Raw genomic sequence first — 56482 nt, 5'->3', positions numbered from 1 at the left:
AGACGGTCCAGCGCCTCGGGCCCGTAACGCCGGTGACCGCCCGCGCTGCGGGACGCCTCGGGGAGCAGCCCGCGGTCCGAGTAGAAGCGCACGGTCTTGACGGTGACGCCGGCCTCCGCGGCGAGTTCGCCGATGGTGCGCGGGTGCTCGGCGCTGCCGGGGGGCGTGGCGCGGGTGGTGTCGGACGCGGGCGTGTCGTCGGAGGGCACGTTCTCGGCGGGCACGTCTTGAACCTCCCTCAGGGGGAGTTCCTACGGTACCGGGGGCCGGGAACGGCCCGGCGAGGACGAGGTGGAGGCGGGGCGATGACGACGTACGTGCTGGTGCCGGGGATGCACACCGGCGGCTGGGTGTGGGACGCGGTGGGTGCGCGTCTGCGGGAGTCGGGGGCGGCGGCGCACGCGGTGACTCTGGCGGGGGCGGGACCGGCGGCGGTGGAGCCGGAAACGCATGTCGAGCAGGTCTCCCGGCTGCTGGACGAGGTGGACGGCCGGGACGTGGTGCTGGTCGGGCACGGCTACGGCGTGCTCCCGATGCTGGGTGCGGCGGCCCGCAGGCCCGACCGGGTGGCGCGCCTGGTGTACGTGGACACCCCGCCGCCCGGGGAGGGCGCCACGGCGGCGGGGCTCCTGCCGGGCGTGGACGTGCCGGAGGACGGCGGTCCGCTGCCGCCGCCCGCACCGGAGGAGTGGGGGCGCTTCGGCAGCACGGCGGGTGTGCCGGAGGAGGCACTGGCCCGCCTGTCGCGCCGCGCCCGCGCGCAGCCGTACGCGACGCTGACGCGGCCGCTGCGGCTCGGCGGGCCTCCGCCCGGGGTGCCCACGACGGGTGTGCTGTGCACGGCGAACGGCGCGGGCGTCGCGGCCGTGCAGGCGCTGGTGGACATGGGCGACCCCGGGCTGCGGGCGCTGGCGCGGCCGGACGTGGGCTTCTTCGAACTGGACACCGGCCACTGGCCGATGCTCTCCACGCCCGGCGCACTGGCGGACGTGCTGCTGCGGGCCGCCCGCGACGAGGGCCGCCGCCTGACCGTTCCCGACGGCGAACTCCCGCCCCACCTGCGGCCGTTCCTGCTGGAGGTGCCGGAACGGCCGCGGGAGCGGGAAGGCCGCGTCGACCTGTACCCGCCCGACGCCGACACACCGCGACCGGCGGTGCTGTTCGTCCACGGCGGCCCGGTGCCGCAGGGCGTACGGCCCACGCCGCGCGACTGGCCGGCGCTCGTCGGGTACGCCCGGTACGCGGCGGACCTCGGCGCCGTCGGCGCGACGGTCGACCACGGTCTGCACGACGTCGCGGACTACGCCCGCGCCGCCGAGGATGTCGCCGCGGCCGTCGCGCGCGTACGGGCGGACCCGCGCGTGGACGGGAGCCGGGTCGCGCTGTGGTTCTTCTCCGGCGGCGGCCTGCTCGCGGCGGACCGGCTGGCCGCTCCCCCGCCGTGGCTGCGCTGCGTCGCGGTGACGTATCCGGTGCTCGCGCCGCTGCCGAACTGGGGCCTCACCGGCTCCCGCTTCCGCCCGGCGGACGCGGTGCGCGGCGCCGGGCGGCTGCCGCTCGTGCTCACGCGGGTGGAGCGGGAACGACCCGAGATCGCCGCGACGGTCGCCGCGTTCGTCGCCGCGGCGATCGAGTGCGGGGCGGACCTGGAGGTGATCGACGTGCCGGGCGGCCACCACGGGTTCGAGACCGTCGACCACACGGAGGAGGCGCGCCGGGCCGTGCGGCGCGCGATGCATACCGTGCTGGGACACCTCGGCCTCAGGTGCTGAGCTCCGCCCACACCGTCTTCAGCGGGAACGGCCCGGTGCGGACGCCCCACCGGTCGGCCAGCGCCTCGACCAGCAGCATGCCGCGTCCCGACTCGGCGTCGTCGGCCGGCGGCCGACGCCCGCCGGTGGGCAGGCGCTCGCACCGTGTGTCGGTGACCTCGATGCGCAGACCCGCCGCCTCCAGCGTGAGCGTCAGCCGGAAGTCACGGCCGCCGACCCGCCCGTGCAGGACGGCGTTCGCCGCGAGTTCGGCGACGAGCAGGGCGGCGACGTGGGAGAGGTCGGAGCCGTACGGCAGCCCCCACGTGTCGAGTTGGTGAGCCGTGAACCGGCGCGCGAGACGCGCGCCCCGGCGTGTCGAGCTGAACAGCTGCGTGAACGTGCGAGCGGGAGCGGTGGGTCGTGGAAGTGCTGCGGTCATGCGGCCGAGCGTCGCCGGGGCAGGGGCACGCACCCAGGTTCTGCACTGGTACAACCGGTTTTGGGTGGGTGCACTCAGTGGACAGGGCGGGATACGTACGGTGACGATGTGTCAGTTGGTGTTCGGTCAGGGGCACGTGGGAGGTCACCGGACATGCTGGACGGCAAGTCGGGGTTCGAAGGGGAACCGGAGACGTCGGAGAGCCTGCGCACCTTCGGTGCGGTACTCAAGGCGCTGCGCGAGGAAGCGGGTCTGACGCAGGAGGAGTTCGCGCCGCGGGTGGAGTACTCCGTGCACTACGTGGCGAAGATCGAGCAGGGCAAACGGTTCCCGCCGCCACGGTTCATCGAACGGGCGGGCGCGGCGCTGGAATGCCCCCGCGTGCTGCGGGCCGCCGGACGCCACCTTTCCCGCAGGCCGGGCCTCGCCTCGTGGTTCCACCAGTGGGCGGGCATCGAGGAGGAGGCGATCTCCCTCTACGCCTACGAATGCCGGGCAATCCCCGGCCTGCTGCAACCCGAGCCGTACGTGAGGGCCATCTTCGAGCGACGACTGCCGCCACTCACCGAAGAACAGATCGAGCGTCAGGTGGAGGCACGGCTTCAGCGGCAACAGCTCGTCGAGACGAGGCCGAACACGGCGTTCAGCTTCATCATCGAGCAAGCCGTCCTCGACAGGCGAACCGGTGGCTGCGTCGTGACGGGCGCAGTCATCGACCGGCTGCTGACGCTCGGCGAACGTCGGAACGTGGAAGTGCAGATCATGCCGTTGCATCAGGAAGACCACGCGGGGGCAGACGGACTGATGTACCTCGGAGAGACGTCTGACAACCGGTGGGTCGGCTACTCCGAAGGCCAGTTGTCCAGCAATCTGATCACCGGCTCGGGTGAAGTCAGCATCATGCTTCAGCGCAATGGCAAGCTCCGGTCGCAAGCTCTCAGCCCAGAGGCTAGCGTTGACCTGCTGAAGCGAATGCGAGGAGCCCTATGAGCAGCACGGTGAACTGGTTCAAGAGCAGCTACAGCGGCAGTGACGGCGACAACTGCATCGAGGTCGCCGTGTCCTGGACCAAGAGCAGCTACAGCGGCAGCGAGGGCGACAACTGCGTCGAGGTGGCCGCGTGTGCGGACACCGTGCACGTGCGGGACTCCAAGGTCACCGCCGGACCGCAGCTCGCCGTGGCGCCCGCCGCGTGGGCCTCGTTCGTCGGCTACGCCGCGCACGCCCCGCGCTGAGATCTCCCGGGCGGAGCAGGGCCCGCGTGGATGCGGCAGCGATGTTGCCGTATCCACGCACGGAGCGTACGGCGGTGAAGGGCTGCGCATTTCGTGACCGCCGGACGTGAGGCGCATCGCCGAGCTCGGCCCGCACCCGCGCGCCGCGCGCCGCGCGCTCAGGAGTCCGGCTCGCCCTGCCCGCCGTCGACGAGGCGGGAGACGACCGTCTCTCCGATCTCGGCGAAGGCGTCGATCTGCTCGCTGGTCAGCAGGTCGATGAAGTGCCGCCGGACCGACGCCACATGGGGTGGGGCGGCCGTCTCGATGGTCCGTACCCCCTCGGGCGTGAGGACGGCGTTCGCACCGCGACCGTCCGTCTCGCACTCCTCGCGGACGACGAGGCCGCGCTTCTGCATGCGCGCGAGATGGTGGGACATCCGGCTCCGTGACCAGAGCATGCGGTCGGCGAGCTCGGTGACGCGCCGCCGGTGCCCGGGGCTGGACCCCAGAACGGACAGCACGTCGTAGTCGGGTTCGGAGAGGCCGCTGTCCCGCGCGAGATCCCGCGCGAGCCGCGAGTTGAGCAGCAGGAACATCCGTCGGTACGCCTGCCACGCGCGCTGTTCGCGCTCGGTGAGCCACTGCGGGTCCTCGCTCATGCCGCGATCCTACTCCACTTTGGTTGACGCATCACCTACTTCCGTGCACAGTCGTAGATGACACGTCAACCAAAGGGAGGGCGGGGTGACAGCAGAAGCCACGGAGTCGCCGGGCGGCGTCTCCCTGCTCCGCAGGCTCGTCCGCCTGTATTCCGGGCTCGTGCTGTTCGGGGTGAGCATCGCCGCGCTGGTCGCGGCGGAGCTGGGGCTGCCCTCCTGGGACGTGTTGCACGAGGGGGTGGCGCGCAGCACCGGAGTCCCGTTCGGGGGCGTCGTGGTCGCGACGGGGGCTCTGGTGCTGCTCGCCTGGCTGCCGCTGCGGGTACGCCCCGGCCTGGGCACGCTCAGCAACGTGGTGGTCGTCGGACTCGTCGCGGAGGTCGCGCTCGCGGTGCTCCCCCGCCCGGAGACGCTCGCCGTCCGGGTGCCGCTCCTGCTGGGGGCCGTCGTCCTCAACGGCTTCGCCACCGGCCTCTACATCGGTGCCGGCTTCGGCCCCGGGCCGCGGGACGGGCTGATGACCGGCCTGGCGCGCCGAGGCGTGTCGGTCCGCGCGGCGCGCTCGGCCATCGAAGTCGTCGTCCTGGTCTCCGGCTGGCTGCTGGGCGGCACGGTCGGCTTCGGCACGGTGTTGTTCGCAGTGGCCATCGGCCCCCTCGCGCAGTTCTTCCTCCGACGGCTCCACCTCACCGAAAGGGATGTGCCACCGTGCACCGTCTCCTCGTCCTCTCCGCCAGCACACGCAGTGTCTCCGCCGGCCGCCCCCTCGCCGTCTGGCTCGCCGGACTCGCCGGGCGGCGCCCGGAGTTCGACACCTCCCTCGTCGACCTGCGAAGCGTGGCCCTGCCCTTCCTCGACGAGCCCGAGCACCCCGCCGAAGGCCGGTACGTGCACCGGCACACCAAGGAGTGGAGCGCCGTCGTCGGGGCCGCGGACTGCTTCGTCTTCGTGATGCCGATGTACAACGGAGGCTTCAGCGCCCCGTTGAAGAACGCGATCGACCACCTGCACGCCGAGTGGCGGGGGAAGCCGGTGGGCCTCGTCAGCTACAGCGCGGGAACGTCCGGAGGGGCACCCGCCATCGAGATGCTCCGGCCCGTACTGGGCCGTGTCGGCCTTCTCCCGGCAGAGGAGACGTTGTCCGTGCCCGGCATCGAAGAGCGGATCGGTCCGGACGGCACGTTCCGGGCGACGCCCGCGTGCGCCGAGGCCGCCGGGTCCGTCCTCGACGCGGTCGCCGCACTCACCCGTGCGGCAGGTCCGGCCGACGAACCGAGCGGCGAGCAGAGCGCACGGCAGCCCGCTTAGGCACCGGAATCGTTCACTGTGCTTGCAGGCGTGCCAGGTCCTCGGCCGACAGACGGATCGCCCCGACCGCCAGGTTGGCGATCAGGTGGCGCGGGTTCGCCGTGCCGGGGATGGCCAGCACGTGGTCTCCCTGGTGCAGGGTCCAGGCGAGGCGGATCTGCGCCGGGCTGACGTCGTGCTCCCGGGCGACGGCGAGGAGCCGGTCCTCGTACTCCCCCGTCGCGCCCGCGTCGCCGCCCTCGCGGGCGATCGCGTAGTACGGGACGAACGCGATGCCCTGCTTCCCACAGGCCCGCAGCACCTCGTGGCGGTCCGGCGTGGACCCCAGCCCGAAGGCGTTCTGCACGCAGACCACCGGTGCGAGGGTCTGCGCCTCGGCGAGCTGGGCCACCGTGACGTTGGAGACGCCGAGGTGGCGGATCAGCCCGGCCTCCCGCAGCTCCGCGAGGGCGCCGAAATGCTCGGCGAGGGACCCGTCGGAGGCGCTGCCCGGCAGCCGGAGATTCACCAGGTCGAGGTGGTCCCGTCCGAGCTGCCGCAGGTTGTCCTCGACCTGGCCCCGCAGTTGGGCCGGATCGGCCCACCACCACTCCCCCGCCGCGTCCCGTCCCGGCCACACCTTGGTGGCGACGACCAGGTCCTCGCGGTAGGGGGCCAGCGCTTCGCGGATCACCGCGTTGGCGGAGCACTCGGGGGAGGAGAAGTAGAAGGCGGCGGTGTCGATGTGGTTGACGCCCAGTTCCACGGCCCGGCGCAGCAGAGAGATCATCTCGTCCCGGTCGGTCGGCGGGCCGTCGAACCCTCCGCACAGGCGCAGTGCGCCGTAGCCGAGACGGTTGACGGTGCGGTCGCCGAGGGTCCAGGTCCCCGCCGCCGAAGCGGTGATCATCTCAAGAGCCATGGCCGGGAGTGTGCCACCAGTCGGGCGGTCCGCCCAGTGAACGTCGTGTGAGGCTTCCGGAACGTGACAGGCGGGCGGACCGGCGGTGACGGCCTGCCCACACGGAGACGTTGGGCTGCACGGGTGAAGGGTGAGCGGGTGCCGGACCGGCCCCGGGCCGGGGAAGCGTGCGGGTGGTGTGCGCGACATGCGACGGACGGGGGGATATCCGCACCTCGGGGCCGTGATGGGGCACCATCGGCATGTGCAGCCGGGGGCAGACGACTACGAGTACCGGGGCGCGCCGCCGCCCGAGCTGCGGGGCGCCCCGGACCCGCCGCCCGCGCCGCGCGACGCCCACACGGCGGCACGGCGCACCGCCAGACGTCGGCGGCGGCGGGTGTGGGCGTGGCTGGCGGTGCTGTTCCTGCTGCCGTTCTCGGTGCCCCTGATCTTCCGCGGCCTCGCTCTCGACGGGCCGTCACCCGTGCCGCAGATGCTGGCGTTCCTGCCGTGGTTCCTCGCTCCGGCGTGGCTCGGGCTGGTCGCGGCGGTGCTCGCGCGCCGGGTGCTGCCGGTGGTGTGGGCGGTCGCGGTGCTGGTCGCCACGGGCTGGTTCCTCCAGCCGTACGGGCCGGACGCTCCGGCCGGGGCGTCCGAACCGCCGGGAAACCGGTTCCGTGTGCTGACCGCGAACCTGCACCACGGCGACGCCCTGCCCGCGCTGCGCGAACTGCTGCGCGACGAACGGCCGCAGCTGGTCGCCGTGCAGGAGTGCGACCCGGCCTGCGCGGCGGCGCTGCGGGCGGACGAGGTGCGGGACCTGTACCCGCACCGCGTGATCGTCGAAGGCGGGTCGGCGGAGGGCTCGGCGCTGCTCAGCGCGTACCCGCTGCGCAGCACGCCGCCCGTGCCGGGGATGCTGGCCATGCCGGGGGCCGTGGTGGACGTCGGGGACCGGTCGCTGAGGTTCCAGCTCGCGCACCCGATGCCGCCGCTGCTGGAGACGATCGGGCCGTGGGAGCGCGAACTGGGGCGCCTCGCGGACTTCGCGGACGAGCGGGCGGGCGAACCGCTGGTCGTGGCGGGCGACTTCAACGCCACGCAGGACCACGCGGCGTTCCGCGCGGTGCTGGACGCGGGGCTGGGCGACGTGGCCCGCCTGGAAGGACGGTCGCGTACGCCGACCTGGCCGACGCAGACGGCGCCGCCGCTGGGGGCGCAGATCGACCACGTGCTGGTGAGCGACGACTTCGACACCCACGGGGTGACCTTCTTCGACCTGCCGGGCTCGGACCACCGCGCCGTGCTGGCGGACATCGCCCTGCGATAGTCGGCCGGATGCCGGCGGGTCAGCCGGAGACGGGGTGGACGCCCAGGCGGAGATCGATCCACGGGATCGTCTCGCCCGGCAGCACGTACGTGTCGATCTCTGCGAATCCACGCTGCTGCGCGAAGCGGAGACCCTCGACGTTGGATGCCAGCACCACCGTGTCGACGACCTCGGCGCCGAGCTCCCTGGCCTGCCCGAGACCGCGCTCGTAGAGCCGGGTGCCGAAACCTCGGCGACGGTGGCCGGGGAGCACGCGAGCGATGACGGTCGCCATGGGCGCCCCGCTCGTGGGCGGACGCACCGTCGTGCACCCGATCAGCGTCTCGCCGAGATAGGCGACCTCCAGCACGTTGTACGTGGCACGCTCGCGCACCTCGTCGGCCGACCGGTGGTGGGTGGGGATGACGAGGTTGTGGACGTGCTGCCAGTCGTGGACGGTGGCGTCGCCGTCCACCCTTTCGACGCGTAAGCGGGACACGCGCCCAGCGAACCCGCTGCGGCTCACGTCGTCAACGGAGATTGAGGCGGGCGAAACCGCCGGGTGGGCGAGAGGACAACCGGGGATCCGGCGCACGGTGTCGGCAGCCATCGCGTGGCCGGCCCGCACCTGCGTCGGGTCGAGAGGCTGTCCGAAGAGGTGGAGGGCGCCGTCCGGCTTCAGCCACGGCATCACCCGTGCCGCCTGCCCAGGGCGGTCGTCCCGGGGAGGCGGATCGGACGGCGCGCGGGGCGTCAGACGGTGAGCGGCACCTCGTGGATGTGGGCGGCGGGGTGGCCGGTGCGTTCGTGGACGCGTTGCACGGCCTCGCGGGACGGGGCTTCGGACAGGCAGTAGACGACGCCGGACTCCGGGTCGGCCCAGGCGCGCTCGAAATGCACGTTCTCCTCACCCTCGATGGCCAGGTCGGCCGCGTGGGCTTCCCTGAGCTCGTCTGCGGTGATGCCCTTCATCCCCTCGTGGACGTCCATGAAGCGGGCCATCGTGATGCACCTCCGGGGGTCGTTCCCCCCTGCGTGGGGTCCGTCTCCATACTCCTCCCGGGCGGCGGTCCACCGCCAGCCCGCCGGGCGAGGCGGTGACGTGTCAGGCGAGGCGAGCGGCGCGTACGAGCAGGTAGCGCCGCTCGGGGTCACTCAGCGTGCGGCGTGCGGCCTCGCGGTAGGCGGCGCGCGCGGCCTCGCGGTCGCCGGCCATGTCCAGCAGGTGGCCGCGGGCGGCGGCGAGGCGGTGACCGCGGGCCAGGTACGGGTCGTCACGGAGCGTGTCCAGCAGTGCGAGGCCGAACTCGGGCCCGCGCACCATGGCGACCGCGACGGCGTGGTTGAGCCGGACGACCGGGCTGGGCCAGGTGCGGTCGAGCACGTCGTAGAGGGCGAGGGTCTGCGGCCAGTCGGTCGTTTCGGCGTCGGCCGCCTCGTCGTGCAGGGCCGCGATGGCGGCCTGCACCTGGTAGGGGCCGGGTCGGGTGTGCCGCAGGGCGTACTCGACCAGCGCGGTGCCCTCCTCGATCTGCGCCGTGTCCCAGCGGGCCCGGTCCTGCTCGGCCAGCGGCACCAGCTCGCCCGAGGGGCCCGTGCGGGCGGCGCGGCGGGCGTCGGTGAGCAGCATCAGCGCGAGCAGCCCGGCGACCTCGCCGTCCTCGGGGAGCAGGCTGCGCAGCAGGCGGGTGAGGCGGACGGCCTCGGCGGCGAGGTCGTCGCGCAGCAGTTCCGTCCCGGAGGAGGCGGTGTAGCCCTCGTTGAAGATCAGGTAGAGGACCTGGAGGACGACGGCGAGCCGGTTCTGCCGCTCCGCCCCGGGCGGGGTGCGGAAGTGGGCGCCGGAGGCCCTGATCCGCTGCTTGGCGCGGTTGATGCGCTGCGCCATGGTCGCTTCGGGCACCAGGTGGGCGCGGGCGATCTCCGCCGTGGTGAGGCCTCCGACGGCGCGGAGGGTCAGGGCGACCTGCGCGGACGGCGTGAGCCCCGGGTGGCAGCACAGGAAGAGCAGGCTGAGCGTGTCGTCGTCGGACGGGGCGGCGTCCTCGCCGGGCGGCGGGGCGACGAGCGCGTCCGGCGGGGCCAGGGCGGCGTCCGCCTCCTCGCGGCGGCGGCGTGCGGAGTCGCTGCGGAGCTGGTCGGTGAGGCGGCGGGAGGCGACGCGGATCAGCCAGCCGCGCGGGTTCTCGGGCCGGCCCTCGGCCGGCCACTGCACGGCGGCGGCGAGCAGCGCCTCCTGGACGGCGTCCTCGGCGGCGTCGAAGTGGCCGTAGCGGCGGACCAGCGCGCCGAGGACCTGCGGCGCGTGGCGGCGCAGCAGGTCCTCGATGCGGGGGTCGGTGGTCACGCCTGGTCCGGCGGCCCGTCCGGGACGGGGCGGACGACGACCGCCGGCTCCGGGTCGGAGCCCTCCGGGACGGGGCAGGAGTAGGCGCGGGCGGCGATCTCGTAGGCGCGCTCCGGGGTCTCCACGTCCACGATCCAGTAGCCCGCGAGTACCTCCTTGGTCTCCCCGAAGGGCCCGTCGGAGACCACGGGACGGCCGTCCTTGTCGGCGGTGACCAGACGGGTCTGGGACGGCTCCGCCAGTCCCTGGGCGTCGACCCATTCACCGGACGCGACGAGGTCCTGGTTGAGCTTCTCCATGTGCTGGAACATGACCTTGAGCTCGGACTCCGACCAGGCGGGGGCTCCCGGGGAGGGGTTTCCGCTCATGGCGTCGTAGTACTTCTGGGCTGACATCAGCATCAGCATGTACTTCATGGTCTGACTCCTTCGTCGGCGGCTCCCCTGCGGGTGCCTCTCACCGGAGACGTCGGAGCGGTGCGGCGGGTCTCGACGTCGCGGGGGAAGAAATCCCGGAAGAACTTCGGGCACCGCTCTCGACCGGATCACGGCCCGGTCACGGGCCCATTATCGCGGCCCGGCGCCCACCGCGCCCGGTAACACGCGGTTTCCCCGGAGCGAGCGGTACCCCTGCCCGCGCCCACGGCCACGGCCACGGCGCCCCTCGTCCGGTACAGGTCGCCCGCGAGGACGGGACGCACGGGCGGAAGGGCGTCGCGCGGGCGTCACCGTAGGCGGAGGTGCCAGGCAAAACACGCAAGTCCGACATGCACCCTCTCCACGCTTCCCTCGCACCGCCAACACCACTCCACGGCGGGAGAGCTGGAAATAGGTGGACATAAGGAACGCCCCAAGTCCCTTGTGGCGGGACTCACATCGCGCCATGGCCGATCTTGGGAACCGGGACGGCCCAGGATGCGTCCCGCGGCCAAATCGCCTGCGGTGCCTGACGATTAGGAAATCCCGGAGATTCACCGCTCTCACGCTCGGAAAATGCTTCATCGCATAGCGTCGAGGAACACCGGCCGGTAAAGATCACAGACGCGAAGGTCACCTTTTCCCGCAGCTTGTCTCCGCCGAATCGACTGTGGTCCTATGTGCTCGCTTCCGCACGTCATGGCGGAGGTTCCCGCGCCGGGACGCCGAATCCTGCCGACCGGCATCAGGGAAAAGCGCAGTAGTCAGCAACGGCAGGAGCGGGGGAACCAGGTAAGCGCCGCGCCGCACGACGGCCGGCTTGGGGTGAAGCCATGCCTCATCGCGCCCCCACGCGACGGGACATGGCCGGGCAACTCTTCTCGCCCGAATCCGACAGCTCACCTCGCAGGCGTAGGAGAGGATTCACCACCATGTCCCGTGGCCGTCACCGCCGCCCGCGTCATCTGCTCAATTCCCGCAAGGTCTCCCGCCTTTCCGTCGCGCTCGCCGCCGGCGGCGCCGTCGCCGCGCCGATCGCCGCAGCGGGCACCGCCCAGGCCGCCCCCGCCTCCGCGCCGGCCGCCGCCAACGTGAAGACCGTGAAGACCGGCGCCAAGGCGGAGCAGACCGCCGCCGCCGAGAGCTACACCGTCGCCTCCGGCGACACCCTCTTCAAGATCGCCAACGCGCACGACGTGAAGGGCGGCTGGCAGACCGTCTACGAGGCCAACAAGGAGACGGTCGGCGGGAACCCGGACCTGATCCACCCCGGCCAGGAACTGACCCTCGAGGCCGCGGCGGCCCAGAAGGGCGGCGAGGCCCAGCAGTCCTCCACCGAGACCTCCGGCGAGTCGGCCGACCAGGCCACCTACCCGGACAACCTGGACGGCTGGATCCGCGAGGCGCTGGCCGTCATGGAGCAGGAGGGCATCCCGGGCTCCTACGACGGCATCCACCGCAACATCATCCGTGAGTCCGGCGGTGACCCGAGCGCCATCAACAACTGGGACATCAACGCCCAGAACGGCACGCCGTCCATCGGTCTGCTCCAGGTCATCAAGCCCACCTTCGACGCCTACCACGTCGAGGGCACGGCCTACGACCAGTACGACCCGGTCGCCAACATCGTCGCCGCCTGCAACTACGCGGCCGACCGCTACGGCAGCATCGACAACGTCAACGGCCCCTACTGAGCCTGACGTTCGAGGGCCACTCGACGGCCGCCTCCCACCGGCGTGCAGGTGGGAGGCGGCTTTCGTCGTGCCCGGGGGCTGCGCGCCGCGGTGGTCGGGAGCCGTCGCCGGAGTCGGGTGACGCAGCAGCCGGGCTGCGCCGCCGGCTCAGGCGACGGAGCCGATCGGCCGGGGCCCGCCGCGGGCCCCGGGACCGTCGTGGTGGATCGGGGTGTGGGCCCCGGTCAGCGGCAGTCCGGAGCCGCCGCGGCGGCCGGCGACGATCTCCGCGGCGATGGACACCGCCGTCTCCTCGGGTGTGCGCGCGCCCAGGTCCAGGCCGATGGGCGAGCGCAGCCGGGCGAGTTCGAGTTCGGTGAGGCCGGCCGCGCGCAGCCGGGCGAGACGGTCCTCGTGGGTGCGGCGCGAGCCCATCGCGCCCACGTAGGCGACCGGCAGCCGCAGGGCACGCTCCAGCAGCGGGATGTCGAACTTGGCGTCATGGGTGAGGACGCACACCACCGTGCGGGCGTCGACCTCGGTGGCGTCCAGGTAGTCGTGCGGCCAGTCGACGACCACCTCGTCCGCGTCCGGGAAGCGCGCCGCCGTGGCGAACACCGGACGGGCGTCGCAGACCGTGACGCGGTAGCCGAGGAACCTCCCCGCCCGGACCAGCGCCGCAGCGAAGTCGATCGCGCCGAACACCAGCATGCGCGGCGCCGGCACGCTCGACTCCACCAGCAGGGTGAGAGGTGCGCCGCAGCGGCTCCCCTCCGCCCCGATGCCGACGCTGGCGGTGCGCCCGGCGTCCAGCAGGGCGCGCGCCTCGGCGGCGGCCGTACGGTCCAGGCCGGGGTGCCCGCCGAGGGTTCCCGCGGCACCGGACGCGCCGTCGCCGTGACCGTCACCGCCGTCGACGTCCGGGCGGACGAGAAGCGCCCGCCCCAGGAGCTCCGGCGGACCGGCCACCACGCGGGCGAGGGCCGCGGAGCCGCCGCGCGCCGCCGTGGCGGCGGCCGCCGCGTACGTCTCCCGCCACGGCGCGTCCGCCCGCACCGGCACGACCAGCACGTCGATGACGCCGCCGCAGGTCAGACCCACGGCGAAGGCGTCGTCGTCGCTGTAGCCGAAGCGCTCCGTGACGGGCCGGCCGTCCCGGAGCGCCTCGGCGCACAGTTCGTAGACCGCGCCCTCGACGCAGCCGCCGGACACGCTGCCGACCGCGGTGCCCCCGGCGTCCACGGCGAGCGCCGCGCCGGGCTGCCGGGGTGCGCTGCCGCTGACGGCCACCACCGTGGCCACGGCGAAGTCGCGGCCCTCCTCGCACCACTGGTGCAGTTCGGCGGCGATGTCCAGCACGGGGGAACCTCCAGGGTCGGTGCGGTGCGGTGGGGCTGTGCGTCCGCTCCGGCTACTTCACTCCGAGCCAGGCCTCGATGGGCCCGAGCGAGAAGTAGACGAAGAAGACCAGTGCCAGTACCCACATCAGCCATCCCGGCTCCCGCCACCGGCCCTGCACAGCGCGGATCAGCACGTAGGAGATGACGCCCGCGGCGATACCGGCGGTGATGGAGTAGGTGAACGGCATCAGGACGGTGGTGAGGAACACCGGGACGGACGTCGCCGGGTCGTTCCAGTCGATGTGCTTGGCGTTCGTCATCATCATCGAGCCGATGACGACCAGCGCGGCGGCGGCCACCTGCGTCGGGATCACCTGGGCGAGCGGCGTGAAGAACAGGCACAGGGTGAAGGCCAGGCCGGTGACGACACTGGCGAACCCGGTGCGCGCGCCGTCGCCGACGCCCGCCGTCGACTCCACGAACACCGTCTGCCCGGAGGCGCCCGCGACGCCGCCGACGATGCCGCCGGCGCCGTCGATCGCCAGGGCCTTGCTGAGCCCGGGCATCTTGCCGTCCCGGTCGGCGAGGTCGGCCTGCTGGCCGATGCCGATGATCGTGCCCATGGCGTCGAAGAACCCGGCCAGCACGAGGGTGAAGACGATCACGCCGACGGTGATCGCGCCGACGTCGGCCATGCCGGTGAAGGAGACCTGGCCGAACAGGCCGAAGTCCGGTGCGCTGACGATCGACCCGGTCAGCTCCGGGGCGTTCAGCCCGCCCCAGTCCTGCACGGACAGGCCGGCCACGGCGTGCACCAGCGCGGCGAACAGGGTGCCGCCGACGATGCCGATGAGGATCGCGCCGGGCACCCGCCGCACGTGGAGCAGGAAGATCAGCAGCAGCGTCACCGCGAAGCACAGCACCGGCCAGCCGGTGAGCTGGTCCTGGACGCCGAGCTGGATCGGCTTCGCACCGGCGACACCGCCGGGACCGCCCATGCTGGTCACGAACCCGGCCTGGACCAGGCCGATCAGCGCCACGAACAGGCCGATGCCCATGGTGATGGCGTGCTTCATCGCCAGCGGGATCGCATTCATGATCAGCTCCCGCAGGCCGGTGACGACCAGCAGGATGATCACGGCGCCGTAGATGACGCACATGGCGAACGCGTTCCCCCACGTCATCTCCGGCGCGACCTGGAAGGCCACGACGGCGGAGACGCTGAGTCCCGCGGCCAGCGCGAGGGGGACGTTGCCGAGGATGCCCATCGCCAGCGTCGTCGCCGCGGCGGCGAACGCGGTGGCGGTGGTGAGCTGGGCGGGGTCGAGCCGGGCACCCGTGGCGTCCGGAACGGACAGGATCACGGGGTTGAGGAGGATGATGTACGCCATCGCCATGAAGGTGGTGACGCCGCCGCGCACCTCACGGGCGAGCGTGGATCCTCTGTCGGACATGTGGAAGTAACGGTCGAGCCAGGACCGTCCTGCCGGGGGGCGGGAGCCGTTCCCCACCTCCTCGGGCGAGGTCTTGGGCTCCACGTGCGACTGGGTCATCTTGTGCCTTCTCCCAAGGTTCACAGGGGCACCCGCCCCGGCGCGCCGTGACGCGCCGTCGTTCGGCGGGATTTGGGATATGCACGACGCGGGGGACGGCCCTCGCCGCGTTCTGTGGGGGTGTGCCGGGCGCGGTTCCGCTCGCGCGGGACGCACCGACGTGGGGCCGCGCCGGCAGAGGCGCTCCGGAGAACCGGTGCACGCTGCGGGCTGCCCCCGGACGGCGGGGCCGCGGTGCGGTCGGCACCGCCGGGCTCCACCGTGTGCGGCCGGTCGTCGCCGCGACGGGAGCGAGCGTCCCGCCGCGGCGCGGCCCGGCCGGGCACCGGGGCCGATGGCCCCCGGCGCGTCGGCCGTACGGAGGGTGTCACCGTGCGGTCGCGGTGCGGTCGGCACCGTCCGGCACGGCCGGGCTCCGCCGCGGCGGCGGAGCATGCCACCGCGCGGACGGGACACCACGACGGTGAGGGTTCGGCGGAATGCGCGTGCACGGCGACCACCACGTTCGGCTCGCTCCGGCTGTGCCGGCTACGTGCCCGTGAGGTGCTCGGGACGGACCGGCACCCGGTTGAGCGCCAGGCCCGTCGCGGCACGGATCGCGGACAGGACGGCGGGCGTGGAGGACAGGGTCGGCGCCTCTCCGACGCCCCGCAGGCCGTACGGCGCGTGCTCGTCGGCCAGTTCCAGCACGTCGACGGGGATGGTCGGCGTGTCGAGGATCGTCGGGATCAGGTAGTCCGTGAAGGAGGGGTTGCGGACCTTGCCGTCCTCCCCCACCACGATCTCCTCCATCACCGCGAGGCCCAGACCCTGCGTCGTGCCGCCCTGGATCTGGCCGATCACGGACTGCGGGTTGAGGGCCTTGCCGACGTCCTGCGCGCAGGCCAGCTCCACGACCTTGACCAGGCCGAGTTCGGTGTCGACCTCGACCACCGCGCGGTGCGCGGCGAACGAGTACTGGACGTGGCCGAAGCCCTGCCCGGTGCGCAGGTCGAACGGTTCGGTCGGCCGGTGGCGCCACTCGCTCTCGACGTCGACGGCCTGGTCCTCCAGGACGTCCGTGAGCGGGGCGAGCACCTCGCCGCCGTCGGTGACGACCTTGCCGCCCTCCAGCAGCAGTTCGGCCGTGGCCCACGCCGGGTGGTAGGTGCCGAACTTGGCACGGCCGATCTCCAGGACCTTCTCCCGGACCAGCTCACAGGTGTTCTTCACCGCGCCGCCGGTCACGTACGTCTGGCGGGACGCGGACGTGGAGCCGGCGGAGCCCACCTGCGTGTCGGCGGGGTGGATGGTGACGTCGGTGACGCCCAGCTCGGTGCGGGCGATCTGCGCGTGCACGGTGACGCCGCCCTGCCCGACCTCGGCCATCGCGGTGTGCACCATGGCGACCGGCTTGCCGCCGACGACCTCCAGCCGCACCCGGGCGGTGGAGTAGTCGTCGAAGCCCTCGGAGAAGCCGACGTTCTTGATGCCGACCGCGTAGCCGACGCCGCGCACGACGCCCTCGCCGTGGGTGGTGTTGGACAGGCCGCCGGGCAGCGCCCGTACGTCGATGCCGGTGCCGGCGACGGCGCCGGTGCCCTCCGCGGACTCCCACTGCCGCTCGGGGGGCAGCGGCATGGACTTCACGCGGCGCAGGATCTCCGCGACGGGCGCCGGGGAGTCGACCTCCTGCCCGGTGGGCATGACCGTGCCCTGCGACATGGCGTTGAGCTGCCGGAACTCGACGGCGTCCATGCCGAGTTCGGCGGCCAGCTTGTCCATCTGCGCCTCGTAGGCGAAGCACGCCTGGACCGCGCCGAAGCCGCGCATCGCGCCGCACGGCGGGTTGTTGGTGTAGAGGGCGATCGCCTCGATGTCGACGTCGTCGACGACGTAGGGGCCGACCGAGAGGGACGAGGCGTTGCCGACGACGGCCGGGGAGGCGGAGGCGTAGGCGCCGCCGTCCAGCACGATCCGGCACTTCATGTGCGTGATCCGGCCGTCCCGGGTGGCGCCGTGCTCGTACCAGAGCTTCGCCGGGTGGCGGTGGACGTGGCCGAAGAACGACTCGAACCGGTTGTAGACGATCTTGACGGGCTTGCCGGTGCGCAGCGCCAGCAGGCAGGCGTGGATCTGCATGGACAGGTCCTCGCGGCCGCCGAACGCGCCGCCGACGCCGGACAGCGTCATGCGGACCTTGTCCTCCGGCAGCCCCAGTACGGGGGCGATCTGCCGCAGGTCGGAGTGCAGCCACTGGGTGGCGATGTAGAGGTCGACGCCGCCGTCCTCGGCGGGCACGGCGAGGCCGGACTCCGGGCCGAGAAAGGCCTGGTCCTGCATGCCGACCTCGTACGCGCCGGAGACGATCACGTCGGCGCGGGCCCGGGCCGCCTCGGCGTCGCCGCGCACGATGGGCTGACGGTGCACGATGTTGGGGTGCGGCACGTGCGAGGCGTGGTGGTCGTCCCGGCCGGGGTGCAGCAGCGGGGCGTCCTCGGCGGTGGCGCTCGCCTCGTCGTGGACGACGGGCAGCGGCGCGTAGTCCACGACGATCTTCGCCGCCGCGCGGCGCGCGGTCTCCGGGTGGTCGGCGGCGACGAGCGCGACCGGCTCGCCGTGGTGCCGGACCCGCCCGTGCGCGAGGACGGGGGTGTCCTGGATCTCCAGGCCGTAGTTCTTCACCTCGGTGGGGAGGTCGTCGTAGGTGAGGACGGCGTACACGCCGGCCTGCTGCAGCGCTGCGGAGGTGTCGATGGAGCGGATCTCGGCGTGCGCGTGCGGGCTGCGCAGGGTGAAGCCCCACAGCATGTCCTCGTGCCACATGTCCGAGGAGTAGGCGAACTCGCCGGTGACCTTCAGCGTGCCGTCCGGCCGGAGGGTGGACTCGCCGATGCCGCCCCTGGTCTGGCTGCCCTGGCTCAGGGAGGTGGGAGTGCGTGTGACGCCCATGGTGGTCAGGCCCCCGTTCCCGCGGTCTGGGTCTCCTCGCGGGCGGCCGCGAGGCGGACCGCGTCGAGGATCTTCTCGTAGCCCGTGCAGCGGCACAGGTTGCCGGACAGCGCCTCGCGGATGTCCGCGTCGGACGGCTCCGGGTTGCGCTCGATCAGTTCGTCGGCGGCGACGAGCAGACCGGGTGTGCAGAAGCCGCACTGCACGGCGCCGGCGTCGATGAACGCCTGCTGCACCGTGGAGAGTTCGGCTGCCTCGCCGGTCTGCGAGTCGGCCGGGCGGGCCTCCCAGCGCTGCGCCGCGTCCACCGAGGTGCCGGTGCTCTTCGCGTCGCCGCAGGCGCCGGCCGCGCAGCCGCCGGCCGCGCGCTGCCGGGCGTAGTCCGCCAGGCCCTCGACGGTGACCACGTCGCGGCCCTCGACCTGGCCGGCGGCGACCAGGCAGGCGCACACCGGGTCGCCGTCCAGGCGGACCGTGCAGGAGCCGCATTCGCCCTGCTCGCAGGCGTTCTTGGAACCGGGCAGGCCCATCCGCTCACGCAGCACGTAGAGCAGCGACTCGCCCTCCCAGACGTCGTCGGCCTCGTAGGGGCGGCCGTTGACCGTGAAATTCACGCGCACTGTGCGCCTCCTTCGGTGGTGCTGCGGCCCGCGCGGTAGGACTCCCAGGTCCAGCCGAGGGTGCGGCGGGCCATGACGCCGACCGCGTGCCGGCGGTACTTCGCGCTGCCGCGTACGTCGTCGATGGGGTTGCAGGCGCCGGAGGCCAGCTCGGCGAACTGCCGGGCGACCGAGGGGGTGATCCTGGCGCCGCTGTCCCAGAACCCGCCCTCCTCCAGGGCGGCGTTCAGGAAGTCCTCCGCTTCGCGGGCGCGGACCGGGGTCGGCGCGGCCGACCCGATGCCGGTGCGGACCGTGCGGGTCGCCGGGTGCAAGGCCAGGCCGAACGCGCAGACCGCGATGACCATGGCGTTCCGGGTGCCGACCTTGGAGAACTGCTGCGGGCCGTCCGCCTTCTTGATGTGCACGGCGCGGATCAGCTCGTCGTCGGCCAGGGCATTCCGCTTCACGCCGGTGAAGAACTCCTCGACCGGGATGCGGCGCGTGCCGCGCACGGACTCGGCCTCCACCTCGGCTCCGGCGGCCAGCAGGGCGGGGTGGGAGTCTCCGGCCGGAGAGGCCGCACCCAGGTTGCCGCCGACGCTGCCGCGGTTGCGGATCTGGGGGGACCCGACGGTGTGGCCGGCCAGTGCCAGGCCGGGGAGTTCGGCGCGCAGGTGCTCGATGATGCGGGTGTAGGACACGGACGCTCCGAGACGTACCGTGTCCTCGCCGACCTCCCACTCGTACAGGTCGGCGATGCGGTTGAGGTCGAGCAGGTGCTCGGGCCGGCGGTGGTCGAAGTTCAGCTCGACCATCACGTCCGTGCCGCCCGCGATGGGTACAGCTGTCGGGTGCTCGGCCTTCGCGGCGAGCGCCTCCTCCCAGCTGGCGGGGCGCAGGAACTCCATGGGTGTCTCTTCTCAGGTCGCTTGCGCGGCTGTGGCGGACCGGCTCCGGGAGCGGGGGCCGGAGCGGTTCATCTTGCGTTCATCTGGTGTGTGACCCAGTACACCGACGCGCGGCGGGAGCGGTGCAGTCACCGAAACCATGAACCGACTGGCTGGCCGACGACGCCCTCTTGTAGATTCGAACAAGAGCCGGGCGCAGCTCAGCGCACGGTGATCACGGCAGTACCCATCGCGACGAACGGCGGGCGACGACATGCGGCTGCGCGCACTCCTGGAGACCGAGTCGCTCGGGCTGCGGCTGCTGTGCGGCGACGACGAGCTCGACCGCACGGTGCGCGGCGTCATGACCACCGACCTGCGCGACCCCAGCCGGTACCTCGCGGGCGGCGAGCTGGTCCTGACCGGCCTGGCCTGGCGGCACTCCGCAGAGGACTCCGAGCCCTTCGCGCGCCTCCTCACCGGGGCCGGCGTCGCCGGGCTCGCAGCCGGCGAGGCCGAGCTGGGCTCGGTGCCGGACGACCTGGTCGCCGCCTGCGCACGGCACCGGCTGCCGCTGTTCGCCGTCGACGAGGACGTCGCCTTCGCGACGATCACCGAGCACGTGGTGCGGCAGGTGTCCGCGGGGCGGGCCGGGGACCTCGCCGCCGTGGTCGACCGGCACCGCCGGCTGATGTCCTCCGGCCCGGCGGGCGGCGGCCCGGACGCGGTGCTGGAACTGCTCGTCTCCGACCTGGACCTGCGGGCGTGGGTGCTGGCCTCGACGGGGCGTCAGGTCGCGGGCTCCTCCCCGGGCGAGGCGCTGCGGCTGCCGTCCGCGGTGCGGGCCCGGCTGGCCGGCGAGCACCTCGCCGCGGTCCGGGCCGGGCGGCGCGGGCCGCACCGGGTGCGGGTGGACGGCGTCACGTACGCGCTGTTCCGGGTCGGCGGCGGCGCGGACGGCCCGGGCGGGGCTCCGGCCGACCCGCGGCGCACGGTGCTCTCCGACTGGCTGCTCGCGGTGGAGGCCGACACCGGCGACTGGCCGGCCGAACGGCTCGACCTGCTGCACGGCGTCACCCAGCTCATCGCCGTGGAGCGCGAACGCCGGGACGCGGCGCGGACCGTACGGCGGAGGCTGGCGCAGGAGGTCCTGGAGCTGGTGCTCTCCGGCGCGCCGCCGGCGGAGATCGCGGCGCGGCTGCGGCTGACCGCGCCGGTGCTGCTGCCGGGGCTGGGCAGCGCTCCGCGCTGGCAGGTCGTCACCGCCGCCGTGGACTGGTCCGGGGAGGGCGCCGCCGCCGTCGAGGGCGGGCCGGTGGCGCAGACGCTCCTGGAGGAACTGCTGGTCGACGTGGAGACGCCCGGGGGCGAGGCCGCGGACCGGATCGCCGTCGCGCACACCGGTGACGAGGCGGTGGCGCTGGTGCCGCTGCCCGCCCCCGCGGACGATGAGCCGGGCGAGGGGGGTGCGGCAGCGGCGGCGCCCGAGCTGGAGGCGGACGCCCTCTGCGCGGCGGTACGGGCCCCGATGGAGCGCGGTCTCGCCGACGACGGGCGGCTCACCCTCGGCGTGAGCGCGGCGGTGCACTCGGCGGAGGGGCTGCGCGGGGCGCTGGAGGAGGCGCGCCACGCGCGGCGCGTCGCCGCGGCGCGGCCCGGCGCGGTGTGCGCGGCGGGCCACGCGGAGCTGGCCTCGCACGTCCTGCTGCTGCCGTTCGTGCCGGACGACGTGCGGCGCGCGTTCACGGCGCGCCTGCTGGACCCGTTGCGTGAGTACGACCGGCGGCACCGGGCGGAGCTGGTGCCGACACTGGACGCCTTCCTCTCCGCCGACGGCTCCTGGACGCGGTGCGCATCGCGGCTCCACCTGCACGTCAACACCCTGCGGTACCGGGTGGGCCGCATCGAGCAGCTCACCGGCCGCGACCTCAGCCGCCTGGAGGACAAGCTCGACTTCTTCCTCGCCCTCCGCATGAGCTGACGCCCCCGGCGCGGCATGCGGCGCGCCGGCCCGTTCCGCCTCCGGCCTGCCAGACTGGCGCCATGAGCCGGCCCGAGACGATCGACGCGTACCTGCAGGGCTTCACCGGGCAGGCCCGCACACTGCTCGAGCAGCTGCGGGCCCTGGCGCGTGAGGCCGTGCCGGAGGCGGACGAGGCCGTCAAGTGGGGCCATCCGGCGTGGGTGCATCCGTCGGGGACGATCCTGTTCATGATCAGCGGCCACGCCCGGCACGCGAACGTCGCGTTCACGCCCAGCACCCGCGAGGCCTTCGCCGCCGAACTCACCGGTTTCGGAACCGGCAAGGGGACGGTCAGGCTGCCGTACGGCGACCCGGTGCCGACTGGCCTCCTCCGCCGCATGATCGCGTACCGCGTCCGCGAGCACGAGGACGACGGCGTGCTCTGGATGTGAGTCAGGCGGAGGGGAGTCAGGTGGTGGTGAGGCTCCGGCGGAGGCGGTGCAGACCGCGGCGGGTGTGACTCTTCACCGTGCCGAGCGCCAGGCCCGTCCGCTCGGCGATCTGCACCTGCGTCAGGTCGTCGTAGAAGGCGAGGCACAGCACCCGTCGCTGAGGGGCCGGCAGCGTGGCCAGTTCGTGCGCCACGAGGACGCGGTCCAGCACGGCGTCCGCCTCCGCGGGAACGCGTCCGTCAGCCGCCGGGGCCTGACGTGCGACGGCCTTGTCGTAGAGGTCCCGGCGCCGGGTGCGTGCGGCGAGCGCGTCGGCGATCTTGCGGCGGGTGATCCCGACGAGCCACCCGGCCAGCGACCCGCGCTCCGGCCGGTAGCCGTGCCTGCCGCGCCACGCGGCGAGGAACACCTGCTGGGTGACGTCCTCCGCCTCGTCGCGGTCCCCCAGAGCGCGCGAGGCGAGGGTGAAGACGAGGGCGGACCAGCGGCGGTGAACGGCCGCGAGGGCGAGTTCGTCGCCGCGCACGAACGCCGCGGCGAGTTCCTTGTCGGCACGGGCTTGGTCGGCCACGGCTTCGTCGGCACGGGCTTGGTCGGCACGGGCTTCGTCGGCGAGGGACTCCCGAGCCGGGAGGCTCCGGTCGTCGTGGTGCTGTGCTGCCGTACGGCCGTCCGCCCCGGACGCGAACCGGATGCCGGGGCCCACGACGCGCAGGGGGCTGCTGACCTTCATGGGCTTTCCTCCCGCCGAACGCTGCGCCGGCCGTGACGACCGGTACGACCGAGTCTTGGGAAACGATGCATCCCGGACAACTTGCATTGATTCTGCGTCGTATCGGCGACGTATCGTGGGCGCATGGACGCGTCCCGCCCGGAGCACACCGCAGGGCTGACCACGGGTGCCGTGGCCCGGCGGATCGGGGTGTCGCCGACCACCCTCCGCTCGTGGGACCGGCGCTACGGCCTGGGCCCGTCCCTCCGGGAGCAGGGCAGACACCGCAGGTGGACGCCGGGCGACATCGCCGTGCTGGAGGAGATGTGCCGGCTGACCTCGGCGGGCGTCCCGCCCGCCGAGGCGGCGAAGGCGGCGCTCGGCGCGGACGGACCGTCCGCACCGGTCGGCGCCGAAACGATGCGGGAGCCGGAGAAGGCGCCCGCGCACCCGACCGGTGGCGGCGGCCTGCCGCTGGGCGACGTACGCCAGGAGTGCCGCGGGCTGGCGCGTGCGGCCGTGCGGCTCGACGCCGCGGCGGTGCAGGCGGGACTGACGACGGCGATCGGCGAGTACGGCCTGGTGTCTGCGTGGGAGGAGGTCATGATGCCCGCGCTGCGCGCCGTCGGCCTCAAGTGGTCGAACTCCGGGGACCGGTACGTGGAGGTGGAGCACCTGCTGTCGTGGCACGTGTCGGCGACGCTGCGGGCGGCGACCGCCGCCGTGCCCGGGACGGACCCGGGCACGGCTCGGGCCCGGGACGGGAGGAGCGGCCGCGGCGGACCCGTGGTGCTGGCCTGCGTGCCGGGCGAACTGCACGCGCTGCCGCTGGAGGCGCTGGCCGCGGGCCTGGCTGGGCGCGGGCTCCCGGTGCTGATGTTCGGCGCCGCGGTGCCCGTGCCGGCGCTGGAGGAGGCCGTGCGGCGGACCGGGCCGTCGGCGGTGGTCCTGTGGGCGCAGACGTCGTCGGCGGCCGACTGGCCGTTGGCCCGGCACGTCGGCGCGATGGGGTGGGGCGTGCGGGGAGCGCGCCGCCGCCCGGCCGTGGTCGCCGCCGGGCCGGGCTGGGCGTCACCCCACCTGCCGCTGCCCGGGGCCCACCGGCCCCGCGGCCTGCGCGACGCGCTGTCCCTGCTGGAGAACCTCGCCGCCGCGTAGCAGCCGGACGGTCCGCCCCGCACGGTGGGCCGTGAGGAGGAACGGGTCGGGGCGGCGCAGGAGGCCGACCTCGCCCCTCCGGGTCCAGGAGGACGCCGGCCCCGGCGGCCGACGCGGGCGACCTGAGAGGCAGTCACCCGCGCCCGCACGCCGCCGTCGTCGCTCTTCCAGGAGGTGGTTCCCGCAGGCTGCCGGGGCGTCAGAAGCCGCTGTGCACGGCGCTTCAGCGCAGGTCGCCGGGGGTGCACGCGCCGGTCTCTTCGCCATGCCCACGGCAGTCCGTCACCTCGTCAGTTCCGCGTCACGACACGGGCTTCGGCCTGCCCCGCCCCCACCGGGGACACCCCTCCGGCCGGGGGCGCGGGCCGGAGCGCACTGCGCCGTGCGGGGGACCACGTCCCCGTTCGGTCCATCAGCGAGCATTCCAGTACGTCATGTGACGATCCCTCTGATTACGGTCACGGTGAGGCACAACCATCGGGGCACCCCCCGGATTGGAGTCACCATGTCCCACCGACGGCTGGTGCTCACGGGCACCTGCATCGGAGCGGTCACCGCAGGGCTGCTGGTCGCCACGACGACCACCACCCCGGAGAACGCCCCGCGCGACGCGCAGGCACTCAGCGCCGTGCAGAGACCCCCCGACCAGGCTCCGGCGGGAGGACCCGCGCCCGTGGGCGGAGCGAGCGCCGGCCGGGAGGACCCCGGGGACGACGAGCCGGGCGAGGAGGAGGACGGTCTCGACCTGCCGGACTTCGGGGCCTTCCTCGGGTCCGGACCGGAGGGCGTCCGCCGCATCGAGAAGATGGAGAAGTGGCTGGACGGGCGCGAGCCCACCGTCGGCCACACCTACCTTCCCGGCGACCTGTGGGTGAACATCGAGGGCAAGCGCCGGTTCCTCGAACCCTGGGCGGAGTGGACGCGGAAGAAGGACGACCGCATGTTCGTCCTCAACGTCCCGATGCTGGAGCGGAACGAGGACGACCTGCCCGACGAGGCCGTCGACCACCTGCTCCGGGCCGGCGCACGCGGCCACTTCGACCACCACTTCCGCCGGCTCGGCGAACGACTGGTGGACCTCGGTGTCGAGGAGACGGTCGTCGTCCTCGGCTGGGAGATGAACGGCACCACCTACACCAGCCGCTGCGCACCGAACCCCGAGGCGTGGAAGACGTACTGGCGCAACATCGTCTCGGCCATGCGGTCCGTACCCGGCCAGGACTTCGAGTTCGACTTCGCCCCGGCGCGCGGTGAGGACGCCATCCCGTGGACGCAGTGCTACCCGGGCGACCGGTACGTGGACATCATCGGCATGGACTCCTACGACCAGCCGCCCGGCACCAGCTTCCAGGAGCAGGTGAACCAGCCGTACGGGCTGAAGAAGCAGGTCGAGTTCGCCAGGGAGCACGACAAGGAGATCTCCTACCCCGAGTGGGGGCTCTTCCGCGACGGCGACAACCCGGAGTACATGCGGAAGATGCTCGAGTGGATCCGCCGCCAGGACCCCGAGTACCACACCATCACGGACTACTGCCCGCACGGGGTGATGCAGTGCGGGACCAACCCGGAGTCCTCGGACGTGTTCCGTGAGCTGATGACGGACGTCGCCGAACTGCCGGACCCGTTCCCGACGCCGCCCGCGGAACCGGAGCAGGAGCCGGACGTCCCCTGGTGGAAGCCGGAACCCGTCGAGTTCTGCGTCGACCTCGGCGACTGGATCCAGGACCTGCTGGACACGGAGCCGCTGTGCTTCAAGTTCGACGGGGACCTGGGGCTGTAGCCGCCGTCCCCCGCCCCGCCGCCGGCACGGCGGCGGGGCCGGGTCCCGGGCGGGGGGCCCGGCGTGACGTCAGTTCCGCTCCCCCGCCCGGACGCCACGCAGCACGGCGCGGACACCGCCGCTGCGCGCCTCGTCGAGCCGGGACCGCCACTCCAGCAGCGCGGGCACCCGTTCGCGGGCCTCCCGCACCGCCGCCGCGCGCGCGGTGCGCAGCCCCGCGTACGCGGCGAGCACCGGGCGCAGCTCGCGACGGGCCATCAGCAGCCGCTGGTTGCCGACCTCGACCGGCCGCCAGCGCAGCTTGTACGGCTCCGCACCCCGCAGCATGCTGAACGTGCTCCGGCCGGTGGACGCCGTGTGCCGGGCGCTCTCGCGCAGCAGCATCGACGTGATGTCGGTCTTCGCCCGCAGCTCCGGGTGGACGCCGTCCAGGTAGCCGCCCGCCAGATCGGCCGACAGCAGGGTCATGTCGGAGGCCATCACCTCGCCTCCGACCAGGTACTCGCAGATCCGGGCGTGGCCGGTGCGGGCCATCCGGGAGACGGCGCGCGTCAGGTGCTCCGCGAAGCGGGGCCGTACGTGTTCCGGCGTCACTCCGCGGCCCTCCCACTGGAGTCCGTGCAGCCGGATCATGGTGGCGATCGCGGTGGGCACCTTCTCCACCGGGACGTCGCGGTGCTCGACGCCCAGCGCGTCGAGCTTGCGGAGCTTGGCCCGGCGCCGTTTGGCGCTGGTCGCCGGCATGCGGCGGAACAGTTCCTCGATCGGCACACCGGGCAGGTCCAGGCACACCGAGTCGCGCCGGTGCCGCCGTGGCCCCTCCCACTGCGCGAACAGCCGTTCCGCCGCCGCGCCCGGCCGCACCTCGCGCAGGTCGAGCACGGCACCGCGCGTGGCCCGGTGCAGGCCGCGCACGAGCGCCGTGGTCACCTCCGCGACGTGACCGGCGTCCACCAGCACGTCGAAGAAGTCGGAGATGTGGCCGCCGAGCGGCACCAGGACCGGGAAGGGCCGGTGCGCCAGCATCAGCGGCGCCGCGCCGACCAGCGCGCCGCCGCGCCGCACGAGCACCAGCCGCAGGCGGCCGGGCGTGCCGTAGGACAGCCACCACGAGTGCAGCCAGGCGTGGGTCTGGAACGGCGTGGCGGTGGGACACCGTTCGAACAGGGCGTCCCATTCCGGTGCCAGGCGGGCGAACTGCTCGGGGTCCCGGCACAAGGTCACCGCGATGCCGGTGCCGCCGCCGGACGCCGTGCGGACCCGGGTAGGGGCGGGGGTGGTCGCCGTCATCGCACGGTCTCCTCTCCGTCGGGCGCCGCCGCGGCGCGGCGCGGGCGTACCAGCAGCACGAGCGCGCCGACCAGCACGCCCGCCGAGCCGCCGACGGCGGTGGCCAGCACCGGCGACGGGCTGCTCGCCTTGCGCGGGGCGCGGGCGCGGGAGAACGCGGTGAGTTCCACGCCGGTGTCCTTAGCGGACTCTCCGGCGACGTCGGCCAGGGAACGGGCAACCGCGTTGGCCATCTCCGCGGCCTCGCCCGCGCTGGGCGCACTGCCGGTGATCTCGATCATCGGCGCGTCCGGAGAGGTCACCGCCTCCACACCGTCCTGGAGCGCGTCGACGGGCACCCCGCCGTCCTGCTGGGCCTTCGCGAGCACGGCCGTGTCGGTGGCGATCCGGCCGTACGCCTGCGCGAAACCGAGGGCGGTCACCGCGTCGCCCCCCTTGCCCGGCACGACCGCGACGTAGCTGGTCGCGGTGTACCGGGCGGGCGACAACGCGCCGTACGCGGCGCCGGCGAGCACCCCGGCGAGCACACACGCCGCGGCGGGCGCCGCCCCGCGGGGCCGCCTCCGCCAGGTGCGGCGCGCCCGCCGGGCGCCCGCACCGGTGGCGCGCCGGACGGCGGGCCACACGCGGGGCGCCTTCGCGGTGTCCGCCGAGGCCGCTTCACCGGCCCCCTCCACGGAGCGCGCCGACCGGGACGGCCGCTCGGCCCGGGGGGCGAGGTGCGTCGCAGAGGCCGCGTCCTCGGTGCGCTCGGCGGTGGCGCCGCCGTTCACGCCGCGGCTGGGCACCGCCGACTGGCGCTGAGCGCTCGCCCTGGCCACGTGCGCGGCAAGCAGCCCGCCCGTCCCGCCGCCGGGACCCGCTTCCGGCACGTCGGACCGCCCGGGGGCGTCCGCGGCCCTCCCCCCACGGGAATTGCGCGCCACGGTGCCCGGCAGTGCCGGCTTGGCGAGGACCGCCTTCACGGGCACGCCGGCGGCAGACGCCTTCCCGCGGCCGGCCTGCGAAGCTTCCGTCCGGGGCGCCGCCGGCTCCGTCGGGGCGACGGTGCCGGCGGTCGAGGCCGCCTCACCCGACACACCGGCGACGGCATCCCGGGACGCCGTCGGCGCCTGCCCCGCGGCGGAGGCGCGACGCCCTTCAGGCACGACGCCCGTGTCGGCGGGCCGTGCACGGGACGCGCGGGGCCGACCCGCCGGGGGACGGGCTCCAGGGGACTGCGACGGCGTCGGCCGGTGCGCCGCCCGCGACGCCACGCCGTCCGGCACATCGTGAACCTCCGCGGCGGCGTCCTTCGCGGCGGAACCGTCCCCCGACGACGAGCCGTCCGTACGGGCCCCGGCCCCCGCCGACCGCCGCGGAGCGGCAGGCGTGTCGCCCCGCTGCGACGCAGTCGCAGCATCGCGGGAGCCCGAGCCCTCGGGCTTCGGATCGGTGCCGGCCTCCGCCGAGAGACCGTCTGCGGAGGCGGCGGTGTCCTTCTCCGGGCGCGGCTCGGCGTCGGCGGGCTGCGCAGCCCCCTCGGGTGCACCCGCCCCCGGGCCGACGGGCTCCGGGTCGGGGCTCATGGGGGCGGACGGGTTGCGGGACTGGGGGCGTTGGCGGTGTTCGGTGCGGGGGCGTCGCTTGCGGCCGGGCTGGCGCGCGGCCTTGCGGGCGGTCTCCGTCATGGTGACTCCTCGTGGCGGTCGGGGCGGGCGCGGGCGGTCACGGCGCGCCGCGTCTTCGGTTCACGCCTGCGGCGTGCGGCGGGACGGAGGCACCGGGGATCCAGGCGGCGAGGCGTCCGGTGTCCGGCCGGGCGGGAGGGGGAACGGGCTCCGCCGGGGCGGTTCCGGTGAGGCCGGCGTACACGCCGGTGAGCCGTTCGGCGGCGCGCGCGATGTCGTAGCGCCGCACGACGGGCGGCACCGGCAGGCGGCCGTGTCCGGCGGCGACGTGCACGCGGAGGGCCGCGGTGAGGCGTTCCGTCTCCGCGCCGACGCGGTAGGCGCCGGGCGCCTCGGAGCCGGGCACGTCGTCCACGGCGGGACAGGTGACGTGGAGCACCGGCAGTCCCGCCGCCAGCGCCTCCAGCACCGACAGGCCGAACGCCTCCTCCGTGGACGGCGAGACGAACAGGTCCATGGCGGCCAGCAGGTGCGGAAGCGGCGGCAGTCCCGCGGCGGCCTCCTCGGCGGCCGTCACCGGGGCGACCGCGCCGCCGCACTCGCCGGGGAGCAGGACGCGGTCCGCCGCACCGAGTGTCCGCGCGAGGTGCAGCAGCCGTGCCCGTTCCGGACCGTCGCCGACCAGCAGCAGCCGTACGTCCGGCTGCGCCGCACAGGCGCGGACCAGGCGGTCGTACCGCTTGCCCGGCACCAGGCGGCCCACGCCGCCGACCACCGTCGCGTCGGCGGGAAGCCCGAGGCGGGTCCGCGTGGCGGCACGCGCGGCGGGGTCGTGGCGGAACCGGGCGGCGTCGATGCCGTTGGGAACCACGTGGATGCGGTCCGCGGGCACGCCCCAGGCGCGGAGCCGGTCGGCGACGGTGACCGACACGGCGACGGTCGCGCCGCCCAGCCGCTCGGTCGCCAGGTACAGGCCGCGCGTGCCCGCGCCGAGAGGGCGGCCCTCGATCGCCGCGTCGCCCAGCGAGTGTTCGGTGGCCACGACGTGCCGCACCCCCGCCATCCGCGCCGCGAGGCGTCCGTACACGCAGGCCCGGTAGAGGTGGGTGTGCACCAGGTCGTAGCCGCCGTCGCGAATCAGCCGGACCAGCCGCGGCAGCGCCGCCAGGTCGCGGTTGCCCCGCATCCCCAGGTGCCCCACGCGCACGCCGTCGGCGCGCAGGCCGTCGGCGACGGCGCCGGGGTTGGTGAGGGTGACGACGTCGCTGCGGACGGGGAGGTGGCGGAGCATCAGCCGCAGTTGCTGCTCCGCGCCGCCGACGCCGAGGCCGGTGATGACGTGCAGGACCCGCGAGGGCAGGCTCACCGGAGCGTCGCCTCCTCCGGCAACGGCCGGCGGCGCCAGGGGTGCAGGCGGCGCTTGAGGTGCAGGCGCAGCGCGTTGTCCTGCTCGCCGATGTGGACGCGGGGCAGAGCGTGGAGGCCGGTCAGGCGGCCGGGGTCGATGGCGCAGGCGTAGTCGTAGCCGGCTGCGCGCACCGCGTGCACCGTGCGGGCGTCCGCGGTGCCGTAGGGGTAGCAGAAGCCGGCCGGGGGTCTGCCCGTGAGGCGGGCCAGCAGAGCGCGGCTGCCGGCGGTCTCCTCGTGCAGGCCGGCGTCGTCGAGCGCGGGGAGTTCGCGGTGCAGCATGCCGTGCGAGCCGATCTCCATGCCGGCGCCCACGGCGGCCAGCACGCCCTCGGCGGTGAGCAGCGGCTTGCGCGGGCCCAGCGGGTCCCACACGTTGTTGCCGCCGAGACGGCCGGGCAGCACGAAGACGGTGGCGGTGCAGTCGTGCCGGTGCAGCAGGGGCACGGCCTCGTCGAGGAAGTCCTGGTAGCCGTCGTCGAAGGTGAGGCCGACGAGGTCGCGGCCGCGTCCGGCGGCACGTTCCCGGAGCAGTTCGGCGATGCCGACGCCGCGCAGGCCCCGGGCGGTGAGCCATTCGAGCTGGCGGCGCAGCCGGTGCGGGGAGACGGTGACGTGGTACGGGTCCTCGGTGCTGTCGGCGACGGAGTGGTACATCAGCAGCCAGGGGGCGGCGGACCGGGGCCGTTCGGCGGCCGGAGCACGCTCGGGCGCCGGTGCCGGTGCCGGTGCGGGTGCCGGTGCGGGTGCTGCGGCGGGTGCGGGTGCGGGTGCGGGTGCTGCGGCGGGTGCCGGTGCGGTGTCGGTGGGTTCAGCGGTCATGACGGAGCCTTCGTTCGACGGCGGACACGAGTTGCGGGATCTCCCCCGCCCCGAGGACGTAGCCGGTGACGAGGAAGACGGCGGAGACGACCAGGGCGCCGGCGGAGGCGGCGAGGAGCGCGTGCCCGCACAGCTGCGCCACCGCGCAGCCCGCCGCGGCGGCGAGCGCGGCGGCGGCCAGCAGCCTGACCAGCCCGCCGAGTACGCGGGGCAGGTCGACGGCCACGGCGGCGTGCCGGCGGGAGCGGCGGCCGGTACCGGCGAGCAGCAGGGTCGCGGTCAGGGTGATGCCGGCGGCGTTGGCGGCGGCGATGCCGTGGGTGCCCCACAGCCGGCTGAGGGCGACGCCGCCGACGATGGTGACCAGGAGGCCGGCGACCATCGTGCACGCCGGGTACCAGGTGGGGCGGCCGGTGGAGAAGAAGGGGCGGACGACCGCGCCGACCATGCTGTGGCCGAGGAGTCCGAGGGCGTAGACGCGCATCACGGACGCGGTGGCCTCGGTGTCCTGCGCGCTGAACGCGCCGCGCTGGAAGAGGAGTTCGATGATCTGCGGGGCGCAGGCGAAGACGTAGGCGGCGCCGAGGAGGACCACGAGCGCGGCGCCCGCCAGGTCGCGTTCCACCCGGCGTCGCACCGTCTCCGCCTCGCCGTCGGCGAGGGCGCGGGCGACGAGGGGGAAGGTGACGGTGCAGATCATCAGGGACAGCGCCATCGGGATCTGCGCCACCTTCTGCGCGTAGTTGAGGTGGGAGATCGCTCCGGCGGGCAGCGAGGAGGCCAGGTAGCGCTCCACCAGCACCTGCGACTGGCGGCCGATGGTGAACAGCGCGATGGGCAGCAGCACTCCGGCGCCGACCATCATGGTGGCGCGGCTCGCGCCCGGAGCGCCCTCGGGACGCCCTCCGCGGCGCTCACGGTGTCCGGCACGGCGCCCGGCACAGCGCCCGGCCCGGCGTCCGGTCTTTCCGCGCGGCATCACCCGCAGGAAGAACGGCAGCTGGACGAGCACCATCAGCGCGCCTCCGACGGCCACCCCCAGTGCTGCGGCGCGTACACCCCACAGCGCGTGGAGCACCAGCACGGTGGCGACGATGCCGAGGTTGTAGGCGACGTAGATGGCGGCCGGGGGCACGAAGCGGCCGTGTGCGCGCAGACCGGCGCTGAGGTAGCCGGCGGTGCCGAAGGTGAGCAGGGTGACGGCGGTGAGCCGGGTGCACTGCACGGCCAGCTCCGGGTCGGCCAGGCCCGGTGCGAGGGTCCCGACGAGCCCGGGGGCGCCGACCATGAGGAGCCCTGAGGCGCAGGCCAGGGCCAGCAGCAGGCGGGGCAGGGAGCGCGTGAGCAGCGCGCGGACCGGGTCCGGGCCGCCGCCGTCGGCCTCCCCCGCCGCGCGGGCGGCCCGGGTGGTGCGCAGCGCGGCACGGCGGGACAGGGCCAGGCTGAAGGCGGGGATCAGCACGAGCGCCATGGCGTCCTCGATGAGGAGCGTCGCGGCGATCTCCGGGACGGTCCAGGAGACGAGGAACGCGTCGGTGGCGGCTCCGGCGCCGTAGAGGTGAGCGATGGTCTGGTCGCGGACCAGGCCCATCAGGGCTCCGGCGACGGTGAGCGCGGCGGTGGCCGCCGCGGCGCGGGCGATGAACCGGCCCTGCCGGCCACCGTCCGCGACCGCGTCGTCCGACGAGGCGTCGGCTGCCGACGGGACGTCGGGGAGCGAGCGGGTCCCGGGAGGCTCCGGCGTGTCCGGGGGAGGCTGGGCGGGGCCGGAGGGTGCGGGGGGTGGTCCGCCGGGCGCCTCACGGCTCGCGCCGTCGCGGGGCGGACGGGTGCCGGGCCCGGTCCCGGTGTGGGCCACTTCGGTCACCGGCGGTCCTCCCCCGGACGCAGGGCCGCCGGACAGAGCGCCCACCAGGCGGCGATGCCGAAGAGCACGGCGGTCAGCACGGTGGAGGGCCCGCCGATGTCGGCGTAGAGGAAGTCGACGAGCTGCCACACCAGCAGGCCGACGGCTGCCAGCCCGCAGTCCGTGCCGTCCGGTGGCCGGGCCCCGCCGGGCACCCGACGGGGCGCGGACGGCGGACGGCGGAGGCGCCGGAGCCGCGCCAGCGCGCACCCCAGCAGGGCGAGCCAGCTGCCCGCGACGAGCGTCAGCCCGATCAGGCCCTGTTCGCCGAGGATCAGCAGGTACATGTTGTGCGGGGAGAGCAACGGCTCCCGGTGGAACTCCACTCCCGCGCCCGCGGTGTCGCTTCCGGAGGACAGGGCGAGGGAGGCGTGCCCGTCGCGGTGGTCGGGGAAGCCCTTGAGCCCGACGCCGGTCGCCGGGTTCTCGCGCCACATGCTCACCGCGGCGGCCCACATGGCGTACCGGTCGGTGACGGACTGGTCGGGGCTGCTGGCGACCTGGGTGATGCTGGCCAGCCGCGCGCCGATCATCTCCGTGCCGACGCCGGCGCCGCCGACGAGCACCACGCCCGCGGCGAGCAGCAGGGTGAGCGTGCGGGCGGCGAGCCGCGCACCGGCCAGGAGCAGCATCACGCCGCCGGCGCAGACGGTGGCGATCCAGGCCCCGCGGCTGAACGACACGGCCAGCGGGACGACGAGGGCCGCCGCGGTGCACAGCGCGGCGGGACGGAGCCAGCGCGGCGCGGACGGGGGCGGGGCGAGACCGACGGCGAGCAGCAGGAGGAGGCCGTAGGACACGACGGTCGCCATGCCCATCACGTCGAGCGGGCCGAAGGTGCCGACCGCCCGTACCGTGCGGCCCTGGTAGGACGCGCCGGTCGCGGTGAGGTACTGGTGGACGCCGACCGCCCCCTGCACCACGGCGACGGCGACGATCGCGCCCGCCGCAGGGCGCAGGTCCTCGCGGTTGCGCAGCAGCAGCACCACGGCCGCGGGCACCAGCACGAACACCTGGAGGTAGCGGACCAGCCCGAGCAGCGCCTCGGCGGGCTGCGGCGAGGTGGCGGCGGCGACCGCGAACGCGACGGCCGGGGCGGCGAGAACGACCGCGGCCGGTGCGGTCAGCGGGCGGCGGCGTTCGCGCACCAGCGTCACCGCGCACCACAGGACCAGCAGGGCGGAGGCAACGTCGGCCGGTGCGACGTGGGTGGTCGCGGCGGTGTCGGCCGACCCCCCGGGAACGCACAGCAGCAGCACGGTGGCCGCCACCGGCAGCACCCGGACGTACCGCGACCGCCCGGCGAACCGGAGCGCCACGGCTGCCGGGGCGCGGGGGGAGACCGCCGCGGTCGCCGTCGCGGGATGCCCGGTGGTCACGTCAGCTGCCTCCCAGGCGGAAGACGGACCCGGCGGTGCGCAGCAGGATCTGGACGTCCTGCCAGAACGACCAGGTCTCGATGTAGTGGTTGTCGAACCGGGCGCGGTCCTCGATGGAGGTGTCGCCGCGCAGGCCGTGGATCTGGGCGAGGCCGGTGATGCCGACGGGCATCCGGTCGCGGGCCGCGTATCCGGGATGTGCCGTGCTGAACTGCTGGACGAAGTACGGGCGTTCGGGGCGCGGCCCGACCAGGCTCATGTCGCCGCGCAGCACGTTCCACAGCTGCGGGAGTTCGTCGAGCGAGGTGCGGCGGAGGAAGCGGCCGACGCCGCTCATGCGCCGGTCGTGGGCGACGTTCCAGCGGGTGGCCGACTCGTGCGCGTTCGCGGGCCGCAGGGTGCGGAACTTCAGCATCACGAACGGCCGCCCGTGGGCGCCGACGCGTTCCTGCCGGAAGAGGACACCGGGCCCGTCGGAGCACCGGACGGCGAGCCCGCACGCGGCCAGTACGGGGGCGGAGACGACCAGCGCCAGCGCGGCGACTACCAGGTCGAGTCCGCGTTTGGCGACGCGTGCCGCGCTCCGCCGGGGCGGCGGGTCCAGCCGGGCGCAGGGGAAACCCCACACGTGGCCCGTCTCCGCCGTCCGCCACGCGACCGCGCCCGGGACGGTCTCGCCGTCGACGACCCACACCGTGCAGCCGAGGGTGCGGAAGAGCCGCACCAGCGCGGCGGTGTCGGGGTCGGCCTGCGCGGGGCGGGTCAGCACCGCGTCGCACACCGCGTTCTGGATGACGGCGCGGGTGACGTCCTCCGCCGCCGTCAGCACCGGAAGGGGAAGGCCGGAGCCGTGGACGCCGGGGGGCGTGAGCGCCTGCGCCGCGGAGGGGGGCACCACCAGGCCGACGGGCCACATGCCGTACTCGGGGTGCTCGTGCAGGACGGCGGCGACCCGGTGCCCGGCGGACTCGGGGCCGACGACCAGGGCGGAGCGCGGGTGGTGCCGCTGCCGCCGCCGACGCCCGGCGTACAGCGCGCCGCGCAGCAGCGCCGCCAGGACGACGTGCACGGCCACGAGGGACGCCAGCCGCGTCCAGCCGAGGGTCGGTTCGGGGCGCACGGCCGCCACCACGGTGGTGGCGGCGCTCCAGGCGAGGGCGGCCCGCCAGAGCAGGGCGGGGAGTTCGCCGAGGGCGGTGCGGTGCGGCCCGCAGCGGTACAGCCCGCCCTGCTGGTGCAACGCGATCAGCGTGAGCACGACGGGAGCGAGGTCCAGGACGGCGGCGCGCGTGCCGCCTCCGGCGAGCAGGGCGGCGGCGGTCGCGGCGAGACAGTCGGCGGCGACGAGGGCCGCGAGTTCGCCCCGCCCGCGCCGGGCGGCGCCGCCCGGCAGCCGGGGGCCGCTGCGGGGCTCGGGGATGCCGGGGCCCCGACGGGCCGGTTCGACGGCATGCGTCTTCTCCCGGTGCCCGTCGCGTCTCTCGAGGTCGGCGGGCGGGGCGTCGGCCCCGGTGCTCTCCATCGTCATCGGCTGATCAGTTCCTCGCGGTCGCGGTCGCGGTGCGGCTGGCCGGTCAGTTCGCGGTAGAGGGCCTCGACGGCGGCGGTCGTCGACGTGACGTCGCGGGTCGCGCGTACGTGGCGGCCGGCCTGTTCGCCGAGGGACGTGCGCAGGGCCGGGTCCGCCAGCAGCCGGACGAGCCCGGCGCCGAGCGCGTCCGGGTCCTCGGGCGGTACCAGGCATGAGGCGTCGTGCCCCGGGGGCAGGGATTCGCGGGCCCCGGCGACGTCGGTGAGCAGCACCGGGCGGCCGCAGGCCATGGCTTCCAGCGGTGCGAGGGCCATCCCCTCCCAGCGGGACGGCTGCACGACGAGGTCGGCCGCCGCGTACCAGGGGGCCGGGTCCGGGCCGGCTCCGGCGAACAGCACCCCTGCGGGGGCGACGGCGCGCAGCCGCTCGCGGTCGGGGCCGTCGCCGACGAGGACCAGACGGGCGCCGGGCGACCGCGAGGTGACGGCGGGCCAGGCCCGCAGCAGCAGGTCCTGGCCCTTCTGCCGGCAGAGCCGGCCGACGCACACCACCAGGGGCGCGCCGGAGGGGTCGACGGCGCCGCCTGTACCGACCGCGCACGGGGGCAGGCGGAGCCGGGCGCGCGCCGTCTCGGCCGGGGCGACGGGCGTGAACCGTGCGGTGTCGACCCCGTTGGGGATCACCGTCCAGCGGGCGTCGATGCCGGCGGAGCGGCCGCGTCGCCGCTCCGCCTCGCTGACGCAGACCACCCGGGTGGCCCAGCGCGCCGCGCGGCGCTCCCAGTGCAGGGCGAGGCGTGCCGGGAGGCCGGTGACGGCTTCGAACGACCAGGCGTGCGGCTGGAAGACGGTGGGCAGTCGGCCGCGCAGCGCCAGACGTACGGCCAGCCCGGCCTTGGCGCTGTGCGCGTGGACCAGGTCGGGGGCGGTGCGCCGGAGGATGCGGGCGAACTCGGTCGTCTCCCGGGGCAGTGCCGCGCCGGGTTCGCGGCCGGCCTTCCAGGGGTGCACCTCGGCTCCGTGCGCGGCGAGCGTGGTGGCGAGTCCGCCCTGCGGCGGGCAGGCGACGACGACGCGGAGACCGGTGGCGAGCTGGGCGCGGGCCAGGTCCGTCACCACGCGGGCGACGCCGCCGTCGACGGGCTGGACGACGTGCAGGACGGTGCACGGCCTGTCCTTGGGCTGCTGTTCCTGCACGCGCACCTCTCCCAGACGGTCGGGTCGGTCACGGCCCTGCTGCCGGACGTCCGGTGAACGGCCGCACGCGGCCGCCTCCACGGGGCACATCCGGCACGGCAGCCCAGCACAGCCCGGGCAAATCGGTCTAAACCGTGCCAGAAGGGAGGCTGAAAATCACGCAGGACGCGCGAAGTGTGCAGAAAGGGTGGAGAACCTCGCACCGTAGGCTCGTCGGACCGTCGGACGACCCCCACGCGAGGCCGCTCCACCCCCCGTGCATCACTGGGCAGAGCGAGCCGCCGAGTAAAACTTTGTGAATCGCTTCACACTTTCTCTTGGCTGCGCGCTCGGTTCGTGCTGAGATGCGGTCACATCCGGCTCGAGGGCGCGCTTGGGAGGCACAGTGGCGGAGTCCGCCATGGCACGTGCGGTACGTCGACAGGAAGAACTTCCGTCACCGGCGGCCGCCTACGGCGGCGACTCCCCGGGCGAACGGGCCGTCTGGCGGCTGCGCTCCCGCGGCTGCTGGGACGACGCGGCGGCGCTGCTCGAACCCTACGTACCGGGCTCGCCCGCGACCGCGCTGCGCCGGGCCTCCCTGCTGGTCGAGCGGTGCATGTTCACCGGGAGCGGCTGGGAGGCCGCCGAGGACGCCCTGCGGCTGGCGGAGGCCGCCGCCCGCGACGACGACGCCCGGGGCGCCGCGGCCAGCGAACGCGGCCATCTCGCGTACGTGGCCACCGTGCTGGGCGTCCGCGACCGCTCCGACGAGGCGCGTGCCGCACTCGGGCGGGCCGCCGCGCTGCTCGATCAGGCATCGCCCGCGCGGGCGATGCTGGACTACCGGCGCGGACTGGTCGCCGAACACGTGAGCGACAACACGGAGGCGGCGCAGGCCGCCTACCGGCGCGCACACACCGGCGCAACGGCGCACGGCGACGCTCTGCTGTGCTCCTTCACCTGGCGGCACCTGGCCGGCCTGGCCCTGCGCGAGGGCGAACTCGCCGAAGCACGGCACGGTTTCACGGAGTCGCTGCTGCTGCGGGAGAGGCTCGGCTTCCTGGTGGGCATGGCCCCGGCACTGGTCGCGCTGGCGGACGTGCAGGAGAAGCACGAGGCCACCCGGCTGCTGGAGGAGGCGACCCGGCTGTTCCGCCTGCTCGGCGGCGTGCCGACCTGGCTCGCGCCCCGGCTCGAAGCCGCCTGAGCCCTGCCCGGGACGGCGGGGACACCGTCCTCCCGGCAGGTCGCCGGAGCTGCCGGAAAGCCGGACCGGACGCGCCTCGCAGGCGGTCGGCACGCCCGCGCGGTATCCGGAACCCGTACTTCCGAAACCGCAGAACGGGCACGGCCCGTTCACACGGCGGGGTGAATTTCTGCCTTCCCCATGGCTCTTGTGACCCTCTCGCGGAGCTGTCGATACTCCCCACGTCACCGGAAATCTCCGACCTGCCCTCCACCCCCCACCGGGCCGGGAACCGGGACGCGGACCGAACGGCACTCCAGCCGTCCGGTTCGCCCCCACAGAACCCCACACATGGAGGAACGCGTGAAGGTCAGACCCCCTGTCTCGACGCAGACCGTCAAGCGCGGCAAGGGCATAGCCGCCCTCGCCACCGGTCTCGTCGCCGCAGTCGTCCTGACATCGCCCACCGCCACCGCGGCCCCCGCCTCGGCTCCGTCGGAGCGGGCGACCCCCAAGGCCGCCATGGCCGTCGCCGACACCCTGGGTTCGGCCCAGACCGGCGGCGCCTACAAGGCGGACTCCGGCCGGATGGTCGTCACCATCACCGACAAGGCCGACGCCGCCAAGGTCGAGAAGGCCGGCGCGGTGGCGAAGGTCGTCGAGCACAGCCAGGCCGAACTCGCACGGGCCGCCAAGGCCATCGAGCACCAGGCCGACATCAAGGGCACCGCCTGGTCCGTCGACCCGGTCGCCAACACGCTGTCCGTCGCCGCCGACAGCACGGTGGACGCCAAGGAGATGGCCACGCTCCGCAAGGTCGCGGCCCGCTTCGACGGCGCCGTCACCATCGAGCGGACCAAGGGCGAGTTCACCAAGCTGATCCGCGGCGGCGACGCCATCTACATGTCGACCGGCGGCCGGTGCTCGGCGGGCTTCAACGCCCGCATCGGCAGCACCTACTACGTCATCACCGCCGGTCACTGCACCGAGGGTTACCCCAACTTCTCGGGCATCGGCCCGACGGCGGCGTCCAGCTTCCCCGGTGACGACTACGGCGTCATCCGCAACGACTCCAGCTCCACCCCGGGCGTGGTGAACCTCTACAACGGCAGCACCCGCGACATCACCGGCGTCGGCAACGCCTACGTCAACCAGTACGTGCAGCGCAGCGGCAGCACCACCGGCCTGCACAGCGGGTACGTCACCGGCCTGAACGCCACCGTCAACTACGGCGGCGGCGACGTCGTCTACGGCATGATCCGCACCAACGTGTGCGCCGAGCCCGGCGACAGCGGCGGCTCGCTCTTCGCCGGCAACACCGCGCTGGGCATGACCTCCGGCGGCAGCGGCAACTGCTCCTCCGGCGGCACCACGTTCTTCCAGCCGGTCACCGAGGTGACCAACCGGTACGGGCTGGTCGTCTACTGACCCACGCCCCTCCTCCGACGGCGGCGCCTCGACGGGCCGCCGTCACCCGGAACGCACGGAACCGGCGGTCCCGGCCCACACGGCCGGGGCCGCCGCCGCGTGCGGCACCCCCGCCGCGTGCGGCGCGAGATGGGCGCGCAGGATGCGTTCGGCGGCGGGCAGGTCCCGGGCCAGCAACGCCTCGACCAGCGCGACGTGTTCGGCCGCCGCGGACACCAGTCCGGGGGTCGGCGCGCCGGGGGTGACCGGAGGGGCCGGGGCGCGACGGTGGACGTCCTCGGCGAACTCCACCAGCCGCCGATTGCCGGCCGGCTCCAGCAGCGCGCGGTGGAAATCCCGGTCGGCCTCGGCGTAGGCCGCGCGGTCGCCTCGTGCGGCGGCGGTGACGGACCGCTCGGCGAGCGGGCGCACCGCCTCCCAGGTCCGCCGCGCCTGCGTGGCCCCGAGGCGCAGCACCACCGGCACTTCCAGCAGCAGGCGGATCTCGGCGAGTTCGGCCGCGTCGCGGGGGCTGTGCTCGACGACGCGGAAGCCGCGGTTCGGGACCGTCTCCACCAGCCCCTCGCCCGCGAGCTGCTGCATGGCCTCGCGCACCGGCGTCGGCGACACGCCGTGGGCCTCGGCGAGCGCGGGCGCGGAGTAGACGCGGCCCGGTTCCAGCTCGCCGGTGGCGAGGGCCCGTCGCAGAGCGGCGAGGACCTGTCCCCGGACGGAGTGCCGGCGGGGCAGCCGCGGGGGCGCCGGAAGCGCGTCGTCCGCGAGGACGTGCGCACCGCGCGCGGGTGACGCGGGTGGGACGCACGCGTCGCGGGCGGGCGACGCGGGTAGAGGTCCGGGCCGGGCCCCTATGGGAGTCTCCGTTCGGGTCTGCTCCATCTGTCCCTCCTCGCGTCGACCAGCACCCTAGGCGGACGTGCCGCGAGATCAAACCCCGGGGATTTCGAGTAAGGTAAGGCTTACCTGTAATCGATCAATCGAGTTCGGTGGTCCCCGCATGGCCGTGCCCGCGTCCGCATCCGCCGCCGCACCCCTCGCCGCCGCCGTGGCGACGCCTGCGACCTCGCCGTTCACGGCCGCCTACGACCGGCTCTCCGCCGTGTTCCCGTCGCTCCGGGTCACCGAGACGCCGGTGCTGCCGGACGGCGAGGGCTGGGTGGCCGCCGCGGACCTCGCCGGGGGCGGTCCCGCGCTGGACGCCTTCCTCGCCTTCGACGCCGACCAGGTCCGCCGCGACTACGGGCAGGAGGCCCGCCCGGACGTGATCGCCAGCTTCGGCCTGCACCGCTACGCGTGGCCGGCCTGCCTGCTGGTGACCCTGCCCTGGTTCCTGCACCGGCGCGTCCCCCGCATCCCGGTCGGCGCGGTCGCGCTCCAGCGGACCCTGGGGCGGCTGGCCGTGCACATCGAGGAGTTCGCCTGCCTCCCCGGCGACCCGGCCGCCCGGCTTCCCGGTGCCGTCGTCGTGCCGGACGAGGAGGCGCTGCGGGCCGAGGTCCGCGCGGCCGTCGCCGACCACCTGGGACCCGTGCTGGACGGCTTCCGCCCCCGCATGCGGCGCGGCTCCCGCGCCCTGTGGGGCATGGCGACCGACGAGATCGCCGAGGGCCTGTGGTACCTCGGGCACCTGCTGGGCGAGGAGGACCGCGCACTGGAGGAGGTCGGGCGCCTGCTCCCCGGCGGCACCCGCCCCTACCCGGGCGGGGCGTCGTTCCGCGAGCTGACCGGGCCCGGCGGCGAGGCGCTGACCACCCGCGACCGGGCGTCGTGCTGCCTCTTCTACACCCTCCGCCCGCAGGACACCTGCGTCACCTGCCCCCGCACCTGCGACGCCGACCGGATCGCACGCCTGTCCGCAACCGCCTGACGCGTTCGACCCCTGACGTCCCTCCCCGGCCCCACCGCCGCCCGTTGGCGTGCTCTTGCGCGGAATCCGGGCGCCGGGCGCGCCCGCTGGTCCAGGATGCTCCGCGACGCACACCGCAACCGCAACGAGCCGTGAGGGACGCGAGGGCACCCGATGACACTGACCGACATGACGCTGAACTGGGTGCTGGCGTGCTCGGTGCTCCTCGTCGGCGCCCTGATCGCCGTCTTCCTGCTGGCGCGCGGGCGCAAGAAGGCGGACGAGGGCGCCGGCGGCCAGGCCGACTCCTGGGAGCGGATGGAGGAACGCCGCCGCCGCAAGGAGACCGTGTACGCCACGGCGTCGTACCTGCTGCTGTTCTGCTGCGCCGCGGTGGCGGCGGCCCTGTCGTTCCACGGCCTGGTCGGCTTCGGCCGCCAGAACCTCAACCTGTCCGGCGGCTGGGAGTACCTGGTCCCGTTCGGGCTGGACGGCGCCGCGATGTTCTCCGCCGTGATCGCCGTGCGCGAGGCCAGCCACGGAGACGCCTCGCTCGGCTCCCGGCTGCTGGTGTGGACGTTCGCCGGGGCGGCCGCGTGGTTCAACTGGGTGCACGCCCCGCGCGGTGACGAACACGCGGGCGCGCCGCAGTTCTTCGCCGGCATGTCGCTGTCCGCCGCCATCCTCTTCGACCGGGCGCTGAAACAGACCCGCCGTGCGGCGCTGCGCGAACAGGGCCTGGTGCCGCGCCCGTTGCCGCAGATCCGGGTGGTGCGGTGGCTGCGGGCGCCCCGGGAGACGTTCCGCGCCTGGTCCCTGATGCTGCTGGAGGGCGTACGGACCCTGGACGAGGCCGTCGACGAGGTCCGTGACGAGCGGCGGCGCCAGGAGGAGGAACGGACCCGGCGCAAGGAGCAGGGCCGGCTGGAGAAGGCACGGCTCAAGGCGCTGAACCGACAGCACCGGCTGTGGCGCCGGAGCGGCGCACCCGGCACGGCGCCGGTGGAGGTGGAGATCGGCGCGCCGAGCGCGGCCGGTCAGCCGCGGGCGGCGCTGCAGCCGGCGGCGGTGGACGTGGAGGTCGAGGACGCCCCGGCGGCCGCCCCGCCGCGACCGCGGAGTTCCCAGGACGTGCCGGACGCGGGCGACGAGGAACCGCTGAGCAAGGCGGCCAACCCCCGGCTGGACTCACTGGAGGAGAAGCTGCGGGACATCGAGCGGTCCTTCCACTGACGCCGGCGGCCCGCCGGCGGGGCCCGGACGGGCTCAGCCGGCGGGGGCCTGCCAGACGGCGACCGCCGTGCGGTCGTCGCCGTAGGCCGGTGCCGGCTCCTGGACGTCGGTGAGGAACGTGGCCGGTGCCGGCGGCTCGTCCGCGCCCGCCCACCGGGAGGCCAGCGTGTCCGCGAAGGCCGGGTCCCCGCGCAGCGGCACGGCGAGCCCGGCGCTGCACAGCAGCAGCGCGTCGCCCGGCTCGGTGGCGACCACCCGGAAGCGGAACGGGGGCGGGAGCGCCCGCCCGGCGGCGCCGTCGCCCGGCTCTGCCCCGTCCTCCTCGTCGCCCTCGCCGTGCGGCAGCCGCGGGTCGGGCAGCTGGGCCGTGCTCCGGCGCGGCGGGGTCGGGGCGTGCTCCTCGACCGGCTCCAGATCCGTCCACTCCCCGTCGCGCAGGCGGAAGAGACCCCCGCTGCCGGTGCCGAAGACGACCCGCGTCGCGCAGTCCGGATCGGCCGGCAACAGCAGGCAGCGCAGGTCGGCGCTGTACGCGTCGGGCGCGAGGGAGAGCGCCGCTGCCTGGGCGCGCAGCCGCCCGTAGCAGCGGTCGGTGAGCCGCTTCAGGCCGCTGGACAGCGTGGCGCGGCGGTCCGTGACGATGTCCTCCACCAGACGGGGGCGGCTGCGGCCGACGGCCTCGCCGATCGTCTGGCAGAGTTCGCGCGCCGCGCGGCGGCCGGCGGGCACGGAGCCCGTGCCTCCTCCACCGGCCACGCCCCCGTTGCCGGGAGGGCCGCCCTTCGCCACGGCGACGAAGAGCAGCGCCTCACGGCCGGTGCCGAAGCAGGCGGTGAGCAGCGCGTCGCCGCGCGGTTCGCCGCGCTGGCGGGCGGAGCCGCCGCGGGCGGACACGGCGCGCAGCACCAGGGAGGCGTGGCGGGCGCCGTCCAGCACGGTGTCCGGCACCAGGTCGGACAGGGCCCCGGGGTCGGCGTCGGCCAGCACGCCCGGCTCGGGCGGCTGGAGCAGCCGGTGCGGCGCCCCGCCGGAACCGGGCGGCCGTCCGGCGGGCCCGAAGGCCCCGCGCATGCCGCGCCACCGGGTGCGACCGGCGGGACGCGGGGAGGGCTGCGGGGCGGGTGCCCGGCGCGGTCGCCCCACCGACTCGCGGGGCAACCCGTCGCCGGGCACCGCCTCGCCGGTCGCGGGGTCGGCCGCCTCGACGGCGTCCACCGGGGCTGCCGGGTCCACCGCCTCGGGCGGGCCCGCGTCGCCCAGCGGGTCCACGGCTTCGACGGGGTCCGGCGGGGCGGATGACGGCGCGGGGGCGCGTGGCGATGCGGGGGCGGGTGGCGGCGCGGGGGCGGGAGCCTCCGGGGCCGGGGCGGGCGAGGGCGCCGGGGCGGGCGGGGGCGCCGGGGCGCCGTCGACCAGGCCCGGGGCGTCCTCTTCGGGAGGGGCCGGTTCCAAAGATCCCGTCGTGGAGGCGCCTACCGCGCGGGCGGAGGCGAACCGGTCGTCGATGGTGTCGGCCGCACCGGAGCCGCCGGTGTCCGGCGCGTCCGGGTCGTACAGCCTGCCCCACCAGGTGTCGCCCCCGACACCGCGTTCCCGCCCGGAACGGGCGCCGCTTGCGGGCACGTCGGCCGGGCGGGGCCCGTCCGCCTCCCCCTGATCGCTCATCCGTCCATTGTGGTCGTGCGGCGGCGGACGGGAAGACCTCGGACGCAAGGACCACCCGACCGGAGGCGAACGGCGGACCGCTCATACGACCGGCTGCCGATGCGCGAGGCCCGGCGGCGTGTGAGGCTGGCGGCATGACGGACACATCGGGGCGCGCGCCGGAGCCGTTGACCGGAGCCGAGCGCGACTACCTGGCCTCGCAGCGGCTCGGCCGGCTCGCGACCGTCGACGGGCACGGGCAGCCGCAGGCCAATCCCGTCGGCTTCTTCCCGCAGGAGGACGGCACCGTGCTGATCGGCGGCCGGGCGATGGGCGACACGAAGAAGTGGCGCAACCTGCTGCGGAACCCGAAGCTCTCCCTCGTCGTGGACGACCTGGTGAGCGTACGGCCCTGGCGGGTGCGGGGCGTGGAGATCCGGGGCGAGGCGGAGCTGCTGACCGGGCCGCACGAGCTGGGGCCGTTCTTCAGCGACGAGGTCATCCGCATCCACCCGCGCTGGGTGCACAGTTGGGGGCTGGAGGACTGAGACGTCCCCCGGCCCCCGCGCCCGTGCCCGTGCCCGTGGCTCACAGCGGGGCGGGCAGCGCTCCCTCCAGGGTGAGCAGCGTGCGCTTGCGGTCCAGGCCGCCCGCGAAGCCGGTGAGCGAGCCGTTCGCCCCGACCACCCGGTGGCAGGGGTGGACGACGGTCAGCGGGTTGGAGCCCACGGCGCCGCCCACCGCCCGCACCGCCCTCCGGTCGACGCCGGCCATGTCGGCGAGTGCGCCGTAGGTGACGGTCGAGCCGTACGGGATCTCGTCCAGGGCCGCCCAGACGCGCTCGCGGAAGACGGTGCCGGTGGTGGCGTGGGCCAGGTCGAACTCCTTGAGGTCCCCCGCGAAGTAGGCGTCGAACTGCTCCTGCGCGTCGCGGAACGCCTCGTCGTCGGGCCGCCAGCCGGTGCCGACGACGGCGCCGCCCTTCTGGCCGGGCATGGAGATCCAGGCGAGCACGCCGCGTTCGGGGCCGGCGAGCAGCAGGTCGCCCAGGGGCGTGGGGTGGGTGGTGTACAGCATCAGGTGTTCTCCTCGGAGGTGCGGGGACGTGCGGCGTTCCAGAGGTGGTGCAGGGCGTAGCTGCGCCAGGGGCGCCAGCGCTCGGCGGCGGCGGGCGCGGCGCCGACGGCGGCGAGGCCGTGCCGCACGCCGACGTCGCCGGGCAGGAAGACGTCGGGGTCGCCGAGCGCCCGCATCCGGACGTAGTCGGCGGTCCACGGGCCGATGCCGGGGAGGGCGAGCAGTGCACGGACGGCCTCCTCGCGGTCGGCGCCGGGCGCGAGGACGACCGGGACCGGCCCTCCCGCGGCCGCCACCCCCTCGGTGCCGGGGGCACGTCCGCCCGCCAGCGCGGCGGAGAGCGTGCGCAGGGTGCGCTTGCGGCTGCCGGGCATGCCCAGTTCGTCCAGCGGCGCGTCGGCCAGCGCACCGGGCTCGGGGAAGAGGTGGGTGAGCGCGCCGTCCGGCACGGGCAGCGGCTTGCCGTGCGCGGCGACGAGCCGTCCGGCGAGCGTACGGGCGGCGGCGACGGTGACCTGCTGGCCGAGCACCGCGCGGACGGCGATCTCGTCGCCGTCGGCCGCGCCGGGCGACCGCAGGCCGGGGTCCGCCGCGAGCAGCGGGCCGAGGACCGGGTCGCCGCCGAGGCGTTCGGCGACGGCGTACGGGTCGGCGTCCAGGTCGAACAGCCGGCGCACGCGCTGCACGGCCGTGGTCAGGTCGCGCAGGTCGGTGAGGCGCAGCCGGGCGTCCAGCCAGCCGTGCCGTCCCGAGGCGGTGCTCCCGGTGCGCTCGTCGACCTCGACCACGCCGGTGCCGTGGGCGAGGGCGAGGGTGCGCCGGTAGGTGCGCGCGGGGGCCTCGCCGCGCACCTCCTCGATGCCGGGGACGGCGCGGCGGGCGAGGAAGTCGAGGATGCGGCCGGCGGCGTACGGTCCCCGGTACGCGAGCCGCAGCGGGACCCCGGCGTACGGCCCGCCGCCCGTCGCCGCGGCGCCGTCCTCCCCGGCGGCGGGCGCCGGGCCGGCGGAGCCGAGGCCGCCACGCCGTGCGGCGCGGAGGCCGCTCGGCGTCGCGTCGTAGATCTCCCGGATCGTGTCGTTGAACTGCCGCACGCTCGCGAACCCGGCGGCGAACGCGATCTCCGTCACCGGCAGGGTCGTGGTCTGGAGGAGCACGCGGGCGGTGTGGGCGCGCTGGGCGCGGGCCAGGGCGACGGGGCCGGCGCCGAGTTCGGCGGTGAGCTGCCGCTGCACCTGCCGGGCGCTGTACCCGAGGCGGGCGGCGAGCCCGGCGACGCCCTCCCGGTCCACCACACCGTCGCCGATCATCCGCATGGCCCGGCCGACGACGTCCGCGCGCACGTCCCACTCCGGCGAGCCGGGAACGGCGTCCGGCCGGCAGCGTCGGCAGGCACGGAAACCGGCGCCCTGCGCGGACGCGGCGGTGGGGTGGAACCGGACGTTCTCCCGTTTCGGGGTGACGGCCGGGCAGCTCGGGCGGCAGTAGATCCCGGTGCTCGTGACGCCCAGGAAGAAGACTCCGTCGAACCGGGCGTCACGGCTGCGTACCGCTTCGTACCTGCTGTCTTCTGTGGTCACGTGCTCCAGTGTGCGCGCCCGGGAATCCCGGTACTAGCGGGAATCGGACGTGACCGTGCGCGCCGCGCGTGCGGATACGCGGACTGCCCGGCCCCTCTCATGAGGCGGTGCGGGAGCGCACGGCGTCGGCGGACCGGGAGAGCCCGAGGAGCAGGGCGACGACCAGCGGCGGAAGGGCCGCGGCGGCGATGAGCGGGCCGGGCGGCGACCAGGTGGAGCCGAGGCCGTACGCGGCGAAGACGAGGATCGCCATCACCTCGGAGCCGAAGCCCGCCATCGAGCCGACGGTGGCCCGGGCCCGGTCGGAGATCCGGGCCTGGAGGCGCGCCTCGGCGGCCGTGGCGGACCAGCGGGCGACTCCGTAGGCGACGGCGATCAGCGCCATGCCTGCCGGGTGGGCGCTGAGTCCGCCGAGCGCCAGCAGCACGCCGGAGGCGACCAGGCCGGGGACGAGCAGCCGGTGGCCGCGGTGCGCGTACCACTCCCCGACCGCCGCGCCCGCCGAGACGAGCAGCACCAGCAACGGCACCGTCGCGTCGGCCACTCCGGTGGAGGCGGCGAAGAGGGAGAGGAACTCGTCGTACGCCAGCGAGCCGGTCAGCACCGCGACCAGCAGCACGGCGCGGCGTGCCGCACGCGAGTGGCGGATCTCGGCGACCCCGTGGCGGAGGACGGCGCGGAAGGACTCCTCGGCCTCCGCTGCCGCCGCGGCCCCCTCTGCCCCCGCGACCTCCGCTGCCGCCGCGGGCGCCGCGGGCGCCCTCCCCTCATCGGGTGCCGGAACGCCGGACGCGTCGGCGGGGGCGGTCGGCTTCCCGCCGGCGCGGGTGCGGTGCTCGGGGAAGGTGCGGGCGACGATCACCCCCGCCGCGCAGGCGAGCACACTGGCGACGCCGACCGCCTGGTAGCCGCCTGCCGCGAGGACCGGTGCGGCCGCCGCGGTGGCCGCCACCTCGGCGCAGGTACCCACGGCCCGCGAACGGCCGATCCGGCGGGCGTAGCGGTCCGACGCGCCGCAGCGGGCCAGTTCCTCGTAGACCAGGGCCTCCAGGGTGCCCGACCGCAGGGCGCTGCCCGCGCCCCACAGCACGAAGCCCGCCGCGAAGGCGGCGTAGGAGGGGGCGAAGGTCCACAACGCGAAGCCCGCGCCGGACAGCGCGGGCGCGAGCGTCAGGAGGCGTCGGCGGGAGAACCGGTCGGCCCAGACGCCGGAGGGGATCTCCAGGGCGAGGCCGGTCACCGACCAGAGCACGAACAGCGAGGAGATCTCGGCGCCGGAAAGCCCGGTCCGCGAGAACAGCAGCGCGTAGACCGGGTACAGGAGGACGCAGTCCTCCAGGAAGGCCGAGGCGTAGAGCGTGCGGACGAGCCGCCGCTCGGACGCCGGGGCCGCGGGGGCGGAGGAAACTCAATGTCGTCGTCGGTTCATGCGCCTCAGCGTACGCCGCCCGCGTCCCGGGCGGGAGTGGTTTTCGGCAGGCGCTGAAGCAGGCCCCAGCAGAACTCGGCGGTCACCGCGTGGCGTTCCCCGGCGGCGTCCGGGACGGTGAGGTCGAGCCCCCAGCGAGTGGGGGCGGAGCCCTCCCGCGGACGGGCGGGCGGGAACGCGCGCGCCGCCTCGTCGACGGTGCAGGACCAGGGCTCCAGGTCCTCCAGTGTGCGCAGCCGGGGCGGCGGCGCGCCGGGAGCCCGGACCAGCCACTCGTTCCACACCGCCCCGCCGGCGGCGGCGAGCACCTCGAAACGCAGGTCGGGCCAGAGCGGCACCGGCCAGGTCAGCGCCTCGCAGTCGAGATCGCCGATCCTGCGGCGGACGACGGCCTCGGGCGGGCCGAGGACGGAGCGGTAGCGGGTCAGGGTGCCGCGGGCGCGCGGAGAGCGGATCATGGCCTGCCAGCGGCGGTTGGCCTCCCGCATGTCCGCACGGCCGACGTCCAGACGGGTCAGCGCCGCCTCGACCCGCACGGCCTGGAAGTCGGCCATCCGCCGCAGCAGGACGAGCTGGAACTCCAGCGGCCCGAAGGCGGACCCGGCAGCGCGCCCGGACGTACGGCCCGGCGTGCTGCCGGGCGTGCGCCCGGGTGCGGGGCGGCCGGCGGGGCGGTGCGGGTCGGGCATGCGGCGGACGCTACCAGCCGGAGCCGCCGCCCCCGCCGCGCCGCGAACGACCCCCCGCCGGGCCGCCTTTGCGTTCCCTCATGTGCCGCCCGGTCGCCTGGCGCTGCTTGAACCGCTGCCGCTGCTCGGCGCGCAGCCGGGCGTCCGTGCGGGCGGCCAGCCTTTCGTTCTCGCGGAGCAGCTTGCGGTAGCTGTCCAGGCGGCGTTCGGCCAGGGAGCCGTCGGCGATGGCGGCGAGGACCGCGCAGCCGGGCTCGGAGTGGTGGCCGCAGTCGTGGAAGCGGCACTGCGCGGCCAGCTCCTCGATCTCTGCGAACGCCTGCTCCAGCCCTTCGCCCGCGTCCCAGAGTCCGACGCCGCGCAGCCCCGGGGTGTCGATGAGGACGCCGCCGTCCGGAAGGGGGATCAGGTCACGGGCGGTGGTGGTGTGACGGCCCTTGCCGTCGCTGTCGCGGATCGTGTTGACCTGCTGCACCTCCCGCCCGACGAGGGTGTTCGTCAGCGTGGACTTCCCGGCGCCGGAGACGCCGAGCAGCACGGTGCTGCCCCCGGTCAGGAGCGCCCGCAGCACGTCGACGCCCTCTCCGGTCCGGGAGCTGACGGGCAGAACGCGCACGCCGGGGGCGACGGTCCCGGTGTCGGCGACGAGGTGCGCGAGGGTGTCGGGGTCCGGCACCAGGTCGGTCTTGGTGAGCAGGACCAGCGGCTGCGCACCACTGGTCCAGGCGAGCGAGACGAAGCGCTCGATACGGCCGAGGTCGAGTTCGGCGGCGAGCGACACGGCGACGACGGCGTGGTCGACGTTGGCCGCGAGCACCTGGCCCTCGGACCGCTTGGAGGAGGTGGAGCGGAGGAACGCGGTGCGGCGGGGCAGGATCGCCTTCACCTCGGGCCGGCCCTGCGCGTCGTCGCCGATCGCGGCCCAGTCGCCGGTGGTGAGCCACCGGGTGGGGTCGTGGGTGGCGACGGGTTCGATGCCCGCGTGGACGGTGCCGTGCGGGGTGATCGCCTCGCAGCGGCCGCGGTCCACGCGGGCGATGCGTGCGGGGAGCAGCCCTGCGGCCGCGTGCGGGCCGAAGGCGTCGGCGACCTCGTCGTTCCAGCCGTAGCGGGCGAGGCCGTGGGGGTCGTGCGGGACGTCGTTCAAGACGGGATGCCCTTCGGAAGGGGTGATCCCGGTGCGGGCGGCGGCGTGCCGCCTGCGGGGCGCCGCGTCAGAGGCGGCGGGAGGAGCCCGGGATCACGGGGAGGGAGGGGGTCGGCGGATGCGTGTGGGCGCGGCCCACGGCGGCGGCAGTCGTCGTCACGGTCCTCACCTCCCTGTCTTTCGCTCGTCGGTCCGGCGTCGCGGACCCGGGTGTTCTCGGGCCCGAGCAGCGTACGTCCGGACGCGCCGGCGGTGCCACGGGTTTTCGCGCGGGGGGCGTCAGTCCCGGTCCCGTACGTCGCCCGGCCCGGTGCCGTTCCCCGGGCCGGGCCCGGTGCGGTGCCCGCCGCCGTCGCCGTTCGCGTGCCGGTCGCCGTGGTGATCATCGTGAGGTCCGTCGTGAGGGCTGCTGTGAGGGCCGCGGGTGCGCAGCCGGGACCGCACGTCGCCGGGCGGCAGGAACCTGGTCCAGCGCTCGGGGAACTCGGCGGGCGGGTTCTGGTCGCCGTCGCCCTCCCCCTCGGCGTCGCGCATGGCGCGGCGCGCCTCGGCGGCGCGGATCATCTCGGCCGCGGCCTGCTCCCTGGCGTCCTCGGTCTCGCGGCGGGCCGCGGCGGTGGCGACGGACGGCCAGACCCGGTCGATGGCGGCGTTGACGGCGGCGCCGACCAGCACGGCGAAGGCGGAGACGCCGATCCACAGCAGGACGGCGACCGGTGCGGCGAGGGAGCCGTACAGCGTGGGGCCCTCGACGGTGTTGGTGAGGTAGAGGCGCAGCAGGGCGCTGCCGAGCACCCACATCACCAGGGCGACCAGCGCGCCGGGGATGTCCTCGCGCCAGGGTGAGCGGACCGGGACCGACACGTGGTAGAGGGTGGTGAGGAAGACGATGGACAGCAGCAGCACGACCGGCCAGTAGAAGACCCTGACCAGCCACTCGGTCTGCGGCACCAGGTGCATGACCGCGTCCGGTCCCGCGACCATCAGGGGCAGCGCGACCATGCCGATGACGAGGGCGACCAGGTAGAGCACGAAGGCGAGCAGCCGGGTCTTGACGATGCCGCGGTGCCCGTCCAGGCCGTACATGACGGTGATGGTGTCGATGAAGACGTTGACGGCGCGGGATCCGGACCACAGGGCGAGGGCGAAGCCGATCGAGATCACGTCGGGGCGCCCGCCGCGGATGACGTCGTCGATCAGCGGCCGGGCCACCTGGTCGACGCCGCGGTCGGAGAGGACCGCCTCGGCGGCGGTGATGAAGTTGTCGCGGATGGAGTCGATGGTGTCGGTGTCGAACCAGCCGTCGAGGTAGCCGATGAGCCCGATGAGGCCGAGGAGCAGCGGGGGGATGGAGATGAGGGTGAAGAACGCCGCCTCGGCGGCGAGCCCGAGGACCCGGTACTCGATGCAGGAGTTGACGGTGTCCTTCAGCAGCAGCCACGCCATCTTCCGCTTCGGGACGTTGCGGTAGACGGCGCGGGCTCTGCGCAGTGCTCCCGTGGAGCGCTCGGGGGGGTCTTCGGCGTGCACCTGCTTAACGTATCCGGCCGCCGGTCCTCGGGCTGACCCGGAATGGTGCAATGGCTGCATGGACACGGTCGCCGTCACCACCTGGTCGCTGGAGCAGACCTCGCCCGAGGACCTGACGCCTTCTCGTATCCCGGACGAAGCGTCCGGGATACGGACGGAGCGGGCCGAGGTGCCGAGTCCGGAGTTCAGCCGCTTCCTCTACACCGCCGTCGGAGGCGACGTGACCTGGACGGACCGGCTGCCGTGGCCGCGCTCCCGCTGGGCGGAGTTCCTGGAGCGTCCGGGAGTGGAGACCTGGGTGGCGTGGCAGCGCGGCACGCCGGCCGGTTTCGTGGAGCTGGACGGGCAGGCGGACGGCGTGGTCGAGATCAGCTACTTCGGGCTGCTGCCGGCGTTCCGCGGCCGGGGCGTCGGCGGGCACCTGCTGTCGTACGGCACGGCGCGGGCCTGGGATCTCGCCTCCCGCTGGCCGGACCGCCGGCCGACGCGGCGGGTGTGGGTGCACACCTGCAGCAAGGACGGCCCCTACGCGCTGGAGAACTACCGGCGCCGCGGCTTCCGGCTCTTCGACACCCGCACGGAGCAGGAACCCGCACACGCGGCGCCCGGCCCGTGGCCGGGCGCCTGACCCGCCGCTCGGGCACCCGATCATTCCGGCTCCCGGTGTGACGCCGGTCACGATTCCCGGGATGCGAGACACCGGTGTCCACACTTCGGAAGGCAGTGGACGCGCCTCGCGGCGCGTGTCACGCTTTTCGGCATGTCCCGAGCTGGAATCGCCCTGGTGAGTCGACGCCACGTCGACCTCGGCCGCATGTCCAGCGCCATCTGTCCGGCGGGCTGACAGTCCCAGCACCGCCGATCGCCGAGCACCGCGGCCCCCATCGTCGCGAGCGCGTGCCCGTCACCCCTGTAGCAGCCTTCCGCGCGCCCGCGTGCGCTTCTTCACGCGTGCCTGCGCGCCGGTCGCGCGCGCTCCGGCACCCCAAAGCCGCGGCGCGCGCGACGCATCCGAACGTCAGTGAAGCAGCCGGAGGACATACCGTCATGGCCGACACCCCTCAGCGCCCCGCCGCCGCACGGCCCCGCCGCAAGGCAGGCCGGCACCGCGGCGAAGGCCAGTGGGCAGCCGGGCACTTCACCCCGCTCAACGGCAACGAGCAGACCAAGAAGGACGACGACGGCCTCCATGTGCGCCGGCGCATCGAGACGATCTACGCGCACGGCGGCTTCGAGTCCATCGACGGCGCCGACCTGCGCGGACGGATGCGCTGGTGGGGGCTGTACACCCAGCGGAAGCCCGGCATCAGCGGCGGCAAGACCGCCGTCCTGGCGCCGGAGGAGCTGGACGACGAGTACTTCATGCTCCGCGTCCGCATCGACGGCGGCCGGCTCACCACCGCGCAGCTGCGCGTCGTCGGCGAGGTGTCCCAGGAGTTCGCCCGCGGCACCGCCGACATCACCGACCGGCAGAACGTCCAGTTCCACTGGATCCGGGTGGAGGACATGCCGGAGATCTGGCGGCGGCTGGAGTCCGTGGGACTGTCCACCACCGAGGCGTGCGGCGACACGCCGCGCGTCATCCTCGGGTCGCCCGTGGCCGGTATCGCCAAGGACGAGATCATCGACGGCACCCCGGCGCTGGAGGAGATCGCCCGCCGCGTGGTCGGCAACCCGGCGTACTCGAACCTGCCGCGCAAGTTCAAGTCCGCCGTGTCCGGTTCGCCCGTGCTGGACGTCGTGCACGAGATCAACGACGTGTCGTTCGTCGGCGTGGAGCACCCCGAGCTGGGCCCGGGCTTCGACGTGTGGGTCGGCGGCGGCCTGTCCACCAACCCGAAGCTGGGCGTCCGCCTGGGCGCCTGGGTGCCGATCGAGGACGTCGCGGACGTCCACGAGGGCGTCGTCTCGATCTTCCGCGACTACGGCTACCGGCGGCTGCGCAACCGCGCCCGGCTGAAGTACCTGGTCGCCGACTGGGGCCCGGAAAAGTTCCGGCAGGTCCTGGAGGACGAGTACCTGCTGCGGACGATGGCCGACGGCCCGGCGCCCGCCCAGCCGGTGCAGCGCTGGCGCGACCACGTCGGCGTCCACGAGCAGCGGGACGGCCGGTACTACGTCGGTTTCGCGCCGCGCGTCGGCCGGGTGGACGGCGCCACCCTCGGCAAGATCGCCGACCTCGCGGAGGCGCACGGCTCCGGCCGGGTCCGCACCACCGTCGAGCAGAAGATGATCATTCTGGACGTGGAGCAGGAGCAGGTCCCCTCGCTGACCGAGGCGCTGGAGGCCCTGGACCTGACCACCACCCCGTCGGTCTTCCGGCGCGGCACCATGGCCTGCACCGGCATCGAGTTCTGCAAGCTGGCCATCGTCGAGACCAAGGGCCGCGGCGCCCGCCTCATCGACGAGCTGGAACAGCGGCTGCCGGACTTCGACGAGCCCGTCACCATCAACCTCAACGGCTGCCCCAACTCCTGCGCCCGCATCCAGGTCGCGGACATCGGCCTCAAGGGACAGCTGGTCACCGACGCGGACGGCAACCAGGTCGAGGGCTACCAGGTGCACCTGGGCGGCTCGCTGGGGCTGGAGCCCGGCTTCGGGCGCAAGGTCCGCGGCCTGAAGGTGACCGCCGACGAACTGCCCGACTACATCGAGCGTGTGCTGCGCGCGTACGCCGAGCAGCGCGAGGACGGCGAACGGTTCGCCCAGTGGGCGGCCCGCGCCGACGAGGGGGCGCTCGCATGAGCGAGCGAGCCGCGCCCTACTACTGCCCGTACTGCGGAGACGAGGACCTGCGACCGTCCGAAGGCCGCAGGTCCTCGGACGGCACGCCGCGCGGGGCAGGAGCGGCGGGACACGCCTGGGAATGCCGCTCCTGCAACCGCGCCTTCACGCTCTCTTTCCTCGGACTGCTGGCCTCCGGCCTGCGGCCCGACGACGGCCCGGAAGGGGACCAGACCTCATGACCACCGCCCAGGAGCCCGTACGCGAGTCCCTGCCGGCCCAACGCCACAGCAAGGCCGAACTGCGCCGGCTCGCCCTGGAGGCGGGCCGCGCCCTGGAGGACGCGGACGCGCTGGACGTGATGCGCTGGGCCGCGGACACCTTCGGTCACCGGTTCTGCGTGACCTCCTCGATGGAGGACGCCGTCGTCGCTCACCTCGCCTCGCGCGCGCTGCCCGGCGTCCACGTCGTGTTCCTCGACACCGGCTACCACTTCCCGGAGACGATCGGCACCCGGGACGCGGTGGCCGCCGTGATGGACGCGGAGGTGATCACCGTCACACCCCGGCAGTCGGTGGCCGAGCAGGACGCGCGCCAGGGCGCCCGGCTGCACGACCGCGACCCGGACCTGTGCTGCGCGCTGCGCAAGGTGCTCCCGCTGGAGGAGTCCCTGCGTGGCTACGACGCCTGGGCCACCGGGCTGCGGCGCGAGGAGTCGCCGCTGCGCTCCCTCACGCCCGTGGTCGGCTGGGACGACCGGCGGAAAAAGGTCAAGATCTCCCCGATCGCCCGTTGGTCACAACAGGACGTGGACCGTTACGTTGCGGAGCACGGAGTTCTCACCAACCCGCTGCTGTCCGACGGCTACGCCTCGATCGGCTGCGCGCCCTGCACCCGCCGGGTCCAGGACGGCGAGGACGCCCGCGCCGGGCGCTGGTCCGGCTTCGACAAGACGGAGTGCGGCCTGCACGTGTGAGACGTGGCGGCCCGACGGACGAGGATTGCAGGGAGCAGGGGCATGAGCCTGACGGACACGGGAGCCACGGTGTGGCTCACCGGCCTGCCCAGTGCGGGGAAGACAACGATCGCCCGCGCGCTGGCGGACCGCCTCGCCGGCGAGGGTCACCGGGTGGAGGTGCTGGACGGTGACGAGATCCGGACCTTCCTGTCCGCCGGGCTCGGTTTCTCTCAGGAGGACCGGCACACTAATGTGCAGCGGATCGGGTTCGTGGCCGAGCTCCTCGCCTCCAACGGGGTCAAGGCGCTCGTCCCGGTGATCGCCCCGTACGCGGACAGCCGGGAGGCCGTCCGCAAGCGTCACCAGGCGGCGGGAACCGGGTACCTGGAGGTGCACGTCTCCACCCCGGTGGAGGTGTGCTCCGAGCGGGACGTGAAGGGTCTCTACGCACGTCAGGCCGCCGGGGAGATCGCCGGGCTGACCGGGGTCGACGACCCGTACGAGGTGCCCGCGGACCCGGACCTGCGGATCGAGGCGCACCAGCAGAGCGTCGAGGAATCAGCGGGCGCGCTCCACGCGCTGCTCGCCGAAAGGGGACTGGCATGACGTCCGCGACCGTGGTGTCGGACGACACGGACAACCCGTACGCGTTGTCGCATCTGGACGCGTTGGAGTCGGAGGCGGTGCACATCTTCCGGGAGGTGGCCGGGGAGTTCGAACGCCCCGTGATCCTCTTCTCCGGAGGCAAGGACTCCATCGTCATGCTGCACCTGGCGATCAAGGCCTTCGCCCCCGCCCCGGTGCCCTTCTCCCTCCTCCACGTCGACACCGGCCACAACTTCCCCGAAGTCCTCGCCCACCGCGACGCCACCGTCGAACGCCACAACCTCCGCCTCCACGTCGCCCACGTCCAGGACTTCATCGACGACGGCACCCTCCGCGAACGCCCCGACGGCACCCGCAACCCCCTCCAGACCGTCCCCCTCCTCGACGCCATCGACAAGAACCGCTTCGACGCCGTCTTCGGCGGCGGCCGCCGCGACGAGGAGAAGGCCCGCGCCAAGGAACGCGTCTTCTCCCTCCGCGACGAATTCGGCGGCTGGGACCCCCGCCGCCAGCGCCCCGAACTGTGGCAGCTCTACAACGGCCGCCACTCCCCCGGCGAACACGTCCGCGTCTTCCCCCTGTCCAACTGGACCGAACTCGACGTCTGGCAGTACATCGGCCACGAGAAGATCGAACTCCCCGCCATCTACTACGCCCACCGCCGCGAGGTCTTCTCCCGCAACGGCATGTGGCTCTCCGCCGGCGACTGGGGCGGACCCACCGACACCGAGAAGACCACCCTGCAGACCCGCACCGTGCGCTACCGCACCGTCGGCGACATGTCCTGCACCGGCGCCGTCGACTCCGACGCCGACACCAACGACGCGATCATCACCGAGATCGCCGCCTCCCGCCTCACCGAACGCGGCGCCACCCGCGCCGACGACAAGATGTCCGAAGCC

At 74.6% G+C, this 56482-nt stretch carries 52 protein-coding genes, 1 pseudogene and 1 riboswitch (1 of these 54 cut by a window edge); of the genes and pseudogenes, 23 read left to right on the top strand and 30 right to left on the bottom strand.

Annotation, left to right across the window (positions count from 1 at the left end):
- Positions 1–134 carry the 5' portion of a MerR family transcriptional regulator gene (locus K304_RS29730; protein WP_037790956.1) on the bottom strand. Its footprint begins 757 nt before the window's first position, so the window shows 134 of its 891 coding nt (coding positions 1–134); it begins with the start codon at positions 132–134; its stop codon lies off the left edge, out of view.
- A gap of 171 nt (positions 135–305) precedes the next feature.
- Here K304_RS29730 and K304_RS0118060 point away from each other — a divergent pair, with 171 nt between their 5' ends.
- Complete coding sequence (locus K304_RS0118060) at positions 306–1772, top strand: alpha/beta fold hydrolase (RefSeq protein ID WP_027764904.1); 1467 nt, start codon at positions 306–308, stop codon at positions 1770–1772.
- Here K304_RS0118060 and K304_RS0118055 read toward each other — a convergent pair.
- A complete protein-coding gene (locus tag K304_RS0118055; RefSeq protein WP_027764903.1) occupies positions 1762–2193 on the bottom strand; it encodes an ATP-binding protein in 432 nt (143 codons plus the stop codon). The two genes, K304_RS0118060 and K304_RS0118055, sit on opposite strands and share 11 nt — an antisense overlap.
- A 153-nt stretch (positions 2194–2346) precedes the next feature.
- Here K304_RS0118055 and K304_RS0118050 point away from each other — a divergent pair, with 153 nt between their 5' ends.
- Both K304_RS0118050 and K304_RS0118045 read left to right on the top strand, forming a co-directional pair.
- A complete protein-coding gene (locus tag K304_RS0118050; RefSeq protein ID WP_027764902.1) occupies positions 2347–3183 on the top strand; it encodes a Scr1 family TA system antitoxin-like transcriptional regulator in 837 nt (278 codons plus the stop codon).
- Positions 3180–3428: a DUF397 domain-containing protein gene (locus tag K304_RS0118045; RefSeq protein ID WP_027764901.1), complete on the top strand. Its 249-nt coding sequence runs from the start codon at positions 3180–3182 to the stop codon at positions 3426–3428. Before K304_RS0118050 ends, K304_RS0118045 begins: the two co-directional genes overlap by 4 nt.
- Positions 3429–3586: 158 nt before the next feature.
- Here the strand turns inward: K304_RS0118045 and K304_RS0118040 are convergent, their stop codons facing one another.
- Positions 3587–4069, bottom strand: coding sequence for a MarR family winged helix-turn-helix transcriptional regulator (locus tag K304_RS0118040; RefSeq protein ID WP_027764900.1), 483 nt, complete (start codon positions 4067–4069; stop codon positions 3587–3589).
- 85 nt (positions 4070–4154) lie between these two features.
- On the opposite strand from K304_RS0118040, the pseudogene yczE reads away from it, so the two are divergent.
- Together yczE and K304_RS0118030 are read left to right on the top strand one after the other, a co-directional pair.
- Positions 4155–4859, top strand: a pseudogene (gene yczE, locus K304_RS34100) (membrane protein YczE); the annotation flags it as partial.
- On the top strand, positions 4778–5377 hold the full coding sequence (locus K304_RS0118030) for an NAD(P)H-dependent oxidoreductase (RefSeq protein ID WP_027764898.1): 600 nt from the start codon (positions 4778–4780) through the stop codon (positions 5375–5377). The pseudogene yczE and the gene K304_RS0118030, both read left to right, overlap by 82 nt.
- Positions 5378–5390: 13 nt before the next feature.
- Here the strand turns inward: K304_RS0118030 and K304_RS0118025 are convergent, their stop codons facing one another.
- Positions 5391–6278, bottom strand: a complete 888-nt coding sequence (locus K304_RS0118025) for an aldo/keto reductase (RefSeq protein ID WP_027764897.1) — start codon at positions 6276–6278, stop codon at positions 5391–5393.
- A gap of 244 nt (positions 6279–6522) precedes the next feature.
- Here K304_RS0118025 and K304_RS29725 point away from each other — a divergent pair, with 244 nt between their 5' ends.
- Complete coding sequence (locus tag K304_RS29725; RefSeq protein WP_486591716.1) at positions 6523–7590, top strand: endonuclease/exonuclease/phosphatase family protein; 1068 nt, start codon at positions 6523–6525, stop codon at positions 7588–7590.
- Positions 7591–7609: 19 nt separating this feature from the next.
- On the opposite strand, the gene K304_RS0118015 is transcribed toward K304_RS29725, so the two are convergent.
- The 4 genes from K304_RS0118015 to K304_RS0118000 form a co-directional block, all read right to left on the bottom strand.
- Complete coding sequence (locus K304_RS0118015) at positions 7610–8068, bottom strand: GNAT family N-acetyltransferase (protein ID WP_027764896.1); 459 nt, start codon at positions 8066–8068, stop codon at positions 7610–7612.
- A 254-nt stretch (positions 8069–8322) separates the two neighbouring features.
- Entirely contained in the window at positions 8323–8571 is a 249-nt protein-coding gene (locus tag K304_RS0118010) for an SCO4226 family nickel-binding protein (protein ID WP_027764895.1), read from the bottom strand.
- A gap of 103 nt (positions 8572–8674) precedes the next feature.
- Positions 8675–9916, bottom strand: a complete 1242-nt coding sequence (locus K304_RS0118005; RefSeq protein ID WP_027764894.1) for a sigma-70 family RNA polymerase sigma factor — start codon at positions 9914–9916, stop codon at positions 8675–8677.
- Positions 9913–10332, bottom strand: coding sequence for a YciI family protein (locus K304_RS0118000; RefSeq protein ID WP_027764893.1), 420 nt, complete (start codon positions 10330–10332; stop codon positions 9913–9915). The genes K304_RS0118005 and K304_RS0118000 overlap by 4 nt, the downstream gene beginning before the upstream one ends.
- Before the next feature lie 746 nt (positions 10333–11078).
- Positions 11079–11260: riboswitch (cyclic di-AMP (ydaO/yuaA leader) on the top strand.
- Between the two features lie 4 nt (positions 11261–11264).
- On the opposite strand from K304_RS0118000, the gene K304_RS0117995 reads away from it, so the two are divergent.
- Positions 11265–12026 carry a LysM peptidoglycan-binding domain-containing protein gene (locus K304_RS0117995; RefSeq protein ID WP_027764892.1) on the top strand — a complete coding sequence of 254 codons (762 nt, stop codon included), beginning with the start codon at positions 11265–11267 and terminating at the stop codon, positions 12024–12026.
- 147 nt (positions 12027–12173) lie between these two features.
- On the opposite strand, the gene K304_RS0117990 is transcribed toward K304_RS0117995, so the two are convergent.
- From K304_RS0117990 to K304_RS0117970, 5 genes are all read right to left on the bottom strand, one after another.
- A complete protein-coding gene (locus tag K304_RS0117990) occupies positions 12174–13364 on the bottom strand; it encodes an XdhC/CoxI family protein (protein ID WP_027764891.1) in 1191 nt (396 codons plus the stop codon).
- A 52-nt stretch (positions 13365–13416) separates the two neighbouring features.
- A complete protein-coding gene (locus tag K304_RS0117985) occupies positions 13417–14898 on the bottom strand; it encodes an NCS2 family permease (RefSeq protein WP_027764890.1) in 1482 nt (493 codons plus the stop codon).
- A gap of 528 nt (positions 14899–15426) precedes the next feature.
- A complete protein-coding gene (locus K304_RS0117980; RefSeq protein WP_027764889.1) occupies positions 15427–17829 on the bottom strand; it encodes a molybdopterin cofactor-binding domain-containing protein in 2403 nt (800 codons plus the stop codon).
- A gap of 5 nt (positions 17830–17834) precedes the next feature.
- On the bottom strand, positions 17835–18449 hold the full coding sequence (locus K304_RS0117975) for a (2Fe-2S)-binding protein (protein ID WP_027764888.1): 615 nt from the start codon (positions 18447–18449) through the stop codon (positions 17835–17837).
- Complete coding sequence (locus K304_RS0117970) at positions 18440–19339, bottom strand: FAD binding domain-containing protein (RefSeq protein ID WP_027764887.1); 900 nt, start codon at positions 19337–19339, stop codon at positions 18440–18442. Before K304_RS0117970 ends, K304_RS0117975 begins: the two co-directional genes overlap by 10 nt.
- A gap of 253 nt (positions 19340–19592) precedes the next feature.
- Here K304_RS0117970 and K304_RS0117965 point away from each other — a divergent pair, with 253 nt between their 5' ends.
- A complete protein-coding gene (locus tag K304_RS0117965; RefSeq protein ID WP_027764886.1) occupies positions 19593–21299 on the top strand; it encodes a PucR family transcriptional regulator in 1707 nt (568 codons plus the stop codon).
- Between the two features lie 62 nt (positions 21300–21361).
- Positions 21362–21733: a DUF1801 domain-containing protein gene (locus K304_RS0117960; protein WP_027764885.1), complete on the top strand. Its 372-nt coding sequence runs from the start codon at positions 21362–21364 to the stop codon at positions 21731–21733.
- Between the two features lie 16 nt (positions 21734–21749).
- Here K304_RS0117960 and K304_RS29720 read toward each other — a convergent pair whose 3' ends face one another.
- On the bottom strand, positions 21750–22466 hold the full coding sequence (locus K304_RS29720; protein ID WP_078529309.1) for a sigma-70 family RNA polymerase sigma factor: 717 nt from the start codon (positions 22464–22466) through the stop codon (positions 21750–21752).
- Between the two features lie 123 nt (positions 22467–22589).
- On the opposite strand from K304_RS29720, the gene K304_RS0117950 reads away from it, so the two are divergent.
- Together K304_RS0117950 and K304_RS0117945 are read left to right on the top strand one after the other, a co-directional pair.
- Positions 22590–23603: a MerR family transcriptional regulator gene (locus K304_RS0117950; protein ID WP_027764884.1), complete on the top strand. Its 1014-nt coding sequence runs from the start codon at positions 22590–22592 to the stop codon at positions 23601–23603.
- Between the two features lie 505 nt (positions 23604–24108).
- Positions 24109–25383 (top strand): glycosyl hydrolase, encoded by a 1275-nt coding sequence (locus tag K304_RS0117945; protein WP_037790923.1) that lies wholly within the window; start codon positions 24109–24111, stop codon positions 25381–25383.
- A gap of 69 nt (positions 25384–25452) precedes the next feature.
- On the opposite strand, the gene K304_RS0117940 is transcribed toward K304_RS0117945, so the two are convergent.
- From K304_RS0117940 to K304_RS29690, 8 genes are all read right to left on the bottom strand, one after another.
- A complete protein-coding gene (locus K304_RS0117940) occupies positions 25453–26673 on the bottom strand; it encodes a GNAT family N-acetyltransferase (RefSeq protein WP_051308583.1) in 1221 nt (406 codons plus the stop codon).
- Positions 26670–27644 (bottom strand): YveK family protein, encoded by a 975-nt coding sequence (locus K304_RS33425; protein ID WP_158687359.1) that lies wholly within the window; start codon positions 27642–27644, stop codon positions 26670–26672. Before K304_RS33425 ends, K304_RS0117940 begins: the two co-directional genes overlap by 4 nt.
- Positions 27645–28380: 736 nt before the next feature.
- Entirely contained in the window at positions 28381–29649 is a 1269-nt protein-coding gene (locus K304_RS33420) for a glycosyltransferase (protein WP_486591715.1), read from the bottom strand.
- A complete protein-coding gene (locus tag K304_RS33415; RefSeq protein WP_158687358.1) occupies positions 29646–30512 on the bottom strand; it encodes a polysaccharide deacetylase family protein in 867 nt (288 codons plus the stop codon). Before K304_RS33415 ends, K304_RS33420 begins: the two co-directional genes overlap by 4 nt.
- Positions 30502–32379: a lipid II flippase MurJ gene (locus tag K304_RS29700; RefSeq protein ID WP_486591714.1), complete on the bottom strand. Its 1878-nt coding sequence runs from the start codon at positions 32377–32379 to the stop codon at positions 30502–30504. The genes K304_RS33415 and K304_RS29700 overlap by 11 nt, the downstream gene beginning before the upstream one ends.
- Positions 32376–33797, bottom strand: coding sequence for an O-antigen ligase family protein (locus K304_RS29695; protein WP_051308581.1), 1422 nt, complete (start codon positions 33795–33797; stop codon positions 32376–32378). Before K304_RS29695 ends, K304_RS29700 begins: the two co-directional genes overlap by 4 nt.
- A gap of 1 nt (position 33798) precedes the next feature.
- Positions 33799–35325 (bottom strand): exopolysaccharide biosynthesis polyprenyl glycosylphosphotransferase, encoded by a 1527-nt coding sequence (locus K304_RS0117905; protein ID WP_037790921.1) that lies wholly within the window; start codon positions 35323–35325, stop codon positions 33799–33801.
- Positions 35322–36524, bottom strand: coding sequence for a glycosyltransferase family 4 protein (locus K304_RS29690; RefSeq protein WP_037790936.1), 1203 nt, complete (start codon positions 36522–36524; stop codon positions 35322–35324). Before K304_RS29690 ends, K304_RS0117905 begins: the two co-directional genes overlap by 4 nt.
- A 400-nt stretch (positions 36525–36924) precedes the next feature.
- Here K304_RS29690 and K304_RS29685 point away from each other — a divergent pair, with 400 nt between their 5' ends.
- Together K304_RS29685 and K304_RS0117890 are read left to right on the top strand one after the other, a co-directional pair.
- Positions 36925–37713 carry a hypothetical protein gene (locus K304_RS29685; protein ID WP_051308584.1) on the top strand — a complete coding sequence of 263 codons (789 nt, stop codon included), beginning with the start codon at positions 36925–36927 and terminating at the stop codon, positions 37711–37713.
- A 342-nt stretch (positions 37714–38055) separates the two neighbouring features.
- Positions 38056–39120 (top strand): alpha-lytic protease prodomain-containing protein, encoded by a 1065-nt coding sequence (locus K304_RS0117890; protein ID WP_027764880.1) that lies wholly within the window; start codon positions 38056–38058, stop codon positions 39118–39120.
- 42 nt (positions 39121–39162) lie between these two features.
- Here K304_RS0117890 and K304_RS29680 read toward each other — a convergent pair whose 3' ends face one another.
- Positions 39163–39996 (bottom strand): GntR family transcriptional regulator, encoded by an 834-nt coding sequence (locus tag K304_RS29680; RefSeq protein ID WP_078529305.1) that lies wholly within the window; start codon positions 39994–39996, stop codon positions 39163–39165.
- A 118-nt stretch (positions 39997–40114) separates the two neighbouring features.
- Between K304_RS29680 and K304_RS0117880 the strand changes: the two genes are divergently transcribed.
- Positions 40115–40984, top strand: a complete 870-nt coding sequence (locus K304_RS0117880) for a (2Fe-2S)-binding protein (RefSeq protein WP_051308580.1) — start codon at positions 40115–40117, stop codon at positions 40982–40984.
- 153 nt (positions 40985–41137) lie between these two features.
- On the top strand, positions 41138–42196 hold the full coding sequence (locus tag K304_RS0117875) for a DUF2637 domain-containing protein (RefSeq protein WP_027764878.1): 1059 nt from the start codon (positions 41138–41140) through the stop codon (positions 42194–42196).
- Positions 42197–42229: 33 nt separating this feature from the next.
- Here the strand turns inward: K304_RS0117875 and K304_RS0117870 are convergent, their stop codons facing one another.
- Positions 42230–43861, bottom strand: coding sequence for a protein phosphatase 2C domain-containing protein (locus K304_RS0117870; protein ID WP_051308579.1), 1632 nt, complete (start codon positions 43859–43861; stop codon positions 42230–42232).
- 134 nt (positions 43862–43995) lie between these two features.
- Between K304_RS0117870 and K304_RS0117865 the strand changes: the two genes are divergently transcribed.
- Positions 43996–44388 (top strand): PPOX class F420-dependent oxidoreductase, encoded by a 393-nt coding sequence (locus K304_RS0117865; protein ID WP_051308578.1) that lies wholly within the window; start codon positions 43996–43998, stop codon positions 44386–44388.
- A gap of 40 nt (positions 44389–44428) precedes the next feature.
- Here the strand turns inward: K304_RS0117865 and K304_RS0117860 are convergent, their stop codons facing one another.
- From K304_RS0117860 to K304_RS0117835, 6 genes are all read right to left on the bottom strand, one after another.
- The gene (locus tag K304_RS0117860) at positions 44429–44917 is read right to left on the bottom strand and encodes a methylated-DNA--[protein]-cysteine S-methyltransferase (RefSeq protein ID WP_037790917.1); all 489 of its coding nucleotides are present in this window, start codon (positions 44915–44917) and stop codon (positions 44429–44431) included.
- A complete protein-coding gene (locus K304_RS0117855) occupies positions 44917–46497 on the bottom strand; it encodes an AlkA N-terminal domain-containing protein (RefSeq protein WP_027764874.1) in 1581 nt (526 codons plus the stop codon). Before K304_RS0117855 ends, K304_RS0117860 begins: the two co-directional genes overlap by 1 nt.
- A 97-nt stretch (positions 46498–46594) precedes the next feature.
- Positions 46595–47836, bottom strand: a complete 1242-nt coding sequence (locus K304_RS29675) for an MFS transporter (protein ID WP_078529303.1) — start codon at positions 47834–47836, stop codon at positions 46595–46597.
- A 95-nt stretch (positions 47837–47931) separates the two neighbouring features.
- Entirely contained in the window at positions 47932–48615 is a 684-nt protein-coding gene (locus K304_RS29670) for a hypothetical protein (RefSeq protein WP_486591713.1), read from the bottom strand.
- A 10-nt stretch (positions 48616–48625) separates the two neighbouring features.
- Positions 48626–49762, bottom strand: a complete 1137-nt coding sequence (gene rsgA, locus K304_RS29665) for a ribosome small subunit-dependent GTPase A (RefSeq protein ID WP_037790915.1) — start codon at positions 49760–49762, stop codon at positions 48626–48628.
- Positions 49763–50041: 279 nt separating this feature from the next.
- Complete coding sequence (locus tag K304_RS0117835) at positions 50042–51208, bottom strand: YihY/virulence factor BrkB family protein (protein WP_486591717.1); 1167 nt, start codon at positions 51206–51208, stop codon at positions 50042–50044.
- Between the two features lie 142 nt (positions 51209–51350).
- Here K304_RS0117835 and K304_RS0117830 point away from each other — a divergent pair, with 142 nt between their 5' ends.
- The 7 genes from K304_RS0117830 to cysD all read left to right on the top strand — a co-directional run.
- Complete coding sequence (locus K304_RS0117830) at positions 51351–51920, top strand: GNAT family N-acetyltransferase (protein ID WP_027764872.1); 570 nt, start codon at positions 51351–51353, stop codon at positions 51918–51920.
- 132 nt (positions 51921–52052) lie between these two features.
- Positions 52053–52136 carry a putative leader peptide gene (locus K304_RS34095; protein WP_309471194.1) on the top strand — a complete coding sequence of 28 codons (84 nt, stop codon included), beginning with the start codon at positions 52053–52055 and terminating at the stop codon, positions 52134–52136.
- Positions 52137–52339: 203 nt separating this feature from the next.
- The gene (locus K304_RS0117825) at positions 52340–54037 is read left to right on the top strand and encodes a nitrite/sulfite reductase (protein ID WP_027764871.1); all 1698 of its coding nucleotides are present in this window, start codon (positions 52340–52342) and stop codon (positions 54035–54037) included.
- Positions 54034–54258 (top strand): hypothetical protein, encoded by a 225-nt coding sequence (locus tag K304_RS0117820; protein WP_027764870.1) that lies wholly within the window; start codon positions 54034–54036, stop codon positions 54256–54258. The genes K304_RS0117825 and K304_RS0117820 overlap by 4 nt, the downstream gene beginning before the upstream one ends.
- Positions 54255–54992: a phosphoadenylyl-sulfate reductase gene (locus K304_RS0117815; protein ID WP_051308575.1), complete on the top strand. Its 738-nt coding sequence runs from the start codon at positions 54255–54257 to the stop codon at positions 54990–54992. The genes K304_RS0117820 and K304_RS0117815 overlap by 4 nt, the downstream gene beginning before the upstream one ends.
- Positions 54993–55034: 42 nt before the next feature.
- Positions 55035–55580 carry an adenylyl-sulfate kinase gene (gene cysC / locus K304_RS0117810; RefSeq protein ID WP_027764868.1) on the top strand — a complete coding sequence of 182 codons (546 nt, stop codon included), beginning with the start codon at positions 55035–55037 and terminating at the stop codon, positions 55578–55580.
- Positions 55577–56482, top strand: a 906-nt coding sequence (cysD, locus tag K304_RS0117805) for a sulfate adenylyltransferase subunit CysD (RefSeq protein ID WP_027764867.1), incomplete at its 3' end; no start/stop codon positions are given. The genes cysC and cysD, both read left to right, overlap by 4 nt.

The sequence above is a fragment of the Streptomyces sp. CNS606 genome, assembly GCF_000426325.1.
Note: the sequence above shows the minus strand (reverse complement) of the source record. Positions and strands in the feature narration are given on the sequence as shown.

What these genes read in the sequence shown, in the direction of transcription:
- K304_RS0117825 (WP_027764871.1), top strand. Translation starts at nt 52,340, where the DNA reads ATGGCCGACACCCCTCAGCGCCCCGCCGCCGCACGGCCCCGCCGCAAG.
- K304_RS0117815 (WP_051308575.1), top strand. Translation starts at nt 54,255, where the DNA reads ATGACCACCGCCCAGGAGCCCGTACGCGAGTCCCTGCCGGCCCAACGC.
- K304_RS0118010 (WP_027764895.1), bottom strand. Translation starts at nt 8,571, where the DNA reads ATGGCCCGCTTCATGGACGTCCACGAGGGGATGAAGGGCATCACCGCA.
- K304_RS0117970 (WP_027764887.1), bottom strand. Translation starts at nt 19,339, where the DNA reads ATGGAGTTCCTGCGCCCCGCCAGCTGGGAGGAGGCGCTCGCCGCGAAG.
- K304_RS29685 (WP_051308584.1), top strand. Translation starts at nt 36,925, where the DNA reads ATGGCACGTGCGGTACGTCGACAGGAAGAACTTCCGTCACCGGCGGCC.
- K304_RS0117995 (WP_027764892.1), top strand. Translation starts at nt 11,265, where the DNA reads ATGTCCCGTGGCCGTCACCGCCGCCCGCGTCATCTGCTCAATTCCCGC.
- K304_RS0117940 (WP_051308583.1), bottom strand. Translation starts at nt 26,673, where the DNA reads ATGACGGCGACCACCCCCGCCCCTACCCGGGTCCGCACGGCGTCCGGC.
- K304_RS0117830 (WP_027764872.1), top strand. Translation starts at nt 51,351, where the DNA reads ATGGACACGGTCGCCGTCACCACCTGGTCGCTGGAGCAGACCTCGCCC.
- K304_RS34095 (WP_309471194.1), top strand. Translation starts at nt 52,053, where the DNA reads ATGTCCCGAGCTGGAATCGCCCTGGTGAGTCGACGCCACGTCGACCTC.
- K304_RS0117860 (WP_037790917.1), bottom strand. Translation starts at nt 44,917, where the DNA reads ATGCTGTACACCACCCACCCCACGCCCCTGGGCGACCTGCTGCTCGCC.
- K304_RS0118045 (WP_027764901.1), top strand. Translation starts at nt 3,180, where the DNA reads ATGAGCAGCACGGTGAACTGGTTCAAGAGCAGCTACAGCGGCAGTGAC.
- K304_RS0117820 (WP_027764870.1), top strand. Translation starts at nt 54,034, where the DNA reads ATGAGCGAGCGAGCCGCGCCCTACTACTGCCCGTACTGCGGAGACGAG.
- K304_RS0117985 (WP_027764890.1), bottom strand. Translation starts at nt 14,898, where the DNA reads ATGACCCAGTCGCACGTGGAGCCCAAGACCTCGCCCGAGGAGGTGGGG.
- K304_RS0118055 (WP_027764903.1), bottom strand. Translation starts at nt 2,193, where the DNA reads ATGACCGCAGCACTTCCACGACCCACCGCTCCCGCTCGCACGTTCACG.
- K304_RS0117835 (WP_486591717.1), bottom strand. Translation starts at nt 51,208, where the DNA reads ATGGCGTGGCTGCTGCTGAAGGACACCGTCAACTCCTGCATCGAGTAC.
- K304_RS29720 (WP_078529309.1), bottom strand. Translation starts at nt 22,466, where the DNA reads ATGAAGGTCAGCAGCCCCCTGCGCGTCGTGGGCCCCGGCATCCGGTTC.
- cysC (WP_027764868.1), top strand. Translation starts at nt 55,035, where the DNA reads ATGAGCCTGACGGACACGGGAGCCACGGTGTGGCTCACCGGCCTGCCC.
- K304_RS0117945 (WP_037790923.1), top strand. Translation starts at nt 24,109, where the DNA reads ATGTCCCACCGACGGCTGGTGCTCACGGGCACCTGCATCGGAGCGGTC.
- K304_RS0117875 (WP_027764878.1), top strand. Translation starts at nt 41,138, where the DNA reads ATGACACTGACCGACATGACGCTGAACTGGGTGCTGGCGTGCTCGGTG.
- K304_RS29670 (WP_486591713.1), bottom strand. Translation starts at nt 48,615, where the DNA reads ATGCCCGACCCGCACCGCCCCGCCGGCCGCCCCGCACCCGGGCGCACG.
- K304_RS0118040 (WP_027764900.1), bottom strand. Translation starts at nt 4,069, where the DNA reads ATGAGCGAGGACCCGCAGTGGCTCACCGAGCGCGAACAGCGCGCGTGG.
- K304_RS0118025 (WP_027764897.1), bottom strand. Translation starts at nt 6,278, where the DNA reads ATGGCTCTTGAGATGATCACCGCTTCGGCGGCGGGGACCTGGACCCTC.
- K304_RS0117880 (WP_051308580.1), top strand. Translation starts at nt 40,115, where the DNA reads ATGGCCGTGCCCGCGTCCGCATCCGCCGCCGCACCCCTCGCCGCCGCC.
- K304_RS0118050 (WP_027764902.1), top strand. Translation starts at nt 2,347, where the DNA reads ATGCTGGACGGCAAGTCGGGGTTCGAAGGGGAACCGGAGACGTCGGAG.
- K304_RS33415 (WP_158687358.1), bottom strand. Translation starts at nt 30,512, where the DNA reads ATGACCGCTGAACCCACCGACACCGCACCGGCACCCGCCGCAGCACCC.
- K304_RS0117980 (WP_027764889.1), bottom strand. Translation starts at nt 17,829, where the DNA reads ATGGGCGTCACACGCACTCCCACCTCCCTGAGCCAGGGCAGCCAGACC.
- K304_RS0117870 (WP_051308579.1), bottom strand. Translation starts at nt 43,861, where the DNA reads ATGAGCGATCAGGGGGAGGCGGACGGGCCCCGCCCGGCCGACGTGCCC.
- K304_RS29680 (WP_078529305.1), bottom strand. Translation starts at nt 39,996, where the DNA reads ATGGAGCAGACCCGAACGGAGACTCCCATAGGGGCCCGGCCCGGACCT.
- K304_RS0118000 (WP_027764893.1), bottom strand. Translation starts at nt 10,332, where the DNA reads ATGAAGTACATGCTGATGCTGATGTCAGCCCAGAAGTACTACGACGCC.
- K304_RS0118060 (WP_027764904.1), top strand. Translation starts at nt 306, where the DNA reads ATGACGACGTACGTGCTGGTGCCGGGGATGCACACCGGCGGCTGGGTG.
- K304_RS0117950 (WP_027764884.1), top strand. Translation starts at nt 22,590, where the DNA reads ATGGACGCGTCCCGCCCGGAGCACACCGCAGGGCTGACCACGGGTGCC.
- K304_RS0117960 (WP_027764885.1), top strand. Translation starts at nt 21,362, where the DNA reads ATGAGCCGGCCCGAGACGATCGACGCGTACCTGCAGGGCTTCACCGGG.
- K304_RS0117865 (WP_051308578.1), top strand. Translation starts at nt 43,996, where the DNA reads ATGACGGACACATCGGGGCGCGCGCCGGAGCCGTTGACCGGAGCCGAG.
- K304_RS0117905 (WP_037790921.1), bottom strand. Translation starts at nt 35,325, where the DNA reads ATGACGATGGAGAGCACCGGGGCCGACGCCCCGCCCGCCGACCTCGAG.
- K304_RS0117965 (WP_027764886.1), top strand. Translation starts at nt 19,593, where the DNA reads ATGCGGCTGCGCGCACTCCTGGAGACCGAGTCGCTCGGGCTGCGGCTG.